The organism is Bacillus sp. PK6-026 (assembly GCF_054161455.1).
This window is the reverse complement of sequence record NZ_CP096418.1, coordinates 1,121,251-1,178,921: the sequence shown is the minus strand read 5'-3', so window position 1 is coordinate 1,178,921 and position 57,671 is coordinate 1,121,251. Positions and strand designations below refer to the sequence as shown.

Here is a 57,671-nt window from a genome sequence, read left to right as displayed (position 1 = left end):
TATTTGTACGATCAGTCCGATCATGAACGGACGGGAAACGGCCGGCTACGTCTTCATGTATTTGGAGACCTCCTCGATAAAAGCCTTGGTGGCAAGCATTACGAAGCGGTTTTTCCTCAGCTTTGGCTTAACCGGCGTCTTAACTGCCGCAGCTATTCTTTGGTTCAGCCGTGTATTAGCGAAGCCGATTATTAAACTGAAGGAAGCAACCGAAAGTATCAAAAACGGTCAAGCTTCGATTCCGCTTGATATCAAACGGAACGATGAACTCGGCGAGCTCGCCGCATCAATCGAAAGCCTTTCTTCGAATCTCAGCAGGCTTCAAAAAGAACGAAACGATTTTCTGTCAAGCGTCGCTCATGAGCTGCGGACTCCGATCACATATATAAAAGGCTACACAGATGTCGCGATGAGAGATAAACTCGATCCACAAGCCAGAAATCAGTACTTGTCGATCATCAAAGAGGAAGCGGACAATTTAAACACCCTTGTTGACGATTTATTTTTGCTGACAAAACTGAAACAGCCCGGATTTCAAATCAGTAAGAAACAGGTTCACCTGCACACATTCATAAAAAAAGAAGTTCAGAAAGCGGCGGTCGCTTTTTCGGAAAAACGAATCAGCCTTTCGTTCGACATCCCGGCGGATCTTTATGTCTCAGTCGATGAAGTCCGTTTTTCACAAGTGATCTCAAATTTGCTGAACAACGCCCGCCAATACTCCGATCCTGATTCAACAGCGTCCGTCACCGCAACAAAAGCAGAGGATCAGGTCAAGATTACGATAGCGGACGAAGGCTGCGGCATTCCGGAAGAAGAACGGGATTATATTTTTGAGCGCTTTTACCGGGTCGATAAGTCGAGATCGAGACAAACCGGCGGTACCGGGCTGGGCCTGGCCATCGCGAAAGAAATCGTCGAGCTTCACGGCGGTCAGATTGCAGTAAAAAACAGAACCCCGAAAGGAAGCGAATTTATCATCACGCTGCCTTCTAATATGTAACAAATGTCGAGATGTCTGCACCAGTTTTGCACATTTCCCGGGTATACTACTCAGTAATCTGGACCAAAAAGGAGGAAAACACCATGAAATTGAAATCCGGTTTACTTTTTGTCATGCTTGTTTCCGCGCTTCCGCTCGTAGCATGCCAAAATTCCGGCTCGGGAAACACGGACGGACATAAGGAGCATCATACGAAGAATCATTCGGAGATGAAAGAAAAAGACGCCGTTTCTCTTCCGAATGATTTCAATAAGCGGGCGGAAGAAGGGCTTCTGGTGAAAAACACAAAGAACACGACAAGACTTGACGCGAATACACCGGAAGAAATGAGCATCAAAACCTCTCAAACGATATGGCCGGCCACTCATAAACAAAACAGGCCGGGCGCAGTGATTTTAGTTTCGGGCGGATCATGGCAGGCAGCTCTTGCATCAGCTGATCTGATCCATCACCCGAATAACGGACCTGTTTTAATCGCGGAAAAAGGGAAAATCTCCGGGCAGATTCAGAATGAAATCAAGCGCTTGAACCCGACGGGCACTTCAGACGGAACGCAAATCATGGCTGTCGGAGAATTCGATTCACTTCAAGCTTTGAACTCTTTTAAAATAAAAGAGCTGAAAGGGAAGAACGAGGCTGATCTGGCAAAAGAGATTGACAAAGAATACGCGGATGCAGCCGATGAGTATCCGAAAAGCGTTATCATCGGATCATCCGAGGAAGATGCGGAACTTTATTCGCTCCCGGCTGTAAACTGGATCGCCCACATGCCTGAGCCGATCCTGTACGTGAACAAAAAAGGCATTCCCGAAGAGACGGCCGCAGCATTAAAGAAAAGGGACGGCAAAGCAAACATCTATATTCTCGGCCCTAAAAAAGCCGTTTCAGAAAAAACGGAGGATGCATTAAAGGAATATGGAACAGTCAAAAGAATTTCCGGAGATACGCCTGTCGCAAATTCGATTGCGTTTGCGAAATTCAGCGATAAAAACACCGGTTTTGGGTGGGGAATCACAGATCCGGGACACGGACTGTCCTTCGCATCAACGGCCGCGCCCGAGCTGGCGCTTGCCGGAGCGCCATTTTCCCATTTGGGAAAACACGCTCCTCTGCTTTTACTCAAAAATGGACAGGCAGACAGTACGATGTACAGCTATTTATCCGAGATCGAGCCTTCTTTTCGGGACAGACCGCAGGACGGCCCTTATAACCATGCATTCATTCTCGGATCAGAAAATGAGATTTCATTTCGAACGCAAGGCGTTCTTGATGACATATTGGAAATTAAGTCAGTGGATGGAGGACATTCCGGTCATTAAGAAACACAATGGAGGGGCTCTTACAGAAGAGCCTCTTTTTTGTACCAGATGCCGTAAAAATCAATCCATCCTTCTTCGTTAAGCACAATGCCTTGAATGGCTTCCCCCGCTTTAACGCGAATATTGTTTTGATATAGCGGAATCGTGTAAACCTCTTCTGCCAAGGCGCGGTCCGCCTCACACAGAAGGCTGATCCGCTTGGAATGCTCATCAATGAAACGAAGCTGATCCCTCATCAAGGCGGACTTCCTCTGCCATTCCCCCGGCATATGGACGTGTAAAAAGCTGTTTTCCGTTAAAAGGAGGTGCAGCCAGCTCATTTCTTCCGAACGTCCGAATGTCGCACTGTCGTGAATCAAATCGGCTTTTGCGATCACTTCTTCCTTCATGAGCTCATCCGCTTTCATATAACAAACCTCTAGTGCGATGCCGTACCGCCTGCACCTCTTTTGGATCCATGACGCATCCTCCCGGTGATCCGGTTCGGAAAACGTATAAAGCCGAAGCGGATCGCCTTTGTAATGGCCTTCCATAAGCAGCTTGCCGATGTCGTCGTCCCCGGATTCAGGCGGAAGATCCCGGTTTAGAAAGCCTCCCGCCGGAGCCGTCCGTTGTCCGGCTAATTCACTGACCATATGTGAAGGGGAAATGATTTGCCGCAAAGCCTTCCTGAACGCCTTATGCTTGAGAGGCCCCGATTTGTTTGCATTCACCGAGATGTACTGAACATTCCTTTCCTCGTGCCATTCATCGAAAACCTGACTTTGTTCTTCTTTTTCCATATAAAAACCGTAGTCGACAAGAGAAAAATTGCCATCCATATACCATAGTTCGATCCGGTCTAAAAAAGCCCGCCCTTGAAAATATCGCTCATGCGCTTCAAGCGCGAGAATCCGGTCATCCCGGCGGACAAGTCTGAAAGGACCCGTCCCGATCAACAGTCCGTCATTCTGATGGCGGTTTAAAATAGACAGCCTTTCATCGCAAAGATGATGCAAAAACAGCGAGTTTTTTGCCTTTAAACAAATATCAAAACTATATTCATCCCTGACCGCAACATTTCCGATATCCTCTGCGAGCCATTTGCATTTATTTTCATCATCCAGCATAAAACGCTCAAACGAGTATTTAACATCCTCAGCTGTCAATGTTGTGCCATCATGGAAATAGATCCCTTTCCTCAAATAGAACGTCCACGTTTTTTGGTCGGCGTCACATTCCCAGTGGTGGGCAAGATGCGGCATAAAACCTCCTTCCTTTTCATTAAAACGGATCAATGTATCACATACCTGCTTAACGACATGGCTCTCTGAACGCAGATAAATACGGCACGGATCAAGACGCTTAAAATGCTCTGGCTCCATCGCGGTCATGAGCCTCAGCACATCTTTTTGCTTGCTGCCCTCCGATTCGGTCTGAAAGCCGAAAACGCGCTCAAGCCACTCTTTATATGACGGCAATGCGTCCGGACACGAATGCTGATATGCTTCGAGAAGGTGTCTCGCCCGGTCGATTTTACCTTCTTTCGTATCATTTTTCGCCGTTTCAAGCAGCAGTTCACAAGGTTCTTTTAAAAAGCGGATTTCTGATTTGTTTCCTCTCCCCCTTCCCCTTTTCCAAGCAATCCACTGCAAACCTTCAAGTTTCGCTAAAATCAGTTTTGCGTTCCTCGGTGTGCAATACAGAATATCCGCGATTTCACTGACTGAAATCTCTTCTGCCTCCCCTTCGCTTTCGCATTTAATTCCCGCGGTAAGTTCCATGTAATGTTCGATCGATTTCATCTCCGTTATCCCCCGCTTTATAAAAGGGGAAATTTCTCCCCTGGTTTTCTGTCCTTTTTACTGATGATTTTCCATTTTACACTAATTGCACTGCTATGTTGAAGGAGGATATGAAATGAACTGTTTAAAACAAAGGTACGGTTCTCCCGTGCTGATTTGCTTCTTCGGAGAGTTCCTGACCGGAATAACGGGAGCCATGCTGGCCCCTTTCCTCCTTTTTTATCTGTATGATGTGCTTGGAACTGGCATATTGCCGGTGATGCTCGTCATCGGAGCAAGACCGCTGACCGAGGTCGCGGTGACGCTTGCCGCAGGAGGACTGACGGATCGGATCGGAAGACGGAAGGTGATCCTGACGGCGCTCGCCTTTCAGACTGTTTCTGCCGCCGGTTTTATGATGGCAGATCACATTTGGCTGTTCGCTTTTTTTTATGTGCTGAACGGCATCGGGGGAGCTTTGTACATCCCTGCGCAGCGGGCCCAGATAGCGGACAGCACCGAAAGCGGGCGTCGCTCTGAAGCGTTCGCTGTCCTTCATGCCATTGAAGGGTTGGGCGCAGCGGTCGGTCCGGCCGCCGGACTTGCAGTCTATTCCTATCAGCCAAGCCTGATGTTCGGCTTTCAGGCATGTGCGTTTTTTCTCTATTGGCTTGCTGTTTATTTTAAAATGCCCGAGGTATGGCGGTCAAAAAGGCAAAAGGAGATTTTGGAGAGGGAAAAACTTCTTTCCGCAAAAAAGGTATTTTTTCAGCACCGTCCGGTTCTGTCCTTGATGTTCTTGTCGGTCCCCGTCAGCCTGTTCTATGCTCAACTGGAGTCAAACTACCGCCTTTATCTCGAAACTCTTTTTGAAGATTTCCTATTCATCTTGACTGTTTATACAGTGTGCCGCGCCCTTCTTAGCATTACGATGCAAATTCCGCTTGTCAAATGGACGGAAGGACTGAACATCCAAACGGTCGTTTCCATATCATATGTATGCTACGCTGTGGCAGCGATTGGTTTCGCTTTTTCATCATCGATCTTTTGGCTGCTCTCGACTGCCGTTTTATTTACGGCGGCAGAAAGCATGCTGCTGAATCACATGCAAACCTTTGTCTCGCGCCTTGCTCCCGATCATATGCGGGGCAGATATTTTGCATTTTTCGGCCTGCATTGGGATATTTCCCGGACAATCGGTCCTTTTTTAGGCGGGATGATGTTCATCAAGTTCGGCGGGGCAGCGCTATTTCTTGCTATTGCAGGAATCGTGGCTGCCGGCGGAATTGCACAATACCGAACAGTATTAACATTATCTTCCCGGCTAAGAAAAAACTAATTCTTTATAGTACCTGGTACTAGAACAAAGTGCTATAATAGAAACAGTTTTTATTCGGGAGGCAAGGAGGCATTATGATTACATTAAAAAAACAAACGATCGGCGGGCTTTTAAAATCAACCGCCGGCCGGTTTCCGAATCATGAAGCGGTTGTATATTCTGAGCTCGATTTAAGATATTCGTATCAGGAGCTTGTTGAAGAAACCTCTAAAATTGCAAAAGGGCTGCTCGCGCTCGGCATTCAAAAAGGAGAGCATGTCGCCATCTGGGCATCCAATATACCGGAATGGCTTCTGCTCCAGTTTGCGACGGCAAGAATCGGCGCTGTGCTCGTCACCGTCAATACAAGCTATCAGGCGAGAGAACTTGAGTACTTATTGGAACATTCCGATTCCACCACCCTCTTTCTAATGGACGGATACAAAGGGACATCCTATATCGATATGGTCGACGAGATCATGAAAAATCCGGAAAAGCTGCCGAAGCTGAAAAATCTCGTCTACCTTGGCAAGAATAAAGTCCCTGAACATATGACGGCTTTTGCCGACATCGCCAAACTGGGCGAAACGGTCTCTGATGCCGACCTTTTCGAAAGAGAGCAATCACTCACACACGATGATGTGATCAATATGCAGTATACGTCGGGAACAACAGGCTTTCCAAAAGGTGTGATGCTGACTCACTACAATATCGTCAATAATGCGGCGATCGTTGCCGACAGAATGGGGCTGACGAGCGAAGACAGGCTGTGCATTCCGGTTCCTCTGTTTCACTGCTTCGGCTGTGTGCTAAGCACGCTTGCCTGTGTCGCGTCAGGCGCGGCCATGCTGCCGATCATCGAATTCAAACCGGACATCGTCCTGCAAACGGTCGAAAAAGAGCGATGTACAGGACTGCAGGGTGTGCCGACAATGTTTATCGCCGAGCTCACCCACCCCGATTTTGCAAACTATGACCTATCTTCATTGCGGACCGGGATCATGGCAGGCTCCCCGTGTCCTAAAGAAGTGATGAAAAAAGTGATGAAGCAAATGAATATGACGGATATCACAATCGCATACGGACAAACGGAGTCTTCACCCGTGATTACGCAGACAACGGTCACCGACACGATCGAACGCCGCGTTGAAACCGTCGGTAAAGTGCATCCGCATGTAGAAATGAAAATTGTGGATCCTGACACGGGGGAAACGCTCGCACCGGACGAGCAAGGCGAACTGTGCACAAGAGGATACCTCGTCATGAAGGGATACTATAAAATGGACGAAGCCACCAAAAAGGTCATTGATGAAGACGGCTGGCTCCATACCGGCGATTTGGCCGAAATGGACCGGGACGGATACGTGAGGATTACCGGCCGCTTAAAAGATATGATCGTCCGCGGCGGTGAAAACATATACCCGCGTGAAATAGAGGAATTCCTTTATGAACATGAGGATATTGTCGATGTACAGGTTGTCGGCGTTCCTGATGAAAAATACGGGGAAAAAACGGCGGCCTTTATTAAATGCAAACCGGGCAAAAAGCTGACGCTTGAAGATGTCAGAGATTTTTGCAAAGGACAGCTTTCATATTACAAAATTCCGGAGTACGTATTTCTGATCGACGAATACCCGCTGACCGCTTCCGGAAAAGTCCAAAAGTATGTGCTTCGCGACCGCGCAGAAGAGCTGCTTGCGAGCCCTGTGCAGTAAACAAAAAGCCGAAAATACCAATCGTATTTTCGGCTTTTTGCTGTTTAAAATACTTTTTTACTGTCGCGCTCTTCCTTCAAAATTTCGACAGCTTCGCGGAAGCGCTGTGAATGAACGATTTCCCTTTCCCGTAAAAATGCCAGCCCGTCATTTAAATCCGGATCATCCGACATGTCAATCAGCCATTGATACGTAGCCCTCGCTTTTTCTTCAGCCGCTATATCTTCATATAAATCGGCAATCGGATCGCCTTTTGCCTGGATGTATGTAGCGGTGAACGGAACGCCGGCAGCGTTATGGTAAAACAGGGCTTTGTCATGGTCTGCGTAATGATCGCCGAGCCCGGCTTCCTTCATCTGTTCGGGTGTCGCGTCTTTTGTTAATTTATATACCATCGTCGCAATCATTTCAAGGTGAGCAAACTCTTCCGTACCGATGTCCGTCAGCAGTCCGACGACTTTGTCAGGAATGCTGTAGCGCTGGTTCAAATAGCGAAGCGCCGCAGCCAATTCGCCGTCCGCTCCGCCGTATTGCTCAATCAAAAATTTGGCAAGTCTCGGATTGCATTCTCTCACCCTAACAGGATACTGCAGTTTTTTCTCATAAAGCCACATGAACCTGACTCCCTTCCTCTATTAAACTTGCCACGGCCAGGGACTTTTTTTCCAGCTCCAATAGGATTCCGTCTGATCCGGGCTCCCTTGCGTCAAAGGGCCGTATTTTGATTCAAACTTCGCTTTCAGTTTTCTTGAATATCCGGCATACTGGTTGTATTGTCTGATGGCGTCGGTATCATCGGGATGTGTATCAAGGTAAAGCATCAGCTCAACGATGACAAAATCGACGGCCTGAATTTCATGGAGCCTTTGATAATAGTCTTGCGGTAAAGAGTTCGTCACCCCCCTTACCTCCCATCTTCATACGGATTTTCATAATGATCGTAAAATACGGGCCAAAGCGTCCCTTTTTGCAGCGCCTCCATCGGGGAAAACTGCGGAAGGCCGCGGGGCTGAAAACCTAGATATAGATTTGGAGGGGTTCTGTAATATCTTTTACCGATCGGAGGACACGGATCAAAAGCGCTGTGAAACGGACGATACGATTTGACTTTGGTGAATGATTCCTTGGAATGTTTCATATCGGTTCACCTCTATTTGTGATCGAATCTAATTTAATGTATTCATATGTTCCATCTGTTATGTTCAAAAATGAACGATCAGTTTTTCTTATTAATCTTTTAAATAAATTCGTATTTTACCAATCACTAAAATTATTATATAGTGATATATAGAATTACTTTACTTAGTGAACAAAATGATTGCAGTAATCAGGAAGAAGGTTTTTCATTTGAGGGAAAAAAGAGATTTCCTTCGGGATATATTATTGATATTAATCAGCAGTTTTGGGGGATTTCTTCTCTCTTTGACCGGCATGACGATCGGCTGGATGGTCGGCACAATGACAGCAGCCGCTTGTCTGTCGCTGTTTCGCCCGTCACCGTTAAAGGCTGCTGTCAGACAAAACGGCATCCATCATGGCTGGCTTCAGTTCGGCCAAATGCTATTGGGAATTGAGCTCGGCCAGAAAATCAATATGTCCGTGATTTCGATTTTTAAGGAAAATTGGCTGATTGTCGGCGTCATGCTCCTCCTTTCCGTCGTGTTCGCCATGCTGTCGGGCTTTGTCTTATGGAGGTTCAGCAAGACCGATATGCTGACGAGTTTTGTGGGAACGGCCCCCGGCGGGCTTTCCGCGATGCCGGGCATCGCTCAGGAAGTGGGAGCGAACACGGCAATCGTCAGTCTCGTGCAGATGATACGTGTGCTTCTGGTCGTCATGACCATTCCTTTTTTCGTTTTTTTCATAAATGCGAAGCAGCCTGACGCCCATACTGCCGGCAGCCAAGTGATCGCCGCGGGAACATCGGCTTTTGAAGCGCCTCATATCGCATGGACTGCGCTGATCGTGCTGGGCGGATTCGGGGTATGCAAAGCGATGAAAGCACTGCGGTTTCCGGCGCCATGGCTGCTCGGAAGCATGACCGGTGCGGCCGTTCTGCAAATCGCAGGCGCTTCAATGACCGGGCTCAGCGCAACAGCCTGGTGGCCCCACGGCTTTTCAGTGCTGTCGCAAATTTGTCTCGGCGCGACGATCGGTTCAAAAATCAGCAAAGAAATGTTTATCGGCGTCAGAAAAACGCTGATCGTCGCACTTGCCAGCTCCGTCGGACTGATCATTGCGATGATTTTAAGCGCCGCCGTCACCGCTAAAGCGGCAGGCATTTCCCTGACAACGGCCATATTGGCGTTTGCTCCGGGGGGAATCGCGGAAATGGCGACAACATCTGTCACGCTTCACGCCGACTCTACGTTCGTCGTCGCCGTCCAAGTGTTGCGGGTGGTGCTCGTGATCGCGATGCTTCCTCCATTCTTCCGATTGCTTCAGCAAAAGTCGGAAAAATATTCACACCCCCGCATGAAAAAAGTCCGAGCTGAAGGCTGATCCCTTCGCTCGGGCTTTATTTTTTCATTCAAATTCCGGCAGCCAGTCGCCGTGTGCTTCGATCAATTCATCGCACATACTTACAATATCATCCATCGATAATTCCGCAGCTGTATGCGGATCAAGCAATGCAGCTAGGACTTCTCTAGATGCGGCTGCTGTTCCTGAAGCTGCTTATCTGAATCCTTGCCTCATCAGACATTACTTCCCAAAACATCAGAGGTTGAACACATAGATTAACTTAGATTCTAACATCCTTGACATAGCCTCAAACCCACCAAACCCAAAGGAAAAAATTATTAATTGGATTAATAGTCTATTCAATTTATGGATTCAAAATAAGACATGGAACTATTGGCAATTGAAATTTTAATAGAGCAGACAGCAGCCTGCTCTATTAGTTGTTTTTTTTCTGTATGTTTTTCATAGTTGCCTTATATAGCCGTCGTGAAACGATATATGCTACATTTATTAGCAAATACAAAATAAACAAAAATAAAGATACTAAGAATACACCATGATTCCGTATAACAATCTCCTGAGAATTCATTGAATAAATCAATACATATAGATAAAAAACACAAAACATCAACAAAGCTTCAATAATAAAATTGAGAAATCTCCTTTTTTTCAATAAAATCTGAGAAAAGACTACGTCTACAATCCCTACAACTACCACAGTGAGAACAAAAAACTTAAATAAAACGATCACAGAATCAAAAGTACCTTTTGTATTGATTGACACATCTGGTGCCAAAGCCACCAATTTAAAGACTCCGAAGAATATCAGAAAAGGGGAAGAAATAAGAAATACACACATAAGAAGAACAACCAAAATTGAAAAAATATGATCCTCAATAGAGTAGTTTTTTCCTTTATTTTTTTCACCCATTTATGACTATTCCTCTCTTTTTGTTGTAATTTAAATATACAATTTTGTTATAAAATTTGACCCAAGTTCAATCACCATAAGTAGTGGTGAAGATGTATTCAAGGCCATAGCCGCGTTTATCATGCCATAATTTTAAATATTTTAGAGCTTATGTGTTGTTCATATCCTCCAATCCTTTACCTTTATCCGAAGAAAAATCCGCCCCGTTGCTGGAGGAGCGGATATTCAATATTTGTTCCGAGTATTCGTTTTAACCGACCATCTTTTCAGCAATCTGCATGTCGCCGGATGGCGAATGAGTTTCTGCCGCAAACCATCCCGAACATACGACGGCAGCAATCGCAGCAACAATGAACAGTTTTTTCATCACATTCCCTCCACTTTTTTCATTTTTTCTTCCGCTTTAATCGCTTCCAAAAAGAAATGTGCGGCCTCTTTATAAAGAGACTTTGATCTGTAAACATTGGCCGTTAAGAGAGATAGTTCTCTGGCACTGTCGTATTGCTTTGCTTGAAAGAGGATTTCTATGTTGTCTTTGCAGTCTTTAACCGCCTGTTCACCACATCCAGCATAAGCCGCATATAAAAGATCGATTTTAGCGTCAAATATTTCATTCGCCGCAGATTGCGACCTTTCCTTCCCTTCTTTGTAAAAGGCTGCGGCGCGTTCATAGTCTCCGGTTTTAAACAGCTCTTTGATCATTAAAAACACGACATTGAAATAATAATCCGATGCAGCATATGCATGATCATTCAAAACGATGTCCAAAAATTGAATGCTCTTGTCCGATTTGTCCATCGCCGCATAAAGCAAGGCAAAATTATGAAGGAGCTGCATTTCTTTAAAATGGTCGCCGGCTTTTCTGACAGTATGGATTGCTTCTGTTAAATATTCTTCCGCCTCTGTATATTTCCCCATCTCAGTATAATTTCCGGCCATTGTAATATAAGTTGAGACAAGGTTCATGTCATGGTCGCCATGTCCTTTGAAAATTTCCATCGCCTGCCGGGTATGGTTTAAAGAGACGATATTCTGGCCCAAGTAATAGTAGAGCTTTCCGACTTTATCGTGAAATTGGGCAACTTCAATTTCATCATGTACATGAGCAAGCTTCTTCTCGGCAATTTTATAGAAGCTGATTGCCTGCTCATAATTTTTTTTATACACTTCATAAGCTCCTGAAAACAGGTAGTAGTAATAGGATGTCATATGTGATGCAGCACTGTCGCCGGCCGATACGTCGTGCTGCTCTATCTTTTTGCCTCTCGAATCGTAGAGCATAATTTTATGCCGCAGTTCCAGCAGGGAATAGTAGATCAAAACTTCCTGATCTTCCTCCATGTCTGCCAGCAGCGGTTTGATTTGTTCAAACAGCCTGATCGACTGTTCAGCATCGCTTCTTCTAATGGCGCGGTACCATGTATTGAGCATGTTGGCGACTTCTTCCGCGGCGATTTTGTTCATATGGAGCTCCTTTCTGCCGATATTCAATTTTTTTGTATTTTATTCATTTCTTATCATACTATATTTTTCCCCTTATATAAATTAATAGTAATAGTTCATTTTGCACAGTTTTTTTGAATCCCCCGCTATTTCCGCTCCTTTATTAGGCCAAATGACTCTTCAAGAGATGAGAAACCGGGACTGATAAGACAGCAAAAAGCACCCTTGCTGAAAGGGTGCTTTCATTGCTTTAATATAAATACGAACTTATCTAGGCATAAGCGAGGGTTTCGCTTGATGAATGATAATATTTCCTCATAGTATATGAAGAACACGTAGAACATAAACCATTGGTTTATAACAGGATGTCTGACCCGGGAGCACTTTTCCGTTTCCTCCAGCTGAGCTGCCGGCTTAGTTCTTTCCCGTCTGTGTTTCTTTTCACATATGCATTTGCCTCCAAGCCTGAGCGCGCTGCTTTGTCCAGCGTCATTTTAGCCCATGCTGTTTTGCAGACGCAGCCCAATTTTTACACCGCGATCCCGAATTGTTTATTATTTGCATCTATCAGTCTGGCTGTCGCCTTTGTTATGCTGCTTGAATCACAATTACAGTGAAGAAGTCATAAGCTTTTACTGACTAATGATTTTTAGCTGCTTTATCAACAGAGGGCAAATTACTTTCATCTATTAAATATGTTGCAATCAATGCGATGACTAACAGAGCTGCTGCAAAATAAAATCCTATATTCATACTTCCTGTAGCGTCTGTAAGCCAGCCTGTAATATACGGAGCTAAAATGGAACCTAACATTCCAACAAAGTTGTAGAATCCAAATGCTGTACTTAATGATTGCTTTGGTGCATTATTAGCTACAACCGCAATTAAAACGGGATTAACGCTAATTTTCCCTACAATTCCATACACAATTAGTGTCATATACAGAATTGGTAAGCTATCAAAGTAAACAATTGCAGCTGTTGATAAAATACCAAACGGTAACATCATGAGCAATACTGGTTTACGCCGGCCTAGCTTATCTGACAGCCAACTAAAAAATAATGAACCTGGAATCGCGGCCCACGGAACAAGTGATGCAACAAAGGCGATATTTCCTCCGGTTAAACCGCGTGCTGTTTCTAAATAGTATGGCAACCAAGTAATAATCATAAAGAATCCGTAAATAGAGCAGAAAATAATAATATAAGCCAAAATTAAGTTTCTATTAAATAAAGATGAAAACTTAAACGGTTCAGCGGTGCCTTTAACCTCTTTATCATTTTTGGGTTTGTCTTTAATTACAATTGCCATTGCAATACCGATAAGTACAACCGGCACTCCGATGATAAAAAATGGAATTCTCCATCCGAATCCCCATTCTCCTACAACATAACTGGAGATATAATAGCCAATTGAAGTACCGAAAGCCATCCCTGCATTAATTACAGCACTACCTAATGTTAAACGGTTCTTCGGGATCATTTCGGATGATATTCCATATTGCGGCCCATAATATACCCCCTGAGCCATACCAACCATAAGCCATGCAGAGATAAATAGAAAAAATGTAGGCATCATTCCTGTAACTGCTGCTAGCGATCCAAATAGAATAACACCCGGAACCAACACTCGCTTTTTTCCAATTTTATCTCCTAATATTCCTGCAGGAACGTTCATACCTGCATAACCGATGAAAAATATACTCATAATTAAGCCAAGTTGTGCCTTGCTTAATGAAAACGCTGATTCAATATCCCCCATAATCGGGTTTAATATTGTTCGCGTTGCATAAAGAGCTACCCAACCGAAGAAAAACACGATAACAACTTTAACCCAATAGGGAATCAGTGGTTGTTTTCCTTTACCTTCAACTGATCCCGTCTCTTTTGTCATCAAACTTCCTCCTTCAACTTTTAAATGATCCATTATTTTCTACTCCTCCTTTGACTTTCGATTTAGACTTCATAGATTGTATCTTTTCGAAATCTGTCTGTGGTCATATCTGAAAAAAGGAGGAATTTTGGCTTTTTATCCTCCTTATGAACAACACGGATTGTCTTATTTTGTTATGCGTGTCCCCGCTTTTCCATCTAGCGCAGCTACCGCTTGATCCAATGAACAAATCATTGCCTCTTTACCTGACTTTGCAAATTCTATAGCCGCTTGGATCTTTGGCAGCATACTGCCAGCAGGAAATTGCCCTTCTGCCACATATTGTTCAGCTTCTTCTACTGTAATTCGGCTTAGTTTTTGCTCATTTTCTTTGCCAAAATTGATAAATACATTTGGTACGTCTGTCAACATCATGAAAACGTCAGCATTTACTTGTTGTGCAAGCTTTAATCCTGAACGATCTTTGTCTATAACTGCTTCAAGACCGTGTAATAGACCGCTCTCATCACGATATACAGGTATACCTCCGCCGCCAGAGGAGATAACAATCGTTTCATCAATTAAACGCCGAATCTCTTCTATTCCATGGATCACTTTCGGTTCCGGGGAAGGCACAACTCGTCTGTAGCCTCGCCCTGCATCTTCTGACATCGTAAACCCTTTCTCTTCTAATTGCTTCGCCTCTTCCTCTGAATAAAATACTCCTATTGGTTTCGTTGGTTTTTCAAATGCTTTGTCATCCTTGTCCACTTCGACCATGGTTAGAAATGTAGCTACATTCGCAGCAATGCCCCGTTCTTTCATATGGTTTTTCAAAGCTTTTTCCAGCATATAACCAATGAATCCCTGTGATTCTGCATTACAAGCATAGATTGGCAGTGGTTCAACGACATTTTTGGCAGCTTCGTTTTGAGCAATAATATTCCCCACTTGCGGACCATTGCCATGTGTAATCACAATTTTATGTCCTGCTTCTTTGATTTCAATCATATGACGTGTTGCAGAGATTACATTTTTGAGTTGATTGGCATAAGTTGCTTCTTGTTTTGGCTGTAAAATTGCATTACCTCCTAGTGCCAGTACTACTCTTTTCCCCATTTCTTTCACTCCTTTGTTAAAGCCATATAAATTCCGTATAAAGTATCCATCCCAGAAGAAGAACCTACTTTTATAAGGCTTTTCATACTTTTCAAAGATGGATCATGTTGTAATCTTGTAATTTTCGAACTAAATAAACCTTCTATAGCACAAGTTAAAAAGCGCGTGCTAACAAGGGTTGTTAAGGGTTTTCTAATGAGATTCCCCAATGTTTCGAGGTGTTTTTGTGCGATAAAAGAGTTGATGAAATGTCCATATAATATACCGACCAGTATATCGTCACCTGTTGGGGTTAAACCTTGGCCTCGTCCGATAAAGTAACGAAACTCCTCTTCCAAATTTTCAGTTGGATCGTGTAATTTATTTATCAAGTCCGACACATGAACTGATTCAAAATCAGTAGATTCATACGATTTAAATGAAATCTGTTTCATGTTTTTTTTTAATTTATTGATGTTTGCATGTTTAAAATCCGTATATAACGGAAGTATTTTCGCATTAAAATTGAGTTTAATGCAGTTGTGGGAAAGATGGTTATTGCGAACGTGTAATGAATCTCCCACCTCAAGACCTGCTTTTAATGTTTGCTTCGTTTGTGAACCAAGCAAAATTCCAAATGGAAAGGTCCCATTTTCATTTGTGCCGATAAATATCAATTCATCATTCTGATCAACAATATTTATACCTTTTTCAAAAATGCTGTGCACAGTAAATGTTTTTCCCTCAATTAATAGCTGAAGTGCGATTGAACCAATCGCACTTGCCTGTAAAATCATTCTTGAAAACCCAGTTTTTCAGCATATGCTGTGATTGCTTTCTCAAAACATTCGATTGGAGGATGAACTGTACCAGCACCAATTTGCCCATATCCGGCAATTTTATGTGCAATGCCTGTGTTGATTACCGGCGTGATGCCTGTTTCAACAACTTTACGTGCATCAATACCTAAACACGCACCTTTGAAGTCCCACGTCGGAATCACAAAGTTCGGATTTTCTCCAACACAGATCTCAGCCATTTGATTGCTTGTTTCAAGCGCATCATTAAATCCGCCTGTTCCAACAAAACGTGTTACTGCAGGGGCAGCAATCATTGCTACACCGCCAACACCGATTGTTTCTGTAATCGCTGAATCTCCGATATCTGTGTTTGCATCTTCCGCTGAGTAGCCGGTAAAATATAACCCTTGTGGTGTATGAACAGGTGCTGTAAACCACTCATCTCCCATACCTGCAATACGGATGCCAAAGTTTTCACCGTTTCGGCACATTGCGGTAACGACTGTACCATGTTTGATTGTACGCGCTGCATCCATCATTGCTTTTCCTGTTGCCATGGCAATGTTTAAGAAAAATTGGTCTGTATCAGCTAAAAATTGGATCACTTCTGTTCTTTGTTCGTTTTCAACATCATCTAATGCTGCAATTACTGGAGCAACTTCTTTTAAAAACACCAATGACGCTGCAATATTGCGCTGGTGAAATTCATCCCCCATTGCAATAGCTTTAGCCATCAATACATTAACGTTTAAGCCTCCATCAATTTTTCTTAATGCCTTACTTAACACCGGACCCAACACATCTTTCATCCAGTGCAGGCGATTGATTACCTGCTCATGATAAGCACCGAAGCGTAATACTGCACCGATGCCTTCGTTCATTTGACAGTACGCCTCGTTGCCGCTCTCTTTGTTCACCACAACAAGAACCGGCATATTAGGTGATGTAATGCCTCCCATTGGTCCAACTGCATTCACATGATGACATGGAATAAATGTAATCTTATTGTTTTCAAGCAGTTCACGCGCTCCCTCTTCATCTTCTGCCCATCCTTCAAAAAGAATCGCTCCAACACAAGAGCCTTGCATAGGATCTGTCATATTTTCATATTTAATTGGAGGCCCGGCATGTAATAACACGTAATCTTCCAATTCAGGAATCACAGACTTGGCAGGTACAACATCCGTTAAGAATGGTTCAGCTGCTATGATCTTCTGGATAACAGCTTCGTTCGCTTCATTTATTGTTTTGTACCCCATTAGATTGTCTCTCCTTCATAGTAGTTTAGAAATTGAAGTACTTTCATTAACTTTTCATCACCGCCAGCAATTGGACGCCAGTTAAATTGAACACACTCTGATCCGCTGTTCTGAACAGCTGCTGTAAAACTTTTCAGCCCAATATTGATGACACTTGGCTTCTTATTAATTAAGGACACAATTTTTTCGTCTACTGTTAAGTCTTCTTGGGTATGTTCAAATTTTTGTATATCAAGGACTGGCTGTTCCACTTTTCCTCCTGCCAGTTTAATCGCGGTACGAACCATTTGGTCGTTTGTCTCACAAATGATTGCACCACTTTCTTTTAAGGTTTCAATTTGCTTTTCATAACCTTGAGGATCTTTAGTTGTACCTACAACTGTTACAAGAACTGCAAGTTCGCGGCCTCCCTGATGTGCATTGGCTAACATACGTTTAATGGCTGGTGCTAATTCACTTGCCATATCATCATGACTGCCATAGCCAATAACGTTATCAATCATGATGACTGCTGTTTCAGGATCGTTTCCCGATGTTTCAAGCATTTCGATACGCTTTTCAGGATCAATCATCGGGTGCGGCTTCCCTTGGGTATACATATCATCGCCTAAGTCAATAATTTCATGATGTTTTGTTTTTAGGATATAGGCTTCTTTCTTCTCTTCAAGTACTTCCTCTTTAAATGCCTCTTTCAATAACATAGCTGCTTCAGATGCCAAAGTACCACCTGAGTAATAACCTTTAATACCAACTTGTGAATCTTTTAACGACACATTTACATCTTCAGCCAATGTCGGTTTAAAATTCGGTTTGTCACCATTGGATAATTGAACAGATACAACCGCTGCTTCTTCAAGTGTATACGCATGATAAATATTTTCTTCCTGATAAGTTGGTTGATCTCCTAAAAATAACGTAACAACCGGTTTTTCAATATTTCTTAATACGTTTAATACTTTTTGCTGCACTTCCTCTGCAGGTGGTTTGGAAATTACTGTAATCACTTTTACTTTTGGATCTTGGTTCAATGCTTTGATACTATCTAAAACCGTGATAGCACCAACCTCTGTCGATAAATCCCGACCACCTGTACCAATTGCGTTTGTTACACCTTTACCATAACGGTCAATGATGCTTGTCACTTCCTGAATCCCTGTACCTGATGCACCCACAACGCCAATATCTCCTTCATTCACGATATTTGTAAATGCAAGTGGCACGCCATGGATAATTCCGGTCCCGCAGTCTGGTCCCATTACTAATAATCCTTTTTCATGCGCCTTTTGTTTCAACTTAACCTCATCTTCTTTAGATACATTGTCGCTGAATACAAATACATGTAACCCTTCATTCAATGCATTTTCCGCTTCCATTGCTGCATACTGACCAGGAATGGAGATCAATGCCAAATTAGGGTTGTTCGCAAGTTCCATTGCGCGCTTCCAGTTATGTGCTTCTTGGCCTTTAGATGTGTCTTGTGAAGCGGCATCACCTTTTAAAGCTGCTTCTACTTCTTCTTTCACTGCCGCTACTTTTTCTTCTTGATTTGTATCTATAACGATAACAATGTCATTTGGATTTGCTTTTTCCAATTCATCTGTGCCTAAACCCGAAGATTTAAAAATATCTTTGTTAGCTGGTGTTCCCATCATGATCGATACTTTGTTTACACCATCTATTGCAGATAACTTGTTTGATAAAAGCATTAACACGATAGAATCTTGATAGGTGTTTTCTTTTATAATTGTGTATAACATAATGATCCTCCATTTTGTTATTCTGCAAATCTATTCTTTCCATGATAGCGATTGTAATGAACATCGCCTGAAACGAGGTAGTTATAAATATCGTCTACAATTTCAATTCCTTCTTTATCATATTTGGCACTTCTTAATTTACCGCGCTCACCCGGATAATAAATTTCTCCATAGCCTTCAGCTGCCGGTTGTGCTTTTAATTCATCGAGCATCGTCGAAATCTGTTGTTTAAAAGCAGTTAAATCTGTGAAGTATGCGGGATTGATAACAATATGAATTTGCCCTAAATCGCGGCCTTTTGTCAGATCTTGATACATGGAGGATACATGGACGCCATGAGGTACTCCAAGAAGACTGCCCGATAAAATATCCACCATCATCATCAATCCATAACCTTTTGGACCAGCAATTGGCACAAGTGCATGAACATCTCTTGCATTCGTTGTTGGTGCACCGGCTGCATCTACTGCCCATGTTTCCGGGATCGATTCATTTTTACTTCTGGCATCCAATACTTTTCCCCATGCCTGAACAGTTGTCGCCATATCAAATGTGATTATGCGTTCATCAGCCGATGGTACACTATAAGCAATCGGATTGGTGCCAAAGTATGGTTCTGTTCCTCCAAACGGTACGACCATTGGATCTGATTGGCACATACTTAAAGCAACCATGTCCTGTTCTGCTGCCATTTCAACAAAGTAACCCAATGCACCACTATGCGAAATATTCTTCATGCCTACAACAGCCACACCTGAATTTTTTGCCATTTCGATTGCTTTTTCCATCGCTTGTTTTGCTGCTTGGTGACCTGGACCATTATCTCCGCTAAAGACAGCGGATGCAGGTCCTGTTTGTTCAAATGTGTAGTTTGGGTTTGCTGTAATACCGCCTTTTGCGATTCGTTCGGCATAGTATTCCACACGTACTGCTCCATGGGAATGGATCCCTCTATGATCGGCGAATGTCAATACATCTGAAACATCGTGTGCGGCTCCTTCATTTAATCCAGCTTTGATTAGCTTCTGTTTGATTAAATGAAACAGCTCCTGTTTAGATACTCGCATCTGATTCTCCCCCTTCCATTACATGATTAGTAAATGTTGTCTGACTCTAAATAATCTAAAATTTCCTTTGTAACTGGGATACCTGTTTTTTTATACTGTTTCATCACATCTATTTGAATTTCACCGGGATAATACACTTTGTCAAATCCTTCAGCAGGCGGGTTATCATGTAATTCTTCAACCATTTGAGATATTTTTTCCAGGAATTGCTCCTTCCCGCCAAAGTATTCAGGATTGATCACGAGATGAAGCTGCCCTAAGCGACGGTACTCTGATAAATCTTTATACATGGAAGTGACATGCTTGCCAAATGGCAAGCCGAGTAAACTCCCCGATAAAATATCCACCATCATCATTAACCCGTATCCTTTAGGCCCAGCCATTGGTAATAATGCATTTACCTTAAACGGGTCTGTTGTTGGTGCTCCATTTTTATCCACTGCCCATGAGTCTGGAATAGATTTGTTTTTACTTCTTGCATCTAAGATTTTCCCCCAGGCTTGTACCGTTGTTGCCATATCAAACAGTATTGGACTGCCATCTTTTCGAGGCGCACTAAAAGCAATTGGGTTGGTGCCAAAGTACGGTTCGGTGCCACCAAATGGCACAACCATGGGATCAGATTGACATACTGTTAATGCCACCATACCTTCTAATGCTGCTTGACGTGCATAATAACCAATCGCACCACTGTGTCCCATTTCTTTTACACCGACAACACCGATACCTGATGTTTTTGCTAATTCGATTGCCTTTTTCATTGCTTGATAACTCACATAATGTCCTAACGCATTATCTCCATGGTAAATCCCTGATGCTGGACCCGTTTTTACGAAGCTTAAGTCGGGGTTCAGGTTATATCCACCCTTTAATGTACGTTCGGAGTAGTATTGCATTCTCACTGCACCATGTGAGTGAACACCTCGTTCATCTGCAAAGATGAGTAAGTCAGCTGTTTTATCCGCATGTTCTTCAGGTAAGCCTGCTTTCACTAATTTATCTTTCATTAGCTGCCGGAGACGATTACTTTCTACATACACTAATGGTTCACTCATTAAAATTGCCCCTCTTTATAGATTAATATCTCTATTCGCATCCTTTGAATAAATATACGAGAATGGTTCATCTAAACCAATTGCATAGGTTGCTTGCGGCGTATAAGCTCCCATAAAAATATAGTCACCTTTGTCAACTGGCATCCACTCGTTGTCTAAGTTGTAAACACCTCGTCCACTTAATATATAAGCACCATGTTCTTGAACGTGCGTTTCAATGTAACCATGCGAAGCACCCGGCTTAAATGAAAGAATATGAATGTTCATGTCATATGCAATTTCTTTTGGCAGTAAATCTTGAATTAATACTTCTTTCATCCCTTCATAGGGTTCTTGTTTGATGTTATTCACATTACCTGTAACAATTTCTGGCGTATGTCCTTTAAGCGGCTGATAACGCTTTTTGTATAAAAACAAACGGCTGTCCTCACCATTATTATGATTATCAAACGTCAATTGTAAGTGTGGAGGTACATATAAGAATCCGCCTTTTGCCAATTCGTATTTTTTACCATCCGCAAAAGCGTTGATTTTACCATATTCAACGTACACAAATGATTGGATACCATCACCGGCAAAACCGGTTTTGTTTCCGCCCTTGTTTTTAACTGTTACCAAATAATCTACAAACCTTGCACCTAAACGCGGGGATCCTAAAATGGTTACATCACAATCTTCAAAGCCAGGTACAACATTATTAACCAAGCCATCGGGTGTAATTACCGCATAATTATCCTTTTTTATTACTGAACGTGTTTCTAATAAACCTTCTCTGTATCCTTGATTATGATTTAAGTAACTCATGAGTATCTGGCTCCTTTTCATTATTATTCCTTATAAGCTAGTTCAAACAATACATCTTTCAATACTTCAATCCCCTTCACAAGGTCTTCTATCTTCGTTTCTTCATTGGTATTGTGGCTGATTCCGCCAATAGAAGGTACAAACAACATTGCTGTAGGGACAAAATCCGCAAAAATTTGTGCATCATGACCTGCACCAGATGGCATCAATTTATAGCTGTCCCCCACATTATCCTTAGCTGCTTGTTCAATTATTTGAATGATTTCTTTATCCATCAATGACGGTGCTTCATCCATCCATAAATTAATGTCATAAGCCATGCTGTTTGCTTCTGCCACCGCTTTAACTTTATCTTCAATTTCTCTCGCAAAATCATTTAATAGTTGTTGATCAATATGACGACAGTCTATCGAAAAGGTAATTTCTCCAGGGACGACATTTACCGTGTTTGGAACAGGAGTGACATGTCCAAACGTTAATACAAGAGGCTCCCCAATTTCTCTAGCTCGTTTCGTTAAGTCTGTTACAATCTCACTATATGCAACAACTGTATCTCTTCGTAATGACATCGGTGTTGTGCCAGCGTGGTTTGCTTCACCTTTCAAGTTAACTGAGTAACGTTTTTGACCGACAATCCCAGTTACAACACCAATCGCTTTATTTTCCGTCTCTAATACTTTCCCTTGTTCAATATGTACTTCAATAAATGCTTTAATATCGTCACGAACATCATCTGTTTTACGGTAATCAAAACCCGATTCGTGCATAGCATCTTCGAATTTAATTCCTTCAGCATCTTCTATTGTGTCAACATCCTCTTTTTTGGCTAGGTTAAAAAAGTTTTTACTTCCCCAAAATGTATATGGAAATCGGCTTCCTTCTTCTTCTGCGAGCGATAATACTTCTATTGTTCGTAATGGTTGACCATATTTTTCTTTTAAATATTTCACAGCAACCAGTGCAGATAAGATACCGAATTGTCCATCTAGATGACCGCCTTCAACAACTGTGTCGATATGTGATCCTGTTAAAATAGTTTCTTCAGAATATTTACTTCCAACAAGACGACCAGATAAGTTCCCAACATCATCAAAGCTTACTTCTAAACCTTCTTCCTTGAATGTTGCTTCAAGTTCGCGAACTGCATCAATCCATTCAGGAGAGTATAACAGCCGCGTAATTCCCCCTTTTTCTAAACCGCCAAATCTTGTGAATTTCTTATCCAACGTTTCAAAGGTTGATTGAATATCCATTCTTTTTCTCCCCCTTTCTTTTATTTACTTTCATCATAGAGCCCTGTTTACAACCATTCATTGACATAACCAACAATAATGGAAAAACATTTTATGCACTTTTAACAAAGACACCTTTTAATCAATTTACGGTATCTTAATAATGGGCTAATGCCAGATATAAAAAGAAACTGTTGGCTTTCGATTACATAAAAAAATACGCTTTATAACAAATTAAATTTGCATTGAATGTCTCCTAAAGAAAATCGCACATCGCTCGCTTCAAAATAGCGAAACTTCTCTTTTACCAATCAAATAAATAAGGTGCAAATAAAAAAATGACCCTATAAATCAATAAAAAACATTGATTTATAGGGTCATTTATCTATTTCATAAATGATATGCCAAGAGTCAGGATACATATTGATTAACAACTGCTGCTGTAATAGCAAAAGATTGTGATGAAGTCAACTTTGCCATGCTCACTTCAGCTATATTAGCTGCCATAAGAAATGCTGATGACACACTGAATTTGCGAGTGTAAGACAATCTCAGGTCGCCTTCACATCTTCCTATGCCTCAAATTCCTGACGGGCTAGCTATTCCGTCACTCAAGGAATAAATCTTCCTACTTTTTCATTTGAAATCCCTTTTTCTTTATCATAGATTTCGACACCACGAAGGATTGTTTTCACTACCTGAGCACCAATTTTGCGGCCAATATACGGACTAATTTTGTGTCGATATGCTAGGTCCTCAGCTTTTAATTCATAAGGTGCATCTTTCTTAATAAATACAAAATCCGCATCTTTCCCTACTGCAATACTGCCTTTTGACATTAGATTAAAACGTTTCGCAGGGTTTGTAGCAATAATGTCTGCAAATTTGGATAATGACATATTACGTTTTTGCACACCCTCATCAAATAATACGTCAACATTATTTTGTACACCTGCGATACCCCCCCAAGCTTCAAATGCATTATCCGTAGCTTTTAAGTCTGGGGTACATGGTGAATGGTCTGATGTTACGAATGAAATATCTCCGTTTAATACCCGATTCCACATGCCTTCTAAGCGTGATTGTTCACGAATTGGCGGAGAACATTTTGCAACTGGTCCGATATGATCCAGTTCTTCTTTATAGAAATATAAATAGTGTGTACATGTTTCGCATGTAATATCGACCCCTTCCTGTTGTGCTTTGACAATTTCATCTACGCCCTCTTCACAAGCTATATGAACGATGTGTACACGACATCCCGTTTCTTTCGCAAATAGAATTATTTTTCTAATCGGTTCTACTTCAGTAAATACGGGTCGAGAATCTACATAAGCACGTAAGGAGGTTTCACCATTTTTAGATGCTATTTCCCCTAACTTGTCCGTAATTGCAGCATTTTCAGCGTGTATAGATAATATTTTGCCTGTCTTCGCAATTTGTTTCATACCTTCGTAAAGGGAATAGTCATCCACATTCATGAAATCTCCTTCTATAGAACGGTCACCACATGTTGCTAAAAAACATTTATATGCAACAACACCATTGTTATCTAACTCTTGAATACCCCCATCCAAGTTAAATGGTACTAAACCGCCGTAACTCGCAACGTCTACAGATAATTTTCCTTTCCCAGCTTTAAATTTTACTTGAATAGATTCCTCATCTACCGTTGCTGGCACTTGATTTAATGGCATTTCGATGATCGTCGTGACACCGCCTTTTGCAGCGGCACGTGTTCCTGTGTCATAGCCTTCCCATTCATCACGATAGCCGCCGCCCGGCTCTGTGATATGAACATGTGCATCAACCATACCCGGAGATACAATCGATCCTTTTGCATCGATAATTTTTGCACTTTTACCCAAATCCTGACCGATTGCTGCGATTTTGCCATCTTTAATCCCTACTTCGACTTCTTGTTCACCATTTTCCAGAATGACTAATCCATTTTTGATAATTGAATCAAAATTCATTAAAATCATCCTCCTCTTTTAATGGTTGGATATAAAATACTGCCTTTCGCAACCGCCAGCATGAATCCCCCGGATAGCCAAACCACCAAAAAATGCAAATCATTAGATTTAAGATAGCACTTATTTAATGTTTCACCGATAGCAAAGTTAATGATCAAGAATAATAAATGGCAACCCCGCCCCACTATCAATGAAAACGGGACGCCATATTTTGAACCTGTGTATCCGTTTGCAACAAGTCATAAGGCTATCTGACAAGTGATATCGTTGCTTGAAACGGTGATATAAAACATCACCAACAGCTATATAATCCTGAATATTATGCACTAGTCCCACCCCCAACGTTAAAAAAAGTAAATGAGGATGAAATTCTTTGTTCAAGTGATCTTCGGCATGATATCTTTGTTATAATCACACTTTTCAAAAAACGAAGAATCATGTTCAAGCATTAATGATTCTCCTTTAATATTTTTAACTAAAGGATTATACGTATAATTACCTTCAAAAACAGTGTACGATCAGATTGAAAAGTTATCCTTGTAACATCTGACATATTTCATTTTTATTTTATCTTTTTCTAACAAAGATAAGGAGGCAGCCTTTATGACAACATTAAAAGAAATATTATCTGTACTACAATTTTCAGATTTAACATTGCTAAATGAGCAGGGCGATTTGGAACGAGTGGTAGAAATGGTTGATATTACAGAAACGCCTGATATTAAAAATTTTACAACGCCGCACTCACTTATCGTCACAACAGGAATGAGCTATCAGGATGATCAATCCGGACTAATCAGTCTTATTAGTGAGTTAAATGATATACAAGTTGCTGGTCTAGGTATCAAGCTATCCCGATTTTTAAAAAAATTAGATGATGAGGTTATTGCATTTGCAAACAAATTAAAATTCCCAATTATTGAAATTCCGGAAAGTTGGAATTTAGGATCCATTACTCATCATATATCGTCATTTATCCTGGATGAAGAAACAGAAAAATTACACTTCGCATTAGATATCCAACAAGAGTTAAATGCTATGCTTATGCAAGGGTTAAGCCTGAACATGATGATTGAACGTTTAAGTAGACTTATAAAGGTTCCTGTCATGCTGCTAAATTCTTTTCATCAAGTTGAGTCAGCGAGTCATCACTTTCATCAACACTCAGAACATGTTCAAAAAAACCTCAATTATTTCCGAAGATATTTAAATTCAGAGCAAATCGAACCAAATCACAATGGTGTTTTCCAGGAAGAATATGCTATATTTAAGGTTCCTGCATTTAAATATTTTCCGTATTATCTAATGATTTCAAATGTTAATTTGCTCAACTATCCGTTTAGTTTATTAACAATAGAACAAGCAGTTAACACACTTAGTCTCGCAATTTATAAAAATAGTAAAATCAAAGAAGCAGAGCAGCAGGATACGAACCATTTTTTTACATCTCTGATGTCCGAACATCCTGATAACCTTGTTTCACTAACACAACACACCGACCTTTTAAAAAAATATCACATTCAACCCTCTAAATTCTACCAAGTGATGATTTGCGGGATAGACAAAGAAAAGAATGTAGAAAATAGCGCCTACTTAAATGAGCGATATCAGATGACTTTTGAGTGGTTAACGCATAAGTTTACTGGGATTGACCCTTCCATTAGTATATATATGTCTCAGGGTGAACGCAGATTTACGATACTTTTACAAAGAAGACATCATTATTATTTGGAATACTGCAGATATATCCAAAAAGAGTATCAGCTATTTTTTAATAGCTCCCTTTCATTTGGCATTGGTAATGAGGTCTCCGAGCTTTCACAATTACCACTGTCTTTTTTCGAAGCGAATGAGGCTTATGATAATAAATATGAACAAGGCGAAATAGAATTTGTAGAGCCCTATAAATCTAAAAGCGTAGAAGAATTATTACAACTCATTCCAACGAATAAATTAAAACCATTTATCATTTATACACTCGGTCCATTAGCTTATCCCCAAACAACGAAGGAAAAAGAACTAAGGTTTACGTTAAATGTCTATATGGCAAACCAATGTGATCTTACAAAGACCTCAGAGGATATTTTCATTCACCGTAATACTGTGAAATATCGTATTAAAAAATGCGAAGAAATATTAGGTCAATCTGTAGAATCTCCTGATACATCCCTGAGCATTCGATTGGCATTATTTGCTTCAGAGAAAATATCTTTGTAAATCAAAAGTAGAACCACCGGAAGTTTTCTTTTCTATTTATTTAGTTAGCTACTGTTTTATTCTGTCTTAACATAACCACAAGGAAAAATAGCAACGCTGCTGCTGCGAGAAGGATGGTTGCAATATAGAATGCTAATACTTGCGAGCCGGTTACATCACCAATATAACCAGTAAGTGTTGGTGCAATAACAGATGAGCTCATTCCAAAGAAGTTAAAGAGAGTTAATGCTCTGGCCACTCTATCTCCTGATACGGAATCAGATACATAGGTTATTAAAACTGGATCAATCGCAAGTTTACCTAATAAGCCATATAAAATTAATGCAATATACAGCACTGCAGGATTTGGTGCAAATACTGTCAAACTAATTGTGATTGCCGCAGCAATTAATAGAAATAAAATTAAACGCAGACGCAAATGTGCATGTTTGTCTATGTATTTAGTAAATATCAAAGCACCAGGCACTGCAGTGACTGCAACTAGTGCAGCTACATATCCTACTGAACCTTGAGCAAATCCTTTTTCTGCTACAAGGAAGGATGGCAGCCAAGTGACAATCATATAATAGCCATAGCATGTTGCAAAATACACAAAATATACAACTAATTGTCTTGGAGAAAATAAGCTTTCATTTAGAATCTCTGTGCTTTGTACGGCGTCTTTCTTCTCTTCAGCCACTTCCTTGTCTGATGTTTTATCTTGTTTAATAAACAACACAAACACAAATGTTACAGCTACGATAACGATAGCTGTTATAAAAAGCATATAATTCCATTGAATTTCAAAACCGCCTACTAAAACCGATGATCCGATTAGTCCAATTACCATTCCTAATGCTGAACCGCTATTTATTATCGCATTGGAAAAGCTTTTTTTATCTTTTGGCGTATGTTTGGCTGATAAGGAAAAGGCTGCACCGTAATATGAACCAGTCGAAATACCAGCCAATAACGAACCAATGTATACTTGCATGATAGTTGAACTTGTGCCAATTACAAATGCAGCCAGCGCAAAGACGATAAATGCAGGAATTAACACCTTTTTCTGTCCAAATTTATCGACAAGTGCTCCTGACGGAATTTGCATACCCGTATAGGCAAAGAAATAAATAGAAGCAACCAACCCCATTTGTGTGTCACTAATATGTCCTAATGATTCTTGAATCTGTGGATATATTGGCGTAAGAATTGTACGATAAATCCAAATAGCTACCCACCCTAAACACAATGCAATAATGATCTTTTTGTAATAATCGGGGTCATGTTTCTTTGTTTTTTCCACGGTATGACACGCTCCCTTTTTATTATTTAATTAAATTGTAGGTTATAAGCCAGTCAATAACATTGTTCACTTTCAACAAAAACAAAAGTAACATTATACATTTTAGACAAAAGGCATCTGCTTAAAAATATCGATGAAAGATTCATCGATAGAAACTAGTCCTATTTTTCCCATCTCTCTCATTTCTATAAAAGCAATCAGGTAAAAAAGATGGCTCTTTTTTAAACAAACCTACAATTTATTAAAAAAGCACTTCCCAAATAAACAGGAAGGCTCCCCAAACGTTGATATAGCAGCGTTCTTAACATTTCAAGAACTGAGTTGCACGACGAGCGCCCTTAAGACCGGCTTTCTTTCTCTTTGAAAATTCAAAAATTCTCCGATATATATAGCGAATGCCGCTAAATAAGGAGGAGAGCCGGATGAGAAAGTTATGGAAAATCGCGGTGTCCGCTGCAATGTTCGTCGGTTTTTCCGCAAATTCACCCCGCATTCAAGCGGAAAGCAATAAGCAGGAAAACGAAGTCATCGTCATATATAAAAATGCCAGCGGAAAAGAAAACGTCATCGAACAAGCAGACACGGTAGAACACGTTTACCGGCACATTCCCGCAGCTGCTGTTACTGCGGACGACAAAACAGTGCGGGAACTTGAACAAGATCCCGACGTCCTGTATGTCGAAGACAACCTCCCGGTAGCTGCTGCCGACAGCACCGTTCTAAAAGCTGTCTCCAGCAGCACAGCGCAAACCGCCTCCGCGTTTTCACAGTGGAACATCAAGCCGATTCAAGCCGCACTGGCTTGGAATAAAGGTTTGACAGGGAAACAGGTGAAAATTGCGGTTATTGACAGCGGGATTTCCCCCCATGAAGAGCTGTCAATCGCAGGCGGTGCATCGATGGTCGGCTATACCGCTTCATACCGTGATGATAACGGCCACGGAACACATGTTGCCGGAATCATCGGAGCGAAGCATAACGGACGGGGGATCGACGGTCTCGCGCCCGGCGCGCAGCTGTATGCCGTAAAAGCGCTGGACCGGAATGGTTCGGGGGATCTGAAAGGCATCTTACAAGGCATCGATTGGTCGATCCAGCACGGAATCGATATCATCAATATGAGCCTCGTCGTTTCAGGCGACAGTCAAGTTCTCCACGATGCAGTAGATAGAGCATACAAACGGGGAATGATTTTAGTCGGTGCAAGCGGAAATGCCGGAAACGGAAAATCCGTTTATTACCCGGCCGCCTACAGCAGCGTCATTGCCGTCTCGGCCACCAACGAAAAAAATCAGATCGCCTCATTTTCCAACACCGGCAGCGCCGTCGAGTTTGCCGCTCCCGGCACATCTATTATCAGTACATCTTCCGACCGCGGCTATGCAATCGGAAGCGGCACTTCACAGGCAACGCCGCACGTCACCGGAATGTTTGCTCTTTTGAAACAGCTGTACCCAACCGCTTCAAATGCTGAGCTGCGCAAGAAAATGCAGATTTATACAAGCGACTTGGGCGCTCCCGGCCGTGATCATTTGTTCGGCTATGGATTAATCCGCTTCAAAGAGATCACACAGCCGTTGGAGAAAGCGCAAAAAGCAGTCGGACAAGCGGAAAAGACAAAGAAAAAAGCGGACATTCAAACCGCGCAAAAAGCGATCGAACCGCTGCCTGCAAACGCCGATAAAACCGCTTTGAAAAAGAGGCTCGATGCTGTTAAAGAGCAGCTTAAAAAAACAGCCGAAAGCAAAGTAAAACTCGCAGAGAAGCAAAAAAAGAAAACCAATGCCGACGCAGCCCAAAAAGCGGTCAATGAACTCGACAGCGGCACTTTCAAAACGAATTTGCAAAAACGGATCAACGCGGTCCGCTCAAGCCTCTTGAACACCGCAAAGCAGGCCGTTGCCAAAGCTGAAAAAGCGGCCACAGACTCAAACCTCGGCAAAGCGCAAAAAGCGATTAATGAGCTGCCTGCCGGAAAAGACAAATCAAATCTGCAAAAAAAGCTGAACACCGCGAAAATGCAAGCCGCGTCAGCCTATAACAAAAAAGTGGCAGCGGCGAAAGCCAAAGTTAAAACGGCCGAACAAAAGAGAACGAAAAAAACAAAATCGGCAGCGCAATCAGCGGTCAGCAAGCTGAAAGCATCCGCCGAAAAAACGAAGCTGCAAAAACGAATCAATGCGATCAAACTGAAATAGCAAGAAAAGCCCGGAATCCCGGGCTTTTCTTGCAAATACGTCTTTTTTGATGCTGTTCTGCTCGGACACGACAATTGTGACATCGTATTCCTTTCGGCCGGCCGCTTGCTTTCCGCCGCATTCTCCAATCACTTTTTATCAATTCTTTCCGTCACAATCCCGACGATGTCCCGGTCTGAAACAAAGCCGAAATGGCGGCTGTCAAAGCTGTGGATCCGGTTGTCCCCGAGGACGAAGTACTCATTTTCAGGCACCTTTTCCTCTCCGGTCACTTCCTTCAGCGTAAAATCCCCTGTCAAGTCCCCTCCGGCGGTGACGGCCTTTAAATCGTCCAGATAAGGCTCTTTGATCTTTTCTTCGTTGATATACAGCTGATCATCTTCATACCGGAGGGTTTCGCCCGGAAGCCCGATCACCCTTTTAATGAATATATCTTTGTCAGGTCCTTTAAACAGCACGATGTCAAATCGGCTGATCGTTTTAAAGTGGTGGGCGAACCTGTTGATCAAAAGTTCGTTGCCCTCCTGAAAGGTCGGATTCATGCTGACGCCTTCTACTTTATATTCAATGAAAACGGCATTTTTGACCTGAATTCCGACGACGATGACAAGCAGCACCCCGGCTATGACCAAAAAACGCTTTTTCAATTCTGTGTCCCCCTAGTCTTTCTCTCTCTGGCTGAATCTCACGTTCAGACGATGTTCAACCCGTTTTCCGGCGTACCATAAGATCAGCATGACGATGATCACGGCAGCTGTCCGCAAAGGCTGGGTAAAAAGCGCCTTCAGATCATGGCCGACAAAGCTCACCATAAAAATCATCACGAACTTGCCGCAAAGCACCGCCAGTGAAAAAGGCAGCAGGCTGACTCTCGAAAGTCCTGCCACAACATTTACCGCCGCCGAAGGCGTGAATGGAAAGCAAAGCAGGAGAAACAGCGGACCGAAGCCCCGTTTTTCCACCCAGGTCATCAGTTTTTTTACGGATGGATGCCTGCGGATAAAACCGAGTGCTCTTTGCTGGCCGAAATGGCGGATAAAAAGAAAAACTGCTATAGAGCCTAAAGATGCCCCGATCCACGTCAACAAGAACCCCTGCCATAAACCGAACGAATTTACATTGGCGACAACAAACACGAGCAGGGGTAAAAACGGGAGCAGCGCTTCAATAAACGGCAGCAGAACGGCTACAAAAGGACCAAAAGCCCTGTAGCTCTGAAAAAACTCTGTTAAATTCTCTTCTGTAAAATAGCTGAATAATTGCTCCAACATTGATTCTCCTCAGGGCGGTTGTCTACTTCTATTCTACACTTTAAATCAAAAACTTTAAATCATCCGTCTCGGTGTTTTCTGTATTAGTCTGAAACAACTTGATCATTTTAGTCATTTTTTCCCGTTCTTGATTAAAAGGCCGTCTTTCGTGTAAAATAAAAACAGAACAAACGTTCCTTATCAACAAAAGAAATGAGGAGAAAAGCCATGACAAGAATTCCCGCTGAAGCCAGGGATATGATTGAAAAGGCGATTTACCTCCCGATGACCGTCAGCATATTAAACCGGGACATGAAAATCATCCAGCAGGGGCCATTCAAGCTGAAAGACCCCTATCAGCGTCTGATCGAACAGGCGTTAAAGCTTGCCCAGCGCGATCTGTACGACGTGAAAAATGAACTGCGCCGGCGGAAAATCAAGGTGCACGAAGTGTCACGGGACGAAGCCTTTACGATGTACTCCTTTATATATGAAGGATACGAAGAAGAGCATAACTATTTTAATCCCCGCATCCGCAATCAGGTATCCGCGCTTCTTGAGCACTATTTATTCAAAGCCGCTCCCGATCAATAGCGCTTTTTCAGCTCCCTGAGGATGAATTCGTATATCAGCTGATTCCGGTCTTCCTTCGGATAAAGCATAAATTCCTGTTTCTTCTGCATGGCGTTTCCTTCAATCCGGTCGATAAATTTTGTTCTCAACCATGCCGTTCGGTAAACCTGGTTTTCAAAAGATGTGATGGATACGGGCAGCTCCAGCGTTTCCCCGTTGACAAACGTGACAAACGTGTTGTCATACTTTGCCGCGCAAAACTCGTGAACATGCGCATGGGAAAGCCACCCGCACTGAGGACGAGTTGAGGAAAATGTGGGAAAAAGAAAAATATTGTTTGAGTGATCCACCATGATCGGCGGTTTATGGGAAACTTTAATGACCTCATATGTGCCCGCTTTTCTTCCCGCATAGCTCGATCCGAAATAGCGGCAGCTTCTTTCGATGATCTGAAACGGCTTCATATTGACGCGGAAAGTCCTGTCGGTCTCGAGTATTTTTGAAGCGGGTTTCTCCCCCTCTCCCAGAGGCAGGACAGCCATTGTCGAACTGTTTACTTCATACGTATCTTTTGTCATATCCTCTGTGCTCATCTTGATCCTCCTAATCGTTAGTAAATTTATACTATTAATCTAACATTATCCTTTACAAAACGACAGGATTTTTTCCAATTAATTTGAAAATATGTTTTTAAAATGCCATTTTTATATTTTGTTCGATTAAATCCGTATTTCTTAGTCCAAATATACAAACTTTTATTCTTATAAACACGCATCTCCGAATAATTATCTAAAAATTATAAATACTTATTGATTTTTTGTTGCGTAATCCATATACTATAAAAAAGGCATCAGGGGGAATCTTTATGAAAGAGAAAAAGTCGTACGCTGAGCTCATGAAGTCCCGCAATACCCAAAAGGTGAAAGAACTTGATGTAACCATCACGGATATCTACATTCAAATGGTCCTTGATGAATCGCTTTTTAAACGGCGTTTGCACACGCTGAACAAGAAGATTAATGAAGCATTAGACAAAGGAGATAAGCAATCTTTCCTTGAGCTTTCAAGAGAATATACAGCGCTGAAAAAGCACGCATAACGGCCAATCCCTCCCGGATTGGCTTTTTTACGCGGAAAAAGCCGGCTTATGAAATAGTCCCGGCCTTTTTATCCGTTAATAATCGTTCCGCCGTTGACATGGAGCACTTGGCCCGTCATGTAGGAAGAATCGTCGCTGGCTAGAAACAAATAGCTCGGCGCCACTTCAGCAGGCTGTCCGGGCCGTTCCATCGGCGTTGTTGAACCGAATATTTCGACCTCTCTCTCCGTAAACGTCGACGGGATCAGCGGCGTCCAAATCGGACCCGGCGCCACCCCGTTCACACGGATGCCCTGATCGACAAGCGACAAAGCGAGCGAACGCGTAAATGATGTAATCGCTCCTTTCGTCGAAGAATAATCGATCAGCCTTTCATTGCCGGCATAAGCCGTAATCGAAGTGGTATTGATGATTGAGCTGCCTTTTTTCAAATGCGGCAGCACAGCTTTTGTCAAATAAAACATTGAAAAAATATTCGTCTGAAACGTTCGGATCAGCTGATGGCTTGTAATTTTTTCGATTCCCTTTTGCGGATGCTGTTCAGCCGCATTATTGACGAGTATATCGATCGTTGGGAATGCTTCCTTTGCCTGGCGCACAATATCGTTGCAAAAAGCCTCGTCTCCGATGTCTCCTGCGATCAGCTTGCATCCGCCCCCTTCTTTTTCCACATACCCCTTTGTTTCTTCTGCATCGCGGTGTTCATTTAAGTAGACAATGACAATGTTCGCGCCTTCCTTCGCAAACAAAACGGATACGGCACGGCCGATACCGCTGTCTCCTCCCGTAATAATCGCGGTTTTCCCGGCCAGTTTCCGCTCTCGTTTCGGCCGGTCGAAAACGGGCCGGGGATCCATCAAATACTCCAATCCCGGACGCTGTGTTTGGTGCTGGGGAGGCAGTACTTTCTTCGGCTGTTTGCTCAAAACGATTCCCTCCTTCACATTGATTCAACCTTACTATTTTATGAAAACGCCCCTTTTTTATGACAAGCCGTTTCACATGCATGAATATTTCTCAATTGGGAAAATTTAAGAACAAAACAGATGGATGATGGAGGGAACCTTGTGAGCAATCAAGAACAAAAACTGCCGGACTCGCCTGAATCGTATTGGAGAAACAGTACAGATCTTCCTAAATTCGAAGAACTGTCTGAAGATGTCAAAACAGATGTCGCCGTCATCGGCGGCGGCATGACCGGACTGACGACTGCTTATTTACTGACGAAAAAAGGCTACAGCGTCGTCTTGATCGAATCCGGGCGGATACTCGACGGAACAACCGGCTATACGACAGCCAAAATCACCGCACAGCATGATCTGATCTATGATGAGCTGATCGGGCACATCGGAATGCCGAATGCGAGACTGTATTATGAAGCAAACCTCAAGGCGCTGTCCTTTATCAAAAACCTCGTGCTCGAGCAAAAGATCCCGTGCGATTTTGAAGAACAGGACGCGTGCATTTACACAACTGAAGAACAATCGGTACAAAAAATCAGAAAGGAATATGAGGCATACCAAAAGCTCGGGATTGACAGGGAATTCATCAAAGATCTCCCCGTTCCAATCGATATGAAAGCAGGACTTGTTATGAAAAACCAGGCCCAGTTTCATCCACTCCACTATTTGAAACACCTTGCAGAGGCCGTCCTGGAAGCCGGCGGAAAAATTTACGAAAACACGGCTGCTAAAGAAATCAAAGAAGGCGACCGGCCAAAAGTGCTGACAAGAAACGGGCATCAAATCTTCAGCGATTATGTCGCGTGCTGCACGCACTTTCCGTTTCATGATAAAAAAGGCTTCTATTTTGCAAGGCTTGAGCCGAGCCGGTCATACGTGCTCGCCGTCAAGCCGAAAACGCCGTATCCAGGCGGCATGTATTTAAGTATAGATCAGCCTTCACGCTCGCTCCGTTCGGTGACGATTGACGGAGAAGAAATGGTTCTTGTCGGCGGTGAAAGCCACAAAACCGGCCAGGGAGAGGATACAATCAGGCATTATCAGGCGCTTGAATCATTTGCAGAAGGCGTGTTCGGCATTGAATCGATCCCTTACCGCTGGTCAGCGCAAGATTTAATCACGCTTGACAAAATTCCGTATATCGGGCCGATCTATCCGAAAGAAAAGCGCATTCTCGTCGCCACTGGCTTTCGAAAATGGGGCATGACAACAAGCACCCTCGCCGCGCAGCTGATGACAGACCATATCGCAGGCGAAGACAATCCTTATCAAGCCGTCTTTCAGCCGGCCCGTTTCCACCCGGATCCAAGCATCAAAAAAGTCATTTCCTATAACGCGGATGTTGCAAAACACTTTGCCGAAGGAAAACTCGAACAGCCGATCAGGAAGCCGGAAGACCTTGTCAACGGAGAAGGTGCGGTCGTGTCACATGCCGGGAAACGTGCGGGTGCTTATCGCGATGAAAAAGGCGAGCTTCATCTGGTTGACACAACATGCACCCATATGGGCTGCGAAGTCGAGTGGAACGACGGAGAAAAGACGTGGGACTGTCCGTGCCACGGCTCAAGGTTTTCGGTCGACGGCGATGTCATCGAGGGTCCTGCCGTAGAACCTTTGAAAGATCCGGAAAGCTGAGGTGTACAAGTTAAAAAGTAATGAAAAATTGCCGATAAAAAGATAAATGCTGGAAATTTCATAAAAACGGCAGTTTTATCATTAACGATTACAGGGGGATACGATCGTGTTATTCAAAAAGGATAGAAAGACAGAACGATCATTCTTTGCTGAAGAAGGTCCTGACCAAACAAAAAGAATCAGGCTCAATCAGCACGCAGAATTTAAAAAACAGCTAGCAATGGTCGATTTGACGGATGAGGATCTTTGGGTGCTGAGCAGGCTGAAGCCTTTAGTCACTGAACATATCGAAACCATCGTCACCCGGTTTTACCAAAACCTTGAGCATGAAAACTCTTTGATGGAGATCATCCATGACCACAGCTCAGTTGACCGTCTCAAAAAGACATTGACGATCCACATCCAGGAAATGTTTTCAGGTGTCATCGACGAAGCCTTTTTAGAAAAAAGGATCCGGATCGCCCACGTTCATCTTCGGATTGGGCTCTTGCCAAAGTGGTATCTGGGGGCATTTCAAGATCTCCTTCTTTCCATGCTGTCAATTTTTGAAAACGCATTATCCGATGAGGAATACAGGCGGTCAGTCAAAGCCGTCACCAAAATTCTCAACATCGAACAGCAGATCGTCCTCGAGGCCTTTGAAGACGAGCATGCAAGGCTCCGCAGACTTGATGAAGAGAGCAAAAATGACCTTCACCGGCAAATCAAAGATACTTCCGGTTCTTTGGCCGCTTTATTTGCCGAAACAACGGGCGCTGTACAGGAATTGGTCGACAAATCGTCCGAAATCGCCGAAACGTCAAGAGCCGGAACGAAGACAGCTGTTTCTGTCGAACAAAAATCGATCGGCGGAAAAAAGGAGCTTGAGGAGCAGGAACAGCAGCTGAATCAAATGGGAAGCAGCATGACGCAAATCGAGCAGGAAATTAAAAAGCTGGAAGAAATCGCACTGCAGATCGAAAAGATTTTCGGAATCGTAACAGGCATTGCCGAGCAGACGAATTTGCTTTCGCTCAACGCCTCGATCGAATCTGCAAGGGCGGGAGAGCACGGCAAAGGGTTCGCAGTCGTCGCAAACGAAGTCAGAAAGCTGTCCGATGATACGAAAAAAACCGTCTCCACCGTATCTGAGCTCGTCAATAACACAAACGCGCAAATCTCGATCGTCACGAAGCATATTACAGATGTAAACCAGCTCGTGAACGAAAGCAAAGACAAGATGTCGGAGATCAATCATCTATTCGATGATATCGTCTCCAATATGAAAACGAGCAAAGAGCAAAGCGGCCGAATCGAGGGCGATCTGCAGGCATTTTTAAGCGGCCTTCAAGATGTGAATGCCGCCGTGTCACAAGTCGCGGTTTCAGTCGATTCTCTCGTAGAACTGACAAAAAAATAAATCATTCCTGTACACAGGTCAATTCATGGCCTGTGTATTTTGCTTTTGCAACCTGATTCTATTACGTTATTTGAAAGTCTGCTATGCAAGTCAAAGATATATTCACAGCCATAATGGCAACGCTCAGTGATGTTTTCAAATCCGCAGAATCGGCGCTACGCTCCTGTATGAAAAAATCGTGTAAATGTTGTTCTGTGCCAGTCATATTTCGTGGTTCTGTTTTTTAAATTTAGTATAATAGCCATATCACCGAAAAACGCGAAAGCCGACATCGAAAGGAGATTTTTCAGAATGACTGCGATTTGTTTGATCCGGCATGGCGAGACAGACTGGAATGCTTTAGGAAAACTGCAGGGAAGAACCGATATCCCTTTAAATGAAACCGGTCAAAAACAGGCAAAAGAAACCGGGGCGTTTTTGAAAGGGTCCGACTGGGACGTCATCATTACAAGCCCTTTAAGAAGAGCGAAAGAAACCGCTGAAATCATCAATCAATACCTGGGACTTGAAATCATCGAAATGGAAGATTTCATCGAAAGGAATTACGGAGATGCAGAAGGGATGCCATTCGAAGAAAGAACGAGGCTCTACCCCGATAAAGAATATCCGAATCAGGAATCAAAAGAAGCGCTTGCCGAACGGCTGATGGCCGGCGTTCAAAAGGTCAGCGAGCGGTATCCGGACAAAAAAGTGCTGATCGTCGCACACGGAGCCGCGATACACGCCCTTCTGTCAAAAATCTCAAACGGCGACATCAACCTGGAAAATACGAAGCTCGTCAATGCGTGCCTAAGCAACATCAAATTCCATGAAAATAAATGGCATGTGAAGGATTACAATCTTTCACACCATTTGTCAAATTAAAAAAAGACGGCAAGGTTGATGCCGTCTTTTTTATGCTCTCCCCTGCCTCGCTTCGCGGCGCAGTAAATAGATAAAATACGGACCGCCGATAATGGCTGCGATCAATCCAGCCGGTATTTCAAGCGGCGGAACAAGGCCTCTTCCGGCGGCATCGGCTATCAAAAGAACGATGCCGCCGACGAGCGCTGAAACGGGAATCAAGATCCTCGTTTCAGCCCCTGCCAGCTTTCTTGCGATATGGGGCGCCATCAGCCCGATAAAACCGATTGTTCCCACGGCGGTCACAGCCGCAGCTGTCAGCAGGACCGCACCGGCAAGCAGCAGAAATCGCGTTCTTTCGAGCCGGATGCCGAGGCCGACGGCAATCCCGTCCCCTGATTTGATGATATCGAGCGGTTTTGCCGCAAACCATAACGGAGGAATGACCAGACAACACCATATGAAAAGAGACAGTACATCATCCCAGTCTCTCCCCCACAGACTTCCATTCAGCCAAATTAATGCGTTGTTGACATTCGGGCTCCCCCTTGAAATGAGTAGCTGAATACCCGAATGGCAAAAAGCATTGACCGCGATCCCGACAAGCGCCAGCCGCACAGGAGAAATCCCGTTTCGATAAGCCAATAAATAGACGAGAGCCGCAGCCAAAACGCTTCCTGAAAAGGCGGCGCCTGTCAGCAGAAGCGGACTTTGCTGTGAAAACGAGACCGTAACGATCACAGCGCCCAATCCCGCTCCTCCTGTAATGCCAAGCGTGTCAGGGGCGGCCAGCGGATTTTTCATCAGCGATTGTGCGACTACACCTGCGATTGAAAGCGCCCCTCCGGCAAGCACAGCGAGAAGGATGCGCGGCATTCGAAATTCCATCACCAAGAAGCGGACTCCTGCATCCTCTTGCCCTGCCAGTGATTTCATTACGTCCCACAGTCCGATGTTTTCATCGCCGATCGCCAAATTGAGTACAATGAGCATCAACAAACAGGCGCATAACGCAGAGAGGACAAGCGCCGATTGCCCGCGCCGTCTTTTCATTTTTCTTTCCGCATTGTTCATCATGCCGCCCCCTTTTTCCGTCTTCTCGCCAAATAGATGAAAAACGGCGTCCCGATCATTGCCGTAACAACTCCGACCGGCGTTTGGTACGGAAAATAGACAAAGCGGGACAGAATATCAGCAAACAGCAAAAGAACGGCTCCAAGCAATGCCGAATACGGAATCACGAACCGATAGTCAGCCCCCATCAGATACCGGATCATATGAGGAACCATCAAACCGATGAAACCAATCGGTCCGGCAGCGGACACCGATGCTCCTGCCAGCGCGACAACAGTGAAAGCGATGAACAATCTGCTGAGCCATACATTTTGTCCCAGCCCATGTGACACATCATCTCCGAGACTCATGACGGAAGCCGCCCTCCCTAAGGCCAAAGCCGTCAACAAACCTGCCATGCTTACCGGAATCAACAAATGAAGCTTATCCCACGAGCTCCCCGCTAAAGAACCGGAAAGCCAAAACAATAGCGTTTCCGTCGACTCTTCATGAAAAATGAGCAGCATTTGCGTCATCGAAGCAATGATCGCCTGAATGACGACACCGATCAAGGCAAAGCTGATATCCCTGTCGTGTTCGCTGAATACTGAGGCAACCGCGTACACGACCAGCGCGGCCGCGGCACCGCCGGCAAAAGCGGCTCCCATCGCTGTCTGGGGAGCGGCAAGCGCAGGAAACATCACCGTCAAACATACGACAGCAAGAGAGGCCCCTGCATTGATTCCGAAGATGCTCGGAGATGCCAGCGCATTTCTTGTCACCGCCTGCATCAGTGCGCCCGCGGCCCCTAGATTCGCGCCGATGAATGCGGCGGCCAAGGCGCGCGGAATTCGGATGGACTGAATAATCGCGTGCAATTTTGAACCGTCGTACATAAACACAGCTGCCCAAATGTCGGGCAGCGCAATCGTTGACGAACCGATTGAAACAGAAAGCGCAAAACCCGCGAGCAAAAGAAAAACAAAAATGAGCGGTGCAAAACGTTTCATATATATCAAAACAGGTCACTCCTTTAGAAAAAAACAAGCGCATGCTTTTGTAAAAAGCATGCGTCATCCCGTCCAGCAAGCCGGCAGGCTCTTAAGATTTCTTTTGATCCTCAGACAGAAGATGCTGACCGATTTCATCTATCAGCGCATCTGCTCCGTCAATACTGCGGCGGAGCGACCAGGCGAATCTGTCGGCTTCATAAACCTTGCCTTTTTTGACAGCGCTGAGCTTTTTCCAAAGAGGGTCTTTTTCAATGGGTCTTTTCCCGTCTTCATCGACTTTATCTTTTTCTCCCGTCATCAGGACAATGGTGTCGGGGTCTTTCTCAAGCAGCTGCTCAAGCGTCATTTTAATATTGACGGATTCACCGTTTTCGCCATCGCCTTTGCTGCTGTCTCTGACACCGTATGTATAGCCGATTTTCGTCAGAAGCTGAGACGTGAAAAAGTTTTCGTCGCGCACAGTGATTGCTTCATTTGTGTTTCCGAGCAGAAGAATGCTCTGTTTCCGGCTCCCGAATTTCTGTTTCAATTCATTCAGCTTTTGTTTATGTTCAGCCAACTTTTTCTCCATTGCGCTTTCTTTGCCGACGGCTTTCGCAATCGTAAGAGACGCGTCAAGCGTGTCCTGATAATCTGCATTCAAGTTTTTCAGCGCGATTGTCGGCGCAATTTTCGCCAGCTTATCATAGACACCGCTGTGCCTGCTCGAATCGGCAATTATTAAATCGGGCTTTAAAGAAGCAATTTTTTCAAAACTTGGCTGGGCGCGCGAACCGACTGAAGTATACCCTTTGATTTTTTCTCTGACCTTCTCGTTAATAAACTTAGGTTTGCCGTCGTCCGCAATCCCGACAGGCTTAATGCCCGCATCAAGGAGCGCATCAATAAAACCCAATTCAAGAACCACAACTTTTTTCGGATTGTTCTTTACTTTCGTTTCTCCTAAGTCGTGCTTAACTGTCACGGAATCCTGACTGGAGGTTTTCGTACTTTCGCTTCCCCCCGAGCAGGCTGTCAACACTGATAACATCAATAGGAATAAAATAGCAAAATACTTAGGTTTCATATGTATCTCCTTTTCTGGTAGTAGACGAAATTATTATAGCAACACTTCATACCAATGACAACGATAATCATTATCATTATAAAAAAAGAAAGGAGCCTCCTTCTCCTTTCTACACCCGTTCATTCACGGAATCCCCCGCTTTGCTTTCTCTGCTGAGGGAAAGAATGATGACCGTGATGATCACCATTACCGTACCGGCACCTTGAAAGGCATTGAACGGCACACCCAGCCAGACCGCCGACGACAAAACAGCCGCTAGCGGTTCGGCGCAGCTCAGGCAGCTCGTTTCTTTTGCGGAAAGATAAGAAAGGCTGCCGATGTATAGGGCAAACGCCAAAGCTGTGCCGCACAATACAACAAACAGAATGGCTGCCGCCTCCCCTGCCCCAATGTGCGAAAGGTCAAACCGAAACGGCGGAAACAAAAAAGAAATTCCGGCCCCTCCGACGAGCATACCCCATCCCGTAACCGTCAAAGCACCGAACGATTGAATTAATCCTCCTGCAAAAACCGTATAGAAAGCAAGCGCTCCACCGGACAAAATGCCCCAAACGGCGGCCTCGGCCGGAATATACAAACTGTCCGGCCTTCCGCCTGTCAAAAGAAGAAACACGCCGAAAAGCGCAAATAAAGTAAGTACGGCATCTTTCCACTTAGGCGGAAGTTCTTTTTTAACATATAGGTAAAACAATACGAAAAAAGGCGCCAAGTATTGAAGAATTGCAGCAGCCGCGGCATTACCCTTTTCGATTGAAGCAAAAAACGTATATTGAACAGCAAGCATTCCAAAAATGGAAAATACTAAAATCGAACAAATATCTGTTTTTTTCTTCCATATCTGACACACATGTTGAAAACCGTTTTTCATTGAAACATATAACAAGAGAATGACTCCCGATGCCAGAAGCCTGACAGAGACAAGCGAGCCGGCTTCAACCGCTCCCCTTTCAAATATGTACTGTGCAGCGCTTCCCGATAATCCCCACAATGAAGCCCCTGCAAGCACCATCAATACACCTTTCACATGAGCTGATTTCATATCTTTCACCCGTTTCTGTATGCGATATATTGCATATTTTAATAGATGATCGACAAGGCCGCAACCTCCTTCGGCAAAAAATGATCTCATAAAATAAATGAATAGTATTTTCATAAAATGAATCAGATGGAGCAATCTCCTGTCATTCGCGGCCCTCGGGACCTCTTTCCCTGCCAGGCTGAAGCGGTCTATTCATACTTTCGAACTGAACATTTTTCTAAAACAGTTATTAATAACCAAAAAATTTTAAATTGGTCCTCCAAAAAAATAGGCCTACCATATAATTCATTTTTTTTCTATAATAAATTAACAGAATAATTGGAATAGATTATATTATCCTTCTATTTAAATTATTCTGAATAAAGAGGAGGAGAGTGAGTAATGATGAGGAAAAAGAGTTTTTGGCTTGGGATGCTGACGGCCTTCATGCTCGTGTTCACGATGGCATTCAGCGATTCCGCTTCTGCTGCTCAACCGGCGAAAAATGTTGAAAAGGATTATATTGTCGGATTTAAGTCAGGAGTGAAAACCGCATCTGTCAAAAAGGACATCATCAAAGAGAGCGGCGGAAAAGTGGACAAGCAGTTTAGAATCATCAACGCGGCAAAAGCGAAGCTAGACAAAGAAGCGCTTAAGGAAGTCAAAAATGATCCGGATGTCGCTTATGTGGAAGAGGATCATGTGGCCCATGCCTTGGCGCAAACCGTTCCTTACGGCATTCCTCTCATTAAAGCGGACAAAGTGCAGGCTCAAGGCTTTAAGGGAGCGAATGTAAAAGTAGCCGTCCTGGATACAGGAATCCAAGCTTCTCATCCGGACTTGAACGTAGTCGGCGGAGCAAGCTTTGTGGCTGGCGAAGCTTATAACACCGACGGCAACGGACACGGCACACATGTTGCCGGTACAGTAGCTGCGCTTGACAATACAACGGGTGTATTAGGCGTTGCGCCAAGCGTATCCTTGTACGCGGTTAAAGTACTGAATTCAAGCGGAAGCGGATCATACAGCGGCATTGTAAGCGGAATCGAGTGGGCGACAACAAACGGCATGGATGTTATCAATATGAGCCTTGGGGGAGCATCAGGCTCGACAGCGATGAAACAGGCAGTCGACAATGCATATGCAAAAGGGGTTGTCGTTGTAGCTGCAGCAGGGAACAGCGGATCTTCAGGAAACACGAATACAATTGGCTATCCTGCGAAATACGATTCTGTCATCGCTGTTGGTGCGGTAGACTCTAACAGCAACAGAGCTTCATTTTCCAGTGTGGGAGCAGAGCTTGAAGTCATGGCTCCTGGCGCAGGCGTATACAGCACTTACCCAACGAACACTTATGCAACATTGAACGGAACGTCAATGGCTTCTCCTCATGTAGCGGGAGCAGCAGCTTTGATCTTGTCAAAACATCCGAACCTTTCAGCTTCACAAGTCCGCAACCGTCTCTCCAGCACGGCGACTTATTTGGGAAGCTCCTTCTACTATGGGAAAGGTCTGATCAATGTCGAAGCTGCCGCTCAATAACATATTCTAACAAATAGCATATAGAAAAAGCTAGTGTTTTTAGCACTAGCTTTTTCTTCATTCTGATGAGGGTTGTTCAATATTTTGAATCCGTTCCATGATCGTCGGATGGCCGTATTTAAAAATCTTGACGAGAAACGGCGGGTTTGCCTCGCTCAGCCCGGCTTTTGAGAGCTCTTGAAACGTCGAAACCGCTGCATCGCTGTTTTGCGTCAGTTCAATCGCATACTGGTCAGCAGCTTTTTCCTGATGCCTCGAAACTGCGTTCGTAAATGGAGACGACGCGAAAGAGATAACCCCCATCAGCATCAGAAGAAGCGGAAGTGCGGCTAGATCGGATTTTCCCGCAATATGAAGGCTTCTTCCATAGCGGCCGATGATCCGCTTGTACAGCTTGTCGATCACATAAAAGACAGCAAGGGATAAAAGCAGATACCCGCCGAGTCCTATGTAAACATGCTTCATCACATAATGTCCCATTTCGTGCGCCATGATGAATAAAATTTCCGGCTCATCCAGCTTGTTCAGCGTGGTATCCCAGAGCACAATCCTTTTATTGGCGCCGATTCCTGTTACATAGGCATTTAACGCATTCGTTTTTTCAGACATGTTCACTTCATAGACGTGATTCGCAGGAATATCCGCCTGATCGGCCAGCTTCAGAATGCTTTGTTCAAGATCTTTATTTTTCAGCGGATAAAAGTCATTGTATAAAGGATCAATGACAACCGGCTGGAGAAAAAATAAAAACAGCGTAACCGGAACCGTCAGACACCAGGCATAAAACCACCAGCGTTTTTCATGCTTTTTGATCAAATAGTAAAAGACGATCACCGCCGCAGCCGTTATCGGAAAACTGATCCAGAAGTCGATCACCTGGTCTTTGATCCAGCTCGCGGTTGTCTGGGTTGATATGCCGTAGTCAAGCGAATATTGATAGCTGATCCAGTCAAGCGGCAAAGAAACGATCGTGACGATCAGAAACAAAGCAAAAACATATGCCGTGATTTGAATGCTTCTCCTCTTCGAGGTCTGCTCCGCCCAATTTTTCATTTTCCTGGATAAACCGGCAATCAACAATATAAAAAATAAAAACCATTCAAACGGAATCCGGATAAAAAACATAAAGTCCTTTATTTTCGAGTAATCTTCTGTCAGCATGAGTTCTCTTTCGTTCATAAATGCCGCCGGGTCTGCGCTTGTCCCTTTCAGCGCCTCAGGAACGGAGGGTTCACCGGCCATAAAGAGATACCAATAGAAAAAAAGGCCGTACAGCACATACAGGAGACCGGCTCCCGCGATCCATTTCCGCATGGCGAATCACTTCCTCTCACATAGCAGTTACTTCTATTGTAAGCTTTTCATGCGAAAGTTAGAACCAAGCCTTACAATGAGAGCAAGAGGCCGGCGCCTGCGAGCGTCAAAATCGTCCCCATCACGACGACTATGACGCTTGCTCCAAAATAGGAAAATAAAAATGCGATAAGAGCGCCGGCAAGTCCGTAGAGCATACCGCTTTGCACCAAAAAAACTCCCGGAAAAATGAGAGCCCCTAAGACGGCGTACGGCACATTTTTCAGCACGCGCTCCAAAAATCCGGGAAGCTTCAGGCTTTCAAAAGCAATGAGCGGCACCATCCGCGGCACATATGTAACGGCAGCCATGCCGATAATCATCCAGATGATCGGGCTAAACATAGTTTCTCTTCCCCTCTGTTCTAAATTGGTACAGCCATTCAATCAGGACGGCGGATAAAAGCGTAGCGCAGACGATCGACCATCCTGCCGACAATATTCCGTTCATTTGGAAAACCGTATTGAATAACGCAGCCGCCCCCGCCAGCAGCAGGACTTTTCGCTGTTTTTTCAAAGGCGGCACCAACAATCCGATAAACATGGCATAAAGGGCGATGCTCATGCTTTCCTGGAGAACAGCCGGCATGGCGGCCCCTGCAAAATGCCCGGCCGCACTCCAAAAAACCCAGCTTACATATCCGATCGAACCGAGGCCGATCATATACCCGGTCGTCAGCTTTTCCTTTCTTAGAGCAGCGACGGCAAACGATTCATCTGTCACCGCGAAAAATGAGTAAAACGCTTTTTTCCAAGGCGAATCTTTTTCTACCAATTGATTCAAAGTCGCCGAAAATAAAAAATGTCTGATATTCACAATGAACGTCGTCATAACGATTTCGATGATTCCCGTCTGAACGGCGAGCATGCTTAAAGACATATACTGGGACGCTCCTCCGAAAACAAGGGCGCTCATCAAAAACGTTTCAAAAAGCGACAGCCCCGTTGTTTTCGCCAAAAGCCCGAATGTCAAAGCGACCGGAATGTAGCCGACGGCAAGGGAAACCCCTGAACGAAGCCCGTCTAGAAAGTTGAGTGAATCGTGCTTTTCCATCTTGACACCTCTTTACGGATAATAAATGAGTGTATAACATGCTGCCGTTTGTTCCGTGTTGTTTTCGTACGTATGCACGGTGTTTGCGGTGAAATGCATCGCATCGCCTTCGTTCAGGCTGCAAGTGTAATCACACGCCGTCACCGCGATCGCTCCTCTAGAGACGAGCACATACTCTTCAATCCCTCCGTGGTGAGGCTCTGATTCGTGTACACAGCCGGGCGCAAGTTCAATATAAAAGATTTCAAACTTCTTTTTCTGGTCGAAGGGAAAATGCGGAAATGCCGCGTATTTTTCTTCTCCGGCCAAAACGGGCGTTTTCTCATGCTTTCTGACGACCGTCGGCTCCCCCGCGGGCTTTTCTGCCAAGGAAGTAAATGATACTTGCAGCCCGTTTGCGATCTTCCACAAAGTTGTGATCGTCGGACTTGAAGAGCCTTTTTCAATTTGCGCGAGCATGCCTTTGCTGACGCCAGTCATCGATGACAATTGATCAAGACTGTAATTGCGGACTTTTCGCAGCCTCTTTATGTTTTCTGCGACTTGTTTTTCAATCGAATTCATCTTCCGCCTCCTCTCAATAAATTGAACATTTGTATAATTTATTGAACATTATAGCATAATTTTTTAGGATGAAAAGCCATTAAACGGAGAAAATAAATAGCCTGAGGTGATCATTCTGAAAAAAATAATGGGGATCATACTTTTTTTCGGTATTTTATCTATCACTGTCTTTTATGTATTCCACTTGATGGCGGAGCCTTTCGACTCAAGAAATGCCGAAGAAATCATCTTGAAGCAGGCAGATGACAGCGAAAAAACGGTCAGCATCAAAGATAGGCACAACATAGGCGTTCTGCTTGATACATTTAACAAAGGGAAAAGAATGAAAGAAAAGTCGGCGCATAGCCTGCCTTCTCCGGCGTATCACGGATACATCAGCATGACCGACACACATCGCGTTCACTTCACCGTCTGGCTGAAGAAAGATGAAGCCGTCATCCTGAAAGAAGAGGAGAGCACATATTTTGTTCTCCGACAAAAGGAAAAAGACGCTCTTCTCAGAGAACTGCAGAAAAGGGACGCGGCAGGCGTCCCTTTTAACGTGTCAAGATTGATTTGTCAAAATGTCTTTTAAAGCGCGCCTTAAAATTTTGCCGGTCGAATTTTTCGGTATTTCATCCATGAAGACGATCGCCGCCGGGCGCTTGTATTTGGCAAGATGCTTTTTGCAATGCGACAAGACATCATCCTCTGTCAGCGTTTTATTCTTCGGAACGACATAGCACTGGACGGCTTCTCCCGTATTCGGGTCGGGCACTCCGATCACCACCGCTTCTGCGATTTCCGGATGAAGGTAGAGCACTTCTTCGATCTCCCTCGGATAGACATTATAGCCGCCGACGATAATCATGTCTTTTTTTCTGTCGACGATATAAAAATAACCGTCTTCATCCCGTTTTGCCAAATCACCTGTATACAGCCATCCGTCTTTAATCGTATGGGCCGTTTCTTCCGGCATGTTGTAGTACCCTTTCATAACATTCGGCCCTTTAACGATCAACTCCCCGACTTGACCGGCAGGCAGCTCTTCCCCGATTTCATTGACGACTTTGTTTTTCACATTGAGAATGTTCGTGCCGATCGATCCTGGCTTGCGGCCGGTGCTGAACGGGTTAAAGCATGTAACAGGAGAAGCCTCCGACAAACCGTAGCCTTCTAAAACGAGAACGCCGAATCTTTCTTCAAAGCTTTTCAGGAGAGCGACAGGCATGGCCGCTCCGCCTGAGATGCAAATCCTGATGGATCGAAAACCGGTTTCATCCGCCCCTTCATACTGGTACAGGTAATTGTACATTGTCGGCACGCCTGAGAAGATCGTCGCCTGATGCTTTTTAATCAGCTTGAAAACCTCGGCGGGACTGAATTTCGGCACGATCAAAATCGCTGCGCCGTTCATGAGTGGCGCATTCATGCAGACCGTTAAACAAAAAACGTGGAACATCGGCAGGGCGGCGACGACAAGGTCAGATTCATTCATTGTTAGATAGCGGGCTGTATCATTTGCATTCGAAAATAGATTTTGATGTGTGAGCATCGCCCCTTTTGGTCTTCCCGTAGTTCCTGACGTATAAAGGATGGCGGCCGTATCTTCGGCGTCGATTTCAGGAAACGGCCGGACAGGAGGTTTCATAATGTTTGTAAACGATTTCAATTTCATCTTAACCTCAGTGCTTTCCGGTTCGCGAAGCGGCTCTCCCGTTTCGCAAAGTACGACGCAGCTGACTTTCGGAAGGGATTCATGCACCTTTTCGTAAAGCGGAAGCAGCTGTCCCAGAGCCACGATCACTTTTGCGTCGCCATTTGTCAGCATATAGCCGATCTCAGTCGGCGTATAGGCCGGATTGATCGGTATGACAACGGCTCCGGCCTTCAGCACACCGTAAAACGCAATCACAAAATGCGGGGTATTGCCGAGAAGCAAAGCAACATGATCTCCCTTTTCCACCCCGATTTCGCGCAGACCTTCTGCAAAGCAATCAATTTTCTGCTGTAATCCCCCGTATGTTTCCGTCTGTTCCCCAAAAATATAAGCGGTTCTGTCAGGCTTTGATTGAGCTGTTTCCCCTAATTTTGAAACTAAATTCATTCTCCCACCCCTTAAAAATGAATGAATGACCATTCATTTTGTGATAATCAAAATCTATTCCCATTATAGTAAATGAACAGAAAACACTCAAGGGCTGTTGGGAAATATCTTCCATTCCTCTCAAGTTAAAAAGGGGCCGCGGAAACCGCAGCCTCTCTTTTAGTAGACAAGATCCAAAAATTCTTCTTTTTGAATATTGCCGAAGTAATGCTTGATGTCGACGCCTTGAAGGGCTTCTTCAATCGCTTTTCTTTCATACTGTACGCCTGTCAGCTTCTCTTCAATATCGCTGACATCGCCGACTCCGAAAAAGTCACCGAATATTTTGCACTCGCAGATCACGCCTTTTTGCACTTCCAGGCGGATGTCGACCGATCCCGCTTGAAATCGTTTTGAATGCTGAAGATTGAATTTCGGAGACTTCCCATAGTTCCAATCCCAGTTTTGATAGCGTTCCTTTGAAATTTGATTGATGATTTTCCAGTCTTTTTCAGTCAGCTTATACTCCGGTATTTCCCCTTCGGTATCAAAAATATAGCGGAGAAGCATGCTTCGGAATTCCACTGTCGTCATCTTCTGATCGAGAAATTCGCTGATATTGGCTACCCGGCTCCTGATCGATTTGATGCCTTTTGATTCGATTTTATCTTTTTTTACTTTTAAAGCCGATACGACATGTTCTATCTCAGAATCGAACAACAGCGTGCCATGGCTGAACATTCTCCCTTTCGTTGAGAACTGGGCGTTTCCCGAAATTTTCCGGCCGTTTGCCATCAAGTCGTTTCGGCCGCTCAGCTCCGCATCGACGCCAAGCCGCTTTAAAGCGGCCACAACGGGCTCCGTAAACTTCTTAAAATTATGGAAGCTGTTGCCGTCGTCTTTCGTAATAAAGCTGAAGTTCAAGTTCCCGAGGTCATGGTAGACAGCTCCGCCGCCTGACAGCCTGCGAACGACAATGATCCCGTTTTCATCCACATACTTTGTGTTGATTTCCTCAATCGTATTTTGGTTTTTGCCAATGATGATCGACGGCTGGTTGATATAAAACAGCAGATACGTCTCTTCAGGATCGAGGTGCTTTAAGCAGTACTCCTCAATCGCCAAGTTGATCCTCGGATCTGTAATATTTTGATTATCGATAAACAGCATGTTTGTCAGTTCCTCCTTCTATTCTCCCCACACATAACCGGTGTGCGCCAGATCAACCGCGCCTTTATAAACGGTTTTGGCCTCTTCTGCTAGTTTTTGATGTTCCCCGAAATGCGGGAGGTGTGTCAAGAGCAGATGTCCCGCACCCGCTTCTGCAGCGATGCGTCCCGCTTCGAGGCTGTTCATATGACCGGCGCTTCTCCCATCCTGATCCGCATAAAAATTGCACTCCGAGATCAATAGATCGGCTCCTTCGCTGAACGGGATGAAAGCTTCCTGAAAGCTCGAATCGGCTGTATAAACGACAGAATGAACACCGTCCGTCACCCTCATAGCAAAGCAGTCAACAGGATGAACCGTCTTTAAAAACGTGAACGTAAACGGTCCGATTGCCAAAGACTCTTTCGGATCATAGGCCAATCCAGCGGTATGCGTTTTATATGTAAGCTTTGAAAACTGCTCTTCATCAAAAGGATGTCCATATATCGGAAGGGCATTCGCTCCCTTGCCGAGGAATGAGCCGACCAGTTTGGCAAATTGCAAAGGGCCGACATCCGCAATATGGTCGTGATGATAATGGGATAATATAACGGCATCAAGCTCCTCAACGGGCAGAAACAGCTGAAGCTTCGATAAAACGGCACTGCCGCAGTCGATTAAAACGGAATAATCCCCGGATTGAAAGAGATAGCCTGAAGTCGCTTCATTTGCAGCCGGAAATCCTCCGCAGCAGCCGATGACTGTCATCTTCATATATACACACCTCTTTTTTGTGTCTATCGTCCCCCTATTCAATATACCCATTTTTCTTAAAAATTGCATGTTTTATATTTTGTCATAAAACAGACATTGATTTCCTGGATACTGTTATAATACAATGATGACAACAAACGAATTGGGGGAATCAACATGCTCGCTAAAATCACCGAGTTCTTCAGAAATTTGCCTTCCAAAAAATGTTCAAAATGCGGTCACGATATTGATGAGCAGCACGAATGCTACGGAAACACTTGCTCTAAATGCTTAAATGTAAAAGATATATAGACGTCATTAAAAAATGCTCCGGCGGATCTCCCCGGGGCGTTTTTTTGTCATAAAGTTAGTTATAAAGAGAGAGATTCTTGTCAAAATTCATTATTTTAATAACATTTTACTATTTCACTTAGGGAAATATACACCGATGAACGTCCCGATTTGAATTTAAGCTGGGATGATCATCTCATATTTGAATTTTCAATATATTCAGACGTTATTTTTTTAATGGACGAGCTGTATTTTCTTTCGCTATACTTAATTTACGATCTCAGTTTAATATTCTAGTATAAATTAAGCATGCGTTGGGAGGGCATCTATGAAAAGACTTAAATTCGGATTAGCCACACAAATTTTCCTCGGGCTGATTTTAGGTGTTGCAGCAGGAGCGATTTGGTTCGGAAACCCTGCGGTCGCAACGTATCTGCAGCCCGTCGGTGATTTGTTCTTAAGATTAATCAAAATGATTGTGATTCCTATTGTCGTTTCAAGCTTGATTGTCGGGGTTGCAGGGGCCGGCAGCGGAAAAAAGGTCGGCAGGCTCGGTTTTCGGACGATTCTGTACTTTGAAATCATTACGACTTTTGCGATCGTGCTCGGACTGCTCCTTGGAAATATCATTCAGCCTGGACACGGCGTAAACTTTTCTGGTGCTGAAAAACAGGATATCAGCCAATATGTAGAAACAGAAAAAGAGGCAAGCACCAAATCTGTCGCAGACACGTTCCTGCACATTGTGCCGACAAACTTTTTCCAATCGCTCGCTGAAGGCGATCTGCTTGCGATCATTTGCTTCACTGTTCTGTTCGCACTCGGAGTGTCAGCCATAGGCGAAAAAGGCAAGCCTGTGCTTTCCTTTTTTGAGGCAACGTCTCAAGCCATGTTCCACGTCGTGAACATCGTCATGAAATTCGCGCCGTTCGGCGTTTTTGCTTTAATTGGTGTAACGGTTTCAAAATTTGGTTTTTCTTCGCTTTTATCATTGGGAAAGCTCGTTTTGCTTGTCTATCTTGCTCTTGCTTTCTTCCTGATCGTCATTTTTGGGATCGTCGGCAAGCTGTGCGGTATCAATATATTTAAATTTTTGGCCTATATGAAAGATGAGCTTCTTCTTGCATACAGTACATCAAGCTCTGAAACTGTGCTTCCGCGCGTCATGGAAAAAATGGAGAAAATCGGCTGTCCGAAAGGCATTGTGTCGTTTGTCATTCCGATCGGCTACACATTTAACCTTGACGGCTCTGTCCTGTATCAGGCAATCGCGGCGCTGTTTCTGGCGCAGGTCTACGGCATCGATCTGTCCATTGGGCAGCAGCTCACGCTCATCCTTGTCCTGATGGTCACTTCTAAAGGAATGGCTGCCGTTCCCGGCACATCATTCGTCGTTCTTCTCGCGACTCTGGGCACGATCGGCGTTCCTGCTGAAGGGCTGGCCTTCATTGCCGGAGTCGACCGGATTATGGATATGGCGAGAACGGTCGTCAACCTGACCGGAAACGCTCTTGCCGCTGTGGTCATGTCAAAATGGGAAGGTGAATATGACGCCGTTAAAGGACAGACCGTCTTAAATCAAAGGGAGCCGGCAGATATGAAAATGTCCGGCTGACAGCCCGCAAAAAAACGTATGTTTCCCGCTTTTGGAGAAACATACGTTTTTTTAAAAATATGCAATTTGCTCAAGAAACCTGTCCAAACAACTTCCTTTCGTTTACATACGATGTACTGTAGTTAAATTAGAAAAGAAAACTGGAGGGAAGTTTAATGTATTTTTACCATGACCATTGCAAGAAAGATTATGACTTTGACTACCACAAGAAAGACCACGACTGCAAGAAATACTACTACTACTATTATTACTACTATTATCCATGCTATAAGAAGTATGATTATGACTATGACTACAAGAAGTTTGACCACTTTGATCACTGCAAAAAGAAAAAACACTATGATTACTGGTAAGTAAACGCCATCCTCTACGGATGGATGACTTCCACTCTTTTTTTACTCCCAAGGGACCGGGGTCCTTTGGGAGCTTTTTTATGCCATGTCAGACAGGACATAATGATACAGCAGCTTTGCCGTCTGCTCCAAGGACGACTGATGCGTCCTTTCAAACGCGTGGGATGCGTCAATTCCCGGGCCGATCAGCCCGTGGACGATATCATGGCCCGCTCTGATGGCTGCTGAAGCATCTGAGCCGTAGTACGGGTAAATATCAAGCTTATACTCGATTCCGTATGTTTCACAAAGAGCGGTCAGACGCTTGCGAAGCCCGTAGTGATATGGCCCGCTGGCATCCTTCACACAAATGGATACCGTATATTCGTCGGTTGACTGCCCATCGCCGATCGCTCCCATATCAACAGCCAAATATTCCACCGTTTCAGGCGGGATATTGGAGTTGCCGCCATAACCGATTTCTTCATTGTTGGAAATTAAAAAATGCGTTGTGTAAGGCAGTGTCATCCCTTCTGTGTTGATCGTTCTGATCAGCTCAATAAGGAGGGCGACGCTTGCTTTATCATCAAGATGACGCGATTTGATAAACCCGCTCGGTGTGATCTCAACGCGCGGGTCGAAGGAGATAAAATCACCGACATTGATGCCGAGCGCCCGGGTTTCTTCTTCACTGCGGACCGGTTCGTCAATGCGGACCTCCATATTCTTCTGGTTCCGCTCGGCTTTTCCGGCGTCTTTGTAAACATGCACTGATGTCTGATGCATTAAGATCGTGCCGGTGTAAGTTTTCCCTGATGCTGTTTCAATTTTGCAATACTCGCCTTCAATCGAGTTGTAATTGAACCCCCCGATTAAGTCAATTTTCAGCCTTCCGTTCGGCTTAATCTCTTTCACCATCGCTCCGAGGGTATCGACATGAGCGGTGAGCATCCGGTGCCGGGCTTTGTCGCGGCCCGGTATCGTCGCGATCAGGCCGCCCTTACGGTTAAACTTTGTTTCGACTCCTTCTTCCTGTAATAGGCGATTGATATAGTCTATGATGTCATACGTATTCCCGGTAGGGCTCGGGATGGAGACGAGCTCCTTGATGAGCTCCATCGTTTTCTGTCCTGACATTGTTCATTCCTCCCAACTTGTGATGTTTATAGTATACATCAGATCAATATTTTAGTACCAGATACTAATACTAGGTGTTATAATTAAAAAAAGGAGAGTGAACTTCATGAAAACTTTATCAAAAGCGCGAATTTCTGCCATCGGCACCTATGTTCCCGAAAAGCGCATGACAAACAAAGACTTTGAAAAAATCGTCGATACTTCTGATGAATGGATCGTTCAGCGGACAGGAATGAAAGAAAGGCGAATCGCAGGAAGTCACGAATTCACATCAGATCTTTGCATAAAGGCCGTTGAAAATCTACAAAGCAGATACAACGGCACGCTGGACGATATTGACATGATCATCGTCTCTACCACAACGGCGGACTATGCTTTTCCAAGCACGGCATGCCAGGTTCAGGAGCACTTCGGATGGAAAGAAGTCGGCGCGGTGGATGTAAATGCGACTTGCGCGGGATTAACATACGGATTGCATATCGCCAACGGCCTGATCACTTCCGGACTGCACAAAAAAATTCTTGTGATCAGCGGTGAAACCTTATCCAAAACAACCGACTACACAGACCGCGCGTCTTGCATTTTGTTCGGCGACGGCGCGGGCGCCCTGCTTGTCGAACGGGACGACAATTCCCCAAGCTTCATTACTTTTGCCCAGGATACGAAAGGTGACGGAGCCCGCCATTTATACAGAACCGGCTTGCGCAGCGACCTTAAAGGGGAGCCGCTCTCAGGTGAAGGAAAAATGGTTCAAAACGGCCGCGAAGTGTATAAATGGGCGGTCAGGTCCATTCCCGAAGGCGTCAAAAAGCTGCTTAGCCAAGCTGAAATGGAGCTGAAGGATATCGATTGGTTCGTCCCGCACAGCGCGAATTTGCGAATGGTCGAATCAATTTGCGAAAAAACCGGAATTTCACTCGAAAAAGCGCTGACGAGCGTCGAATGGTTTGGCAACACCTCATCCGTATCAATCGTTCTCGCCCTTGATGAAGCCGTCAAAAACGGAAAGTTGAAAGAGGGCAATACCTTGATTCTGTTCGGTTTCGGCGGGGGTCTTACATATACGGGACTGATTGTAAAATGGGGCGCGCCAGCTTCCTGATTTCAAAAAAAAAACATCTTTTCTTGCCCTTGCCGGGCTTGAAAAGATGTTTTTCTTTTATGCGTGCTGCTCTTCAACTTTTCCTTTTCTCAGCAGCACTTTAAAATAAATCAGCGTCAAGGCCATCATGACGATCGCAACACCGCCGAGCACGGCAGCCTGCTCCCACATATACGCGTAGTCTCCGCTTGAAATCACCGCTCTGTATCCCGCAATGCTGTAGGTCATCGGCAGTGCGGAATGGATGACTTGGAAGAACTTAGGAACAAGTGCAAGAGGGAATGTTCCTCCGCTTCCTCCAAGCTGAAGCACGAGCAGAATGACGGCAATGAAACGTCCCGGATTTCCCATGGTCGCAGCCAAAAATTGAATGATCGCAAGACATGTAATGCTCATGATCATACTGAACACATAAAATCTCCAGACGCTTTGCACTTCAAGCCCGATGCCAGAGAGAATGATCGTGCAGGCGATCGCCGCTTGAAGAATCCCCACTGCAAAAAGTACGCTGAATTTGCTCATAAACCAGCCGAAAGCTGATTCAGGCCGGACAGCCGGCTCTTTCACATCAAAGACGACGGTGATCATTAATGCACCGACAAATAAGCCGAGCGACAAAATATACGGGGTTAATCCTGTTCCGTAGTTGGAAACCGGATCGATTTTATCGCCTTTCACATCGACGGGATCTGAGAACATATTGTAGTTTTCGTCTCCCGCTTGAATATCGCCGGTCTGATCAGCAGCGTCAGACAGCTTGTCAAACAGCTCCCCGCTTCCGTCAGACAGCTTGCCAAGACCTTCATCAAGAGATTTAGCCCCTTCTGCAAGCTTGGAAGAACCGTCCTTCAGTTTATCAGCCGCGCTTTGCAGATCGCCGAACTTCCCGACTAACGTCTGGCTGCCTTCGGCGATTTTGGATGATCCGCTTTTCGCCTCCGCGAATTTTTCGTTGTAAGCACCCAAACCGTTTGTCAGCGCATCGAGCCCTTGCTGAATCTTTTGCGATCCTTTATAAAGCTTGTTCACATCCGAAGGAACTCGCTTCAATTCCTCAAGCTTCTGTTTCAGCCCGGATAAATCGGGAAGTTCGCTTACATCGGGAATTTGCGCTTTCAACTTGTCAAACTCAGGCAGCTTCACCGTTCCCATTTTTTCATCGACTTGTTTCATAAGCGCGGCTTTCTGTTCTTGTGTCAGCATGTTGCTGGATTCAATAATTTGTTTGACTTCACTATGCTGGTTTTTCAATGCCGCTTCAAGCTCATCAATATTTTTCGAGATCTGACTGATTTCTTTTTTTGCCTTTTCGGCGTTTGAAAGTGCCGTTTCAAGCTGCTGAATCTTTTCATTTGAAATGGCTTCTTCGAGTTTGCTTATCATCTGCGCTTTTTCATTCATCTGCTCCAATCCCGCCACAATCTGAGGCATGCCTTGTTGGAGCTGTTGAGCACCGCTGTGCAGCTGGCCGCTTTTTTCCAAAAATTGCGCAAGCCCTGAATCAAGCTCATGAATTTTGTCGTTCAGCGTATTGAATGCTGTGCCGAACTTCTCCATTCCGTCTTTGTTGAACTGAATTTGGCTTTTCGCAAGCTTTTCAAGGTTCTTTTTCAGCGTTTCGCTTCCTTCTTTCGCATCTTTCAGTCCTTTATCCAGTTTTCCGGCACCTTCGCTGGCTTCACCGAGACCTTTTGCGATTTTGCCGAAATTGTCAAAGATGACTTCGGCATATTGCTGCGTGATTTCAGAACCGACTGAATGCTGAAGCTGTTCAATCGCTTTATCGCTGATCTGGGCGCCGACATAGTTTCGTCCTGCGTTTGTATGATAAATCAGATTCAGCTTTTTCGGATGTTTATCCATCACCGTGCTGGCATCCTTCGAAAAGTTTTCAGGAATTTCTACAACCATGTAGTATTCCTCATTTTGCAAGCCTCTCAGCGCTTTTTCCTTCGTCGTAAAATGCCAGTCGAATTTATCGTTTTTTTTCAGTTCTTTGACAAGGTCGTCGCCGATGTGAAGGTCTTTTCCTTCATATGTCGTTCCCTTGTCGGAATTCACAACCGCTACGGGGAGCTGATCGACGTTTCCGTATGGGTCCCAGTACGCCGCCAAAAATATGCTGCTGTAAATCAGCGGTATAAAGAGAACCCCGATCACGGATATCAGTAGTTTTTTATTGGTTATCAGTTCTCTCCACTGGTTTTTGAAAACATTCATGTTGATACGCCT

At 44.1% G+C, this 57,671-nt stretch carries 53 protein-coding genes and 2 pseudogenes (1 of these 55 running past the window's edge); 19 read left to right on the top strand and 36 right to left on the bottom strand.

Annotation, left to right across the window (positions count from 1 at the left end; genetic code table 11):
* Together M1D59_RS05940 and M1D59_RS05935 are read left to right on the top strand one after the other, a co-directional pair.
* Positions 1 to 1,003, top strand: partial view of a sensor histidine kinase gene (locus tag M1D59_RS05940; RefSeq protein ID WP_224145926.1) — the 3' portion only. It extends 365 nt beyond the left edge of the window; only the last 1,003 of its 1,368 coding nucleotides appear in the window; its start codon lies beyond the left edge, outside the window; its stop codon occupies positions 1,001 to 1,003.
* 83 nt (positions 1,004 to 1,086) lie between these two features.
* Complete coding sequence (locus M1D59_RS05935) at positions 1,087 to 2,322, top strand: cell wall-binding repeat-containing protein (protein ID WP_458117871.1); 1,236 nt, start codon at positions 1,087 to 1,089, stop codon at positions 2,320 to 2,322.
* Between the two features lie 20 nt (positions 2,323 to 2,342).
* Here M1D59_RS05935 and M1D59_RS05930 read toward each other — a convergent pair whose 3' ends face one another.
* Positions 2,343 to 4,106: an ABC transporter substrate-binding protein gene (locus M1D59_RS05930; RefSeq protein WP_035339024.1), complete on the bottom strand. Its 1,764-nt coding sequence runs from the start codon at positions 4,104 to 4,106 to the stop codon at positions 2,343 to 2,345.
* A 115-nt stretch (positions 4,107 to 4,221) separates the two neighbouring features.
* On the opposite strand from M1D59_RS05930, the gene M1D59_RS05925 reads away from it, so the two are divergent.
* Both M1D59_RS05925 and M1D59_RS05920 read left to right on the top strand, forming a co-directional pair.
* The gene (locus tag M1D59_RS05925; protein WP_035334039.1) at positions 4,222 to 5,424 is read left to right on the top strand and encodes an MDR family MFS transporter; all 1,203 of its coding nucleotides are present in this window, start codon (positions 4,222 to 4,224) and stop codon (positions 5,422 to 5,424) included.
* Between the two features lie 74 nt (positions 5,425 to 5,498).
* Positions 5,499 to 7,118, top strand: a complete 1,620-nt coding sequence (locus tag M1D59_RS05920) for an AMP-binding protein (protein ID WP_368679051.1) — start codon at positions 5,499 to 5,501, stop codon at positions 7,116 to 7,118.
* 44 nt (positions 7,119 to 7,162) lie between these two features.
* Here M1D59_RS05920 and M1D59_RS05915 read toward each other — a convergent pair whose 3' ends face one another.
* From M1D59_RS05915 to M1D59_RS05905, 3 genes are read right to left on the bottom strand one after another with little or no spacing between them, the layout of a single operon-like run.
* Positions 7,163 to 7,732 (bottom strand): manganese catalase family protein, encoded by a 570-nt coding sequence (locus tag M1D59_RS05915; RefSeq protein ID WP_023856600.1) that lies wholly within the window; start codon positions 7,730 to 7,732, stop codon positions 7,163 to 7,165.
* Positions 7,733 to 7,753: 21 nt separating this feature from the next.
* Positions 7,754 to 8,017 (bottom strand): spore coat protein CotJB, encoded by a 264-nt coding sequence (locus M1D59_RS05910; RefSeq protein WP_020450859.1) that lies wholly within the window; start codon positions 8,015 to 8,017, stop codon positions 7,754 to 7,756.
* 5 nt (positions 8,018 to 8,022) lie between these two features.
* A complete protein-coding gene (locus tag M1D59_RS05905) occupies positions 8,023 to 8,256 on the bottom strand; it encodes a spore coat associated protein CotJA (RefSeq protein ID WP_020450858.1) in 234 nt (77 codons plus the stop codon).
* 209 nt (positions 8,257 to 8,465) lie between these two features.
* Here M1D59_RS05905 and M1D59_RS05900 point away from each other — a divergent pair, with 209 nt between their 5' ends.
* On the top strand, positions 8,466 to 9,620 hold the full coding sequence (locus M1D59_RS05900; protein ID WP_026579935.1) for an AbrB family transcriptional regulator: 1,155 nt from the start codon (positions 8,466 to 8,468) through the stop codon (positions 9,618 to 9,620).
* A gap of 24 nt (positions 9,621 to 9,644) precedes the next feature.
* Here M1D59_RS05900 and M1D59_RS05895 read toward each other — a convergent pair.
* The 14 genes and pseudogenes from M1D59_RS05895 to allB all read right to left on the bottom strand — a co-directional run.
* Positions 9,645 to 9,755: pseudogene (locus M1D59_RS05895) on the bottom strand (hypothetical protein); the annotation flags it as partial.
* Between the two features lie 262 nt (positions 9,756 to 10,017).
* Positions 10,018 to 10,512 carry a hypothetical protein gene (locus M1D59_RS05890; RefSeq protein WP_026579936.1) on the bottom strand — a complete coding sequence of 165 codons (495 nt, stop codon included), beginning with the start codon at positions 10,510 to 10,512 and terminating at the stop codon, positions 10,018 to 10,020.
* Between the two features lie 250 nt (positions 10,513 to 10,762).
* On the bottom strand, positions 10,763 to 10,879 hold the full coding sequence (locus M1D59_RS05885) for a hypothetical protein (RefSeq protein WP_020450851.1): 117 nt from the start codon (positions 10,877 to 10,879) through the stop codon (positions 10,763 to 10,765).
* Positions 10,879 to 11,976, bottom strand: coding sequence for a Rap family tetratricopeptide repeat protein (locus M1D59_RS05880; RefSeq protein ID WP_025811723.1), 1,098 nt, complete (start codon positions 11,974 to 11,976; stop codon positions 10,879 to 10,881). The genes M1D59_RS05885 and M1D59_RS05880 overlap by 1 nt, the downstream gene beginning before the upstream one ends.
* 618 nt (positions 11,977 to 12,594) lie before the next feature.
* Positions 12,595 to 13,848: an MFS transporter gene (locus M1D59_RS05875; RefSeq protein WP_075212921.1), complete on the bottom strand. Its 1,254-nt coding sequence runs from the start codon at positions 13,846 to 13,848 to the stop codon at positions 12,595 to 12,597.
* Between the two features lie 165 nt (positions 13,849 to 14,013).
* Positions 14,014 to 14,946 (bottom strand): carbamate kinase, encoded by a 933-nt coding sequence (gene arcC / locus M1D59_RS05870; RefSeq protein ID WP_020450847.1) that lies wholly within the window; start codon positions 14,944 to 14,946, stop codon positions 14,014 to 14,016.
* 5 nt (positions 14,947 to 14,951) lie between these two features.
* Positions 14,952 to 15,722 (bottom strand): oxamate carbamoyltransferase subunit AllH family protein, encoded by a 771-nt coding sequence (locus M1D59_RS05865; protein ID WP_224145922.1) that lies wholly within the window; start codon positions 15,720 to 15,722, stop codon positions 14,952 to 14,954.
* Positions 15,719 to 16,984 carry a YlbE family protein gene (locus M1D59_RS05860; RefSeq protein WP_035339038.1) on the bottom strand — a complete coding sequence of 422 codons (1,266 nt, stop codon included), beginning with the start codon at positions 16,982 to 16,984 and terminating at the stop codon, positions 15,719 to 15,721. Before M1D59_RS05860 ends, M1D59_RS05865 begins: the two co-directional genes overlap by 4 nt.
* Positions 16,984 to 18,741, bottom strand: coding sequence for an acyl-CoA synthetase FdrA (locus M1D59_RS05855; RefSeq protein ID WP_214485514.1), 1,758 nt, complete (start codon positions 18,739 to 18,741; stop codon positions 16,984 to 16,986). Before M1D59_RS05855 ends, M1D59_RS05860 begins: the two co-directional genes overlap by 1 nt.
* Positions 18,742 to 18,758: 17 nt before the next feature.
* Positions 18,759 to 19,808, bottom strand: a complete 1,050-nt coding sequence (gene allD, locus M1D59_RS05850; protein WP_020450843.1) for an ureidoglycolate dehydrogenase — start codon at positions 19,806 to 19,808, stop codon at positions 18,759 to 18,761.
* A 26-nt stretch (positions 19,809 to 19,834) separates the two neighbouring features.
* A complete protein-coding gene (gene allD / locus M1D59_RS05845; protein ID WP_020450842.1) occupies positions 19,835 to 20,863 on the bottom strand; it encodes an ureidoglycolate dehydrogenase in 1,029 nt (342 codons plus the stop codon).
* Between the two features lie 15 nt (positions 20,864 to 20,878).
* Positions 20,879 to 21,667 (bottom strand): (S)-ureidoglycine aminohydrolase, encoded by a 789-nt coding sequence (gene allE / locus M1D59_RS05840; RefSeq protein ID WP_020450841.1) that lies wholly within the window; start codon positions 21,665 to 21,667, stop codon positions 20,879 to 20,881.
* A 23-nt stretch (positions 21,668 to 21,690) separates the two neighbouring features.
* Complete coding sequence (gene allC, locus M1D59_RS05835; protein ID WP_020450840.1) at positions 21,691 to 22,920, bottom strand: allantoate deiminase; 1,230 nt, start codon at positions 22,918 to 22,920, stop codon at positions 21,691 to 21,693.
* A gap of 590 nt (positions 22,921 to 23,510) precedes the next feature.
* Positions 23,511 to 24,875 carry an allantoinase AllB gene (gene allB / locus M1D59_RS05830; RefSeq protein ID WP_023856586.1) on the bottom strand — a complete coding sequence of 455 codons (1,365 nt, stop codon included), beginning with the start codon at positions 24,873 to 24,875 and terminating at the stop codon, positions 23,511 to 23,513.
* A 603-nt stretch (positions 24,876 to 25,478) separates the two neighbouring features.
* Here allB and M1D59_RS05825 point away from each other — a divergent pair.
* Entirely contained in the window at positions 25,479 to 27,092 is a 1,614-nt protein-coding gene (locus M1D59_RS05825) for a PucR family transcriptional regulator (RefSeq protein WP_020450835.1), read from the top strand.
* A gap of 40 nt (positions 27,093 to 27,132) precedes the next feature.
* On the opposite strand, the gene M1D59_RS05820 is transcribed toward M1D59_RS05825, so the two are convergent.
* Complete coding sequence (locus M1D59_RS05820) at positions 27,133 to 28,374, bottom strand: MFS transporter (RefSeq protein ID WP_020450834.1); 1,242 nt, start codon at positions 28,372 to 28,374, stop codon at positions 27,133 to 27,135.
* A 422-nt stretch (positions 28,375 to 28,796) separates the two neighbouring features.
* Between M1D59_RS05820 and M1D59_RS05815 the strand changes: the two genes are divergently transcribed.
* Positions 28,797 to 30,572, top strand: a complete 1,776-nt coding sequence (locus tag M1D59_RS05815; protein ID WP_445604506.1) for a S8 family serine peptidase — start codon at positions 28,797 to 28,799, stop codon at positions 30,570 to 30,572.
* Between the two features lie 128 nt (positions 30,573 to 30,700).
* On the opposite strand, the gene lepB is transcribed toward M1D59_RS05815, so the two are convergent.
* The gene (gene lepB / locus M1D59_RS05810; RefSeq protein ID WP_020450832.1) at positions 30,701 to 31,219 is read right to left on the bottom strand and encodes a signal peptidase I; all 519 of its coding nucleotides are present in this window, start codon (positions 31,217 to 31,219) and stop codon (positions 30,701 to 30,703) included.
* Positions 31,220 to 31,231: 12 nt separating this feature from the next.
* Positions 31,232 to 31,843: a TVP38/TMEM64 family protein gene (locus tag M1D59_RS05805; protein ID WP_039072639.1), complete on the bottom strand. Its 612-nt coding sequence runs from the start codon at positions 31,841 to 31,843 to the stop codon at positions 31,232 to 31,234.
* 207 nt (positions 31,844 to 32,050) lie between these two features.
* On the opposite strand from M1D59_RS05805, the gene M1D59_RS05800 reads away from it, so the two are divergent.
* A complete protein-coding gene (locus M1D59_RS05800) occupies positions 32,051 to 32,416 on the top strand; it encodes a hypothetical protein (protein ID WP_020450830.1) in 366 nt (121 codons plus the stop codon).
* On the opposite strand, the gene M1D59_RS05795 is transcribed toward M1D59_RS05800, so the two are convergent.
* Positions 32,410 to 32,988, bottom strand: a complete 579-nt coding sequence (locus M1D59_RS05795) for a competence protein ComK (protein ID WP_026579946.1) — start codon at positions 32,986 to 32,988, stop codon at positions 32,410 to 32,412. The genes M1D59_RS05800 and M1D59_RS05795 overlap by 7 nt on opposite strands.
* Positions 32,989 to 33,260: 272 nt before the next feature.
* On the opposite strand from M1D59_RS05795, the gene M1D59_RS05790 reads away from it, so the two are divergent.
* On the top strand, positions 33,261 to 33,494 hold the full coding sequence (locus M1D59_RS05790) for an IDEAL domain-containing protein (protein WP_020450828.1): 234 nt from the start codon (positions 33,261 to 33,263) through the stop codon (positions 33,492 to 33,494).
* A 68-nt stretch (positions 33,495 to 33,562) separates the two neighbouring features.
* On the opposite strand, the gene M1D59_RS05785 is transcribed toward M1D59_RS05790, so the two are convergent.
* Positions 33,563 to 34,420 (bottom strand): SDR family oxidoreductase, encoded by an 858-nt coding sequence (locus M1D59_RS05785; RefSeq protein WP_396279073.1) that lies wholly within the window; start codon positions 34,418 to 34,420, stop codon positions 33,563 to 33,565.
* A 120-nt stretch (positions 34,421 to 34,540) separates the two neighbouring features.
* On the opposite strand from M1D59_RS05785, the gene M1D59_RS05780 reads away from it, so the two are divergent.
* From M1D59_RS05780 to M1D59_RS05765, 4 genes and pseudogenes are all read left to right on the top strand, one after another.
* Positions 34,541 to 36,091 (top strand): FAD-dependent oxidoreductase, encoded by a 1,551-nt coding sequence (locus M1D59_RS05780; protein WP_458117870.1) that lies wholly within the window; start codon positions 34,541 to 34,543, stop codon positions 36,089 to 36,091.
* A gap of 106 nt (positions 36,092 to 36,197) precedes the next feature.
* Positions 36,198 to 36,731, top strand: a pseudogene (locus tag M1D59_RS05775) (protoglobin family protein); the annotation flags it as partial.
* A 252-nt stretch (positions 36,732 to 36,983) separates the two neighbouring features.
* Positions 36,984 to 37,490: a methyl-accepting chemotaxis protein gene (locus tag M1D59_RS05770; RefSeq protein ID WP_370510583.1), complete on the top strand. Its 507-nt coding sequence runs from the start codon at positions 36,984 to 36,986 to the stop codon at positions 37,488 to 37,490.
* Between the two features lie 291 nt (positions 37,491 to 37,781).
* Positions 37,782 to 38,354: a histidine phosphatase family protein gene (locus M1D59_RS05765; RefSeq protein ID WP_020450824.1), complete on the top strand. Its 573-nt coding sequence runs from the start codon at positions 37,782 to 37,784 to the stop codon at positions 38,352 to 38,354.
* A 30-nt stretch (positions 38,355 to 38,384) separates the two neighbouring features.
* Here M1D59_RS05765 and M1D59_RS05760 read toward each other — a convergent pair whose 3' ends face one another.
* The 4 genes from M1D59_RS05760 to M1D59_RS05745 all read right to left on the bottom strand — a co-directional run bounded on the left by M1D59_RS05760 (position 38,385) and on the right by M1D59_RS05745 (position 42,504).
* Positions 38,385 to 39,407 carry a FecCD family ABC transporter permease gene (locus tag M1D59_RS05760; RefSeq protein WP_328037715.1) on the bottom strand — a complete coding sequence of 341 codons (1,023 nt, stop codon included), beginning with the start codon at positions 39,405 to 39,407 and terminating at the stop codon, positions 38,385 to 38,387.
* Positions 39,407 to 40,405 carry a FecCD family ABC transporter permease gene (locus tag M1D59_RS05755; RefSeq protein WP_026579951.1) on the bottom strand — a complete coding sequence of 333 codons (999 nt, stop codon included), beginning with the start codon at positions 40,403 to 40,405 and terminating at the stop codon, positions 39,407 to 39,409. The genes M1D59_RS05760 and M1D59_RS05755 overlap by 1 nt, the downstream gene beginning before the upstream one ends.
* Positions 40,406 to 40,487: 82 nt before the next feature.
* Positions 40,488 to 41,465: an ABC transporter substrate-binding protein gene (locus M1D59_RS05750; protein WP_445604505.1), complete on the bottom strand. Its 978-nt coding sequence runs from the start codon at positions 41,463 to 41,465 to the stop codon at positions 40,488 to 40,490.
* A gap of 109 nt (positions 41,466 to 41,574) precedes the next feature.
* Positions 41,575 to 42,504, bottom strand: a complete 930-nt coding sequence (locus M1D59_RS05745) for a DMT family transporter (protein WP_445604504.1) — start codon at positions 42,502 to 42,504, stop codon at positions 41,575 to 41,577.
* 384 nt (positions 42,505 to 42,888) lie between these two features.
* On the opposite strand from M1D59_RS05745, the gene M1D59_RS05740 reads away from it, so the two are divergent.
* Complete coding sequence (locus tag M1D59_RS05740) at positions 42,889 to 44,025, top strand: S8 family peptidase (RefSeq protein ID WP_025811752.1); 1,137 nt, start codon at positions 42,889 to 42,891, stop codon at positions 44,023 to 44,025.
* 57 nt (positions 44,026 to 44,082) lie between these two features.
* Here M1D59_RS05740 and M1D59_RS05735 read toward each other — a convergent pair whose 3' ends face one another.
* From M1D59_RS05735 to M1D59_RS05720, 4 genes are all read right to left on the bottom strand, one after another.
* Positions 44,083 to 45,339: a M48 family metallopeptidase gene (locus M1D59_RS05735; protein WP_445604503.1), complete on the bottom strand. Its 1,257-nt coding sequence runs from the start codon at positions 45,337 to 45,339 to the stop codon at positions 44,083 to 44,085.
* A 71-nt stretch (positions 45,340 to 45,410) separates the two neighbouring features.
* The gene (locus M1D59_RS05730) at positions 45,411 to 45,722 is read right to left on the bottom strand and encodes an AzlD domain-containing protein (protein WP_009328928.1); all 312 of its coding nucleotides are present in this window, start codon (positions 45,720 to 45,722) and stop codon (positions 45,411 to 45,413) included.
* The gene (locus M1D59_RS05725; protein WP_003180314.1) at positions 45,715 to 46,431 is read right to left on the bottom strand and encodes an AzlC family ABC transporter permease; all 717 of its coding nucleotides are present in this window, start codon (positions 46,429 to 46,431) and stop codon (positions 45,715 to 45,717) included. The genes M1D59_RS05730 and M1D59_RS05725 overlap by 8 nt, the downstream gene beginning before the upstream one ends.
* 12 nt (positions 46,432 to 46,443) lie before the next feature.
* Positions 46,444 to 46,995 (bottom strand): helix-turn-helix domain-containing protein, encoded by a 552-nt coding sequence (locus M1D59_RS05720; RefSeq protein ID WP_445604502.1) that lies wholly within the window; start codon positions 46,993 to 46,995, stop codon positions 46,444 to 46,446.
* 127 nt (positions 46,996 to 47,122) lie between these two features.
* Between M1D59_RS05720 and M1D59_RS05715 the strand changes: the two genes are divergently transcribed.
* Entirely contained in the window at positions 47,123 to 47,569 is a 447-nt protein-coding gene (locus tag M1D59_RS05715; RefSeq protein WP_256164212.1) for a hypothetical protein, read from the top strand.
* On the opposite strand, the gene M1D59_RS05710 is transcribed toward M1D59_RS05715, so the two are convergent.
* The 3 genes from M1D59_RS05710 to M1D59_RS05700 all read right to left on the bottom strand — a co-directional run bounded on the left by M1D59_RS05710 (position 47,540) and on the right by M1D59_RS05700 (position 50,983).
* Complete coding sequence (locus M1D59_RS05710) at positions 47,540 to 49,081, bottom strand: fatty acid--CoA ligase family protein (protein WP_059231183.1); 1,542 nt, start codon at positions 49,079 to 49,081, stop codon at positions 47,540 to 47,542. The two genes, M1D59_RS05715 and M1D59_RS05710, sit on opposite strands and share 30 nt — an antisense overlap.
* A 159-nt stretch (positions 49,082 to 49,240) precedes the next feature.
* Complete coding sequence (gene lplJ / locus M1D59_RS05705; protein WP_020450815.1) at positions 49,241 to 50,230, bottom strand: lipoate--protein ligase LplJ; 990 nt, start codon at positions 50,228 to 50,230, stop codon at positions 49,241 to 49,243.
* Positions 50,231 to 50,248: 18 nt separating this feature from the next.
* Positions 50,249 to 50,983 carry an MBL fold metallo-hydrolase gene (locus tag M1D59_RS05700; RefSeq protein ID WP_195536144.1) on the bottom strand — a complete coding sequence of 245 codons (735 nt, stop codon included), beginning with the start codon at positions 50,981 to 50,983 and terminating at the stop codon, positions 50,249 to 50,251.
* A 156-nt stretch (positions 50,984 to 51,139) separates the two neighbouring features.
* Here M1D59_RS05700 and yhfH point away from each other — a divergent pair, with 156 nt between their 5' ends.
* The 3 genes from yhfH (at position 51,140) to M1D59_RS05685 (ending at position 53,221) form a co-directional block, all read left to right on the top strand.
* Positions 51,140 to 51,274 (top strand): protein YhfH, encoded by a 135-nt coding sequence (gene yhfH, locus M1D59_RS05695; protein ID WP_003180302.1) that lies wholly within the window; start codon positions 51,140 to 51,142, stop codon positions 51,272 to 51,274.
* A gap of 307 nt (positions 51,275 to 51,581) precedes the next feature.
* Positions 51,582 to 52,868 (top strand): cation:dicarboxylate symporter family transporter, encoded by a 1,287-nt coding sequence (locus M1D59_RS05690; protein ID WP_003180300.1) that lies wholly within the window; start codon positions 51,582 to 51,584, stop codon positions 52,866 to 52,868.
* A gap of 155 nt (positions 52,869 to 53,023) precedes the next feature.
* Complete coding sequence (locus tag M1D59_RS05685) at positions 53,024 to 53,221, top strand: hypothetical protein (protein WP_003180298.1); 198 nt, start codon at positions 53,024 to 53,026, stop codon at positions 53,219 to 53,221.
* Between the two features lie 78 nt (positions 53,222 to 53,299).
* On the opposite strand, the gene M1D59_RS05680 is transcribed toward M1D59_RS05685, so the two are convergent.
* Positions 53,300 to 54,337 (bottom strand): M42 family metallopeptidase, encoded by a 1,038-nt coding sequence (locus M1D59_RS05680; protein ID WP_458117869.1) that lies wholly within the window; start codon positions 54,335 to 54,337, stop codon positions 53,300 to 53,302.
* A 106-nt stretch (positions 54,338 to 54,443) separates the two neighbouring features.
* On the opposite strand from M1D59_RS05680, the gene M1D59_RS05675 reads away from it, so the two are divergent.
* The gene (locus M1D59_RS05675) at positions 54,444 to 55,439 is read left to right on the top strand and encodes a ketoacyl-ACP synthase III (RefSeq protein WP_101560668.1); all 996 of its coding nucleotides are present in this window, start codon (positions 54,444 to 54,446) and stop codon (positions 55,437 to 55,439) included.
* A gap of 57 nt (positions 55,440 to 55,496) precedes the next feature.
* Here the strand turns inward: M1D59_RS05675 and M1D59_RS05670 are convergent, their stop codons facing one another.
* Positions 55,497 to 57,659, bottom strand: a complete 2,163-nt coding sequence (locus tag M1D59_RS05670) for a YhgE/Pip domain-containing protein (RefSeq protein WP_059231187.1) — start codon at positions 57,657 to 57,659, stop codon at positions 55,497 to 55,499.
* Positions 57,660 to 57,671: the final 12 nt, after the last annotated feature.

Excerpts from the sequence above, each read along its gene's own strand:
- M1D59_RS05935 (WP_458117871.1), top strand. The coding sequence starts at position 1,087 with ATGAAATTGAAATCCGGTTTACTTTTTGTCATGCTTGTTTCCGCGCTT.
- M1D59_RS05930 (WP_035339024.1), bottom strand. The coding sequence starts at position 4,106 with ATGAAATCGATCGAACATTACATGGAACTTACCGCGGGAATTAAATGC.
- M1D59_RS05925 (WP_035334039.1), top strand. The coding sequence starts at position 4,222 with ATGAACTGTTTAAAACAAAGGTACGGTTCTCCCGTGCTGATTTGCTTC.
- M1D59_RS05920 (WP_368679051.1), top strand. The coding sequence starts at position 5,499 with ATGATTACATTAAAAAAACAAACGATCGGCGGGCTTTTAAAATCAACC.
- M1D59_RS05915 (WP_023856600.1), bottom strand. The coding sequence starts at position 7,732 with ATGTGGCTTTATGAGAAAAAACTGCAGTATCCTGTTAGGGTGAGAGAA.
- M1D59_RS05905 (WP_020450858.1), bottom strand. The coding sequence starts at position 8,256 with ATGAAACATTCCAAGGAATCATTCACCAAAGTCAAATCGTATCGTCCG.
- M1D59_RS05890 (WP_026579936.1), bottom strand. The coding sequence starts at position 10,512 with ATGGGTGAAAAAAATAAAGGAAAAAACTACTCTATTGAGGATCATATT.
- M1D59_RS05885 (WP_020450851.1), bottom strand. The coding sequence starts at position 10,879 with ATGAAAAAACTGTTCATTGTTGCTGCGATTGCTGCCGTCGTATGTTCG.
- M1D59_RS05880 (WP_025811723.1), bottom strand. The coding sequence starts at position 11,976 with ATGAACAAAATCGCCGCGGAAGAAGTCGCCAACATGCTCAATACATGG.
- M1D59_RS05875 (WP_075212921.1), bottom strand. The coding sequence starts at position 13,848 with ATGACAAAAGAGACGGGATCAGTTGAAGGTAAAGGAAAACAACCACTG.
- arcC (WP_020450847.1), bottom strand. The coding sequence starts at position 14,946 with ATGGGGAAAAGAGTAGTACTGGCACTAGGAGGTAATGCAATTTTACAG.
- M1D59_RS05865 (WP_224145922.1), bottom strand. The coding sequence starts at position 15,722 with ATGATTTTACAGGCAAGTGCGATTGGTTCAATCGCACTTCAGCTATTA.
- M1D59_RS05860 (WP_035339038.1), bottom strand. The coding sequence starts at position 16,984 with ATGGGGTACAAAACAATAAATGAAGCGAACGAAGCTGTTATCCAGAAG.
- M1D59_RS05855 (WP_214485514.1), bottom strand. The coding sequence starts at position 18,741 with ATGTTATACACAATTATAAAAGAAAACACCTATCAAGATTCTATCGTG.
- allD (WP_020450843.1), bottom strand. The coding sequence starts at position 19,808 with ATGCGAGTATCTAAACAGGAGCTGTTTCATTTAATCAAACAGAAGCTA.
- allD (WP_020450842.1), bottom strand. The coding sequence starts at position 20,863 with ATGAGTGAACCATTAGTGTATGTAGAAAGTAATCGTCTCCGGCAGCTA.
- allE (WP_020450841.1), bottom strand. The coding sequence starts at position 21,667 with ATGAGTTACTTAAATCATAATCAAGGATACAGAGAAGGTTTATTAGAA.
- allC (WP_020450840.1), bottom strand. The coding sequence starts at position 22,920 with ATGGATATTCAATCAACCTTTGAAACGTTGGATAAGAAATTCACAAGA.
- allB (WP_023856586.1), bottom strand. The coding sequence starts at position 24,875 with ATGAATTTTGATTCAATTATCAAAAATGGATTAGTCATTCTGGAAAAT.
- M1D59_RS05825 (WP_020450835.1), top strand. The coding sequence starts at position 25,479 with ATGACAACATTAAAAGAAATATTATCTGTACTACAATTTTCAGATTTA.
- M1D59_RS05815 (WP_445604506.1), top strand. The coding sequence starts at position 28,797 with ATGAGAAAGTTATGGAAAATCGCGGTGTCCGCTGCAATGTTCGTCGGT.
- M1D59_RS05805 (WP_039072639.1), bottom strand. The coding sequence starts at position 31,843 with ATGTTGGAGCAATTATTCAGCTATTTTACAGAAGAGAATTTAACAGAG.
- M1D59_RS05800 (WP_020450830.1), top strand. The coding sequence starts at position 32,051 with ATGACAAGAATTCCCGCTGAAGCCAGGGATATGATTGAAAAGGCGATT.
- M1D59_RS05795 (WP_026579946.1), bottom strand. The coding sequence starts at position 32,988 with ATGAGCACAGAGGATATGACAAAAGATACGTATGAAGTAAACAGTTCG.
- M1D59_RS05790 (WP_020450828.1), top strand. The coding sequence starts at position 33,261 with ATGAAAGAGAAAAAGTCGTACGCTGAGCTCATGAAGTCCCGCAATACC.
- M1D59_RS05780 (WP_458117870.1), top strand. The coding sequence starts at position 34,541 with ATGGATGATGGAGGGAACCTTGTGAGCAATCAAGAACAAAAACTGCCG.
- M1D59_RS05770 (WP_370510583.1), top strand. The coding sequence starts at position 36,984 with ATGGGAAGCAGCATGACGCAAATCGAGCAGGAAATTAAAAAGCTGGAA.
- M1D59_RS05765 (WP_020450824.1), top strand. The coding sequence starts at position 37,782 with ATGACTGCGATTTGTTTGATCCGGCATGGCGAGACAGACTGGAATGCT.
- M1D59_RS05760 (WP_328037715.1), bottom strand. The coding sequence starts at position 39,407 with ATGAACAATGCGGAAAGAAAAATGAAAAGACGGCGCGGGCAATCGGCG.
- M1D59_RS05750 (WP_445604505.1), bottom strand. The coding sequence starts at position 41,465 with ATGAAACCTAAGTATTTTGCTATTTTATTCCTATTGATGTTATCAGTG.
- M1D59_RS05745 (WP_445604504.1), bottom strand. The coding sequence starts at position 42,504 with ATGAAATCAGCTCATGTGAAAGGTGTATTGATGGTGCTTGCAGGGGCT.
- M1D59_RS05740 (WP_025811752.1), top strand. The coding sequence starts at position 42,889 with ATGAGGAAAAAGAGTTTTTGGCTTGGGATGCTGACGGCCTTCATGCTC.
- M1D59_RS05735 (WP_445604503.1), bottom strand. The coding sequence starts at position 45,339 with ATGCGGAAATGGATCGCGGGAGCCGGTCTCCTGTATGTGCTGTACGGC.
- M1D59_RS05730 (WP_009328928.1), bottom strand. The coding sequence starts at position 45,722 with ATGTTTAGCCCGATCATCTGGATGATTATCGGCATGGCTGCCGTTACA.
- M1D59_RS05725 (WP_003180314.1), bottom strand. The coding sequence starts at position 46,431 with ATGGAAAAGCACGATTCACTCAACTTTCTAGACGGGCTTCGTTCAGGG.
- M1D59_RS05720 (WP_445604502.1), bottom strand. The coding sequence starts at position 46,995 with ATGAATTCGATTGAAAAACAAGTCGCAGAAAACATAAAGAGGCTGCGA.
- M1D59_RS05715 (WP_256164212.1), top strand. The coding sequence starts at position 47,123 with ATGGGGATCATACTTTTTTTCGGTATTTTATCTATCACTGTCTTTTAT.
- M1D59_RS05710 (WP_059231183.1), bottom strand. The coding sequence starts at position 49,081 with ATGAATTTAGTTTCAAAATTAGGGGAAACAGCTCAATCAAAGCCTGAC.
- lplJ (WP_020450815.1), bottom strand. The coding sequence starts at position 50,230 with ATGCTGTTTATCGATAATCAAAATATTACAGATCCGAGGATCAACTTG.
- M1D59_RS05700 (WP_195536144.1), bottom strand. The coding sequence starts at position 50,983 with ATGAAGATGACAGTCATCGGCTGCTGCGGAGGATTTCCGGCTGCAAAT.
- yhfH (WP_003180302.1), top strand. The coding sequence starts at position 51,140 with ATGCTCGCTAAAATCACCGAGTTCTTCAGAAATTTGCCTTCCAAAAAA.
- M1D59_RS05690 (WP_003180300.1), top strand. The coding sequence starts at position 51,582 with ATGAAAAGACTTAAATTCGGATTAGCCACACAAATTTTCCTCGGGCTG.
- M1D59_RS05685 (WP_003180298.1), top strand. The coding sequence starts at position 53,024 with ATGTATTTTTACCATGACCATTGCAAGAAAGATTATGACTTTGACTAC.
- M1D59_RS05680 (WP_458117869.1), bottom strand. The coding sequence starts at position 54,337 with ATGTCAGGACAGAAAACGATGGAGCTCATCAAGGAGCTCGTCTCCATC.
- M1D59_RS05675 (WP_101560668.1), top strand. The coding sequence starts at position 54,444 with ATGAAAACTTTATCAAAAGCGCGAATTTCTGCCATCGGCACCTATGTT.
- M1D59_RS05670 (WP_059231187.1), bottom strand. The coding sequence starts at position 57,659 with ATGAATGTTTTCAAAAACCAGTGGAGAGAACTGATAACCAATAAAAAA.